The 57671-nt window shown below is 62.2% G+C and carries 45 protein-coding genes and 2 pseudogenes (1 of these 47 running past the window's edge); 22 read left to right on the forward strand and 25 right to left on the reverse strand.

Features of this window, described 5'->3' with window-relative positions; translation table 11 throughout:
* Positions 1–180 precede the first annotated feature (180 nt).
* Positions 181–339, forward strand: a complete 159-nt coding sequence (locus QQL28_RS28815; RefSeq protein ID WP_284270910.1) for a hypothetical protein — start codon at positions 181–183, stop codon at positions 337–339.
* Here QQL28_RS28815 and istB read toward each other — a convergent pair.
* Together istB and istA are read right to left on the reverse strand one after the other, a co-directional pair.
* Positions 319–1182, reverse strand: coding sequence for an IS21-like element helper ATPase IstB (istB, locus tag QQL28_RS28820; protein ID WP_348522529.1), 864 nt, complete (start codon positions 1180–1182; stop codon positions 319–321). The two genes, QQL28_RS28815 and istB, sit on opposite strands and share 21 nt — an antisense overlap.
* Positions 1148–2682: pseudogene (gene istA / locus QQL28_RS28825) on the reverse strand (IS21 family transposase). Before istA ends, istB begins: the two are co-directional and overlap by 35 nt.
* 201 nt (positions 2683–2883) lie before the next feature.
* Here istA and QQL28_RS28830 point away from each other — a divergent pair.
* Positions 2884–3288 carry a hypothetical protein gene (locus QQL28_RS28830; RefSeq protein WP_284270911.1) on the forward strand — a complete coding sequence of 135 codons (405 nt, stop codon included), beginning with the start codon at positions 2884–2886 and terminating at the stop codon, positions 3286–3288.
* Positions 3289–3962: 674 nt separating this feature from the next.
* Here the strand turns inward: QQL28_RS28830 and QQL28_RS28835 are convergent.
* A pseudogene (locus tag QQL28_RS28835) lies at positions 3963–4283 on the reverse strand (DUF6504 family protein); the annotation flags it as partial.
* Positions 4284–4367: 84 nt separating this feature from the next.
* Here QQL28_RS28835 and QQL28_RS28840 point away from each other — a divergent pair.
* From QQL28_RS28840 to QQL28_RS28860, 5 genes are read left to right on the forward strand one after another with little or no spacing between them, the layout of a single operon-like run.
* The gene (locus QQL28_RS28840; RefSeq protein ID WP_348522530.1) at positions 4368–4676 is read left to right on the forward strand and encodes a HigA family addiction module antitoxin; all 309 of its coding nucleotides are present in this window, start codon (positions 4368–4370) and stop codon (positions 4674–4676) included.
* Positions 4657–7410, forward strand: coding sequence for a class I SAM-dependent DNA methyltransferase (locus QQL28_RS28845; RefSeq protein ID WP_284270912.1), 2754 nt, complete (start codon positions 4657–4659; stop codon positions 7408–7410). The genes QQL28_RS28840 and QQL28_RS28845 overlap by 20 nt, the downstream gene beginning before the upstream one ends.
* Positions 7407–8264 carry a hypothetical protein gene (locus tag QQL28_RS28850; protein ID WP_284270913.1) on the forward strand — a complete coding sequence of 286 codons (858 nt, stop codon included), beginning with the start codon at positions 7407–7409 and terminating at the stop codon, positions 8262–8264. Before QQL28_RS28845 ends, QQL28_RS28850 begins: the two co-directional genes overlap by 4 nt.
* 1 nt (position 8265) lies before the next feature.
* Positions 8266–10317: a DEAD/DEAH box helicase family protein gene (locus QQL28_RS28855; RefSeq protein WP_284270914.1), complete on the forward strand. Its 2052-nt coding sequence runs from the start codon at positions 8266–8268 to the stop codon at positions 10315–10317.
* Complete coding sequence (locus QQL28_RS28860) at positions 10310–11515, forward strand: GIY-YIG nuclease family protein (protein ID WP_284270915.1); 1206 nt, start codon at positions 10310–10312, stop codon at positions 11513–11515. Before QQL28_RS28855 ends, QQL28_RS28860 begins: the two co-directional genes overlap by 8 nt.
* Before the next feature lie 86 nt (positions 11516–11601).
* Here the strand turns inward: QQL28_RS28860 and QQL28_RS28865 are convergent, their stop codons facing one another.
* From QQL28_RS28865 to QQL28_RS28895, 7 genes are all read right to left on the reverse strand, one after another.
* Positions 11602–12294 carry a hypothetical protein gene (locus QQL28_RS28865; RefSeq protein ID WP_284270916.1) on the reverse strand — a complete coding sequence of 231 codons (693 nt, stop codon included), beginning with the start codon at positions 12292–12294 and terminating at the stop codon, positions 11602–11604.
* Positions 12275–15355 carry an HsdM family class I SAM-dependent methyltransferase gene (locus QQL28_RS28870; RefSeq protein WP_284270917.1) on the reverse strand — a complete coding sequence of 1027 codons (3081 nt, stop codon included), beginning with the start codon at positions 15353–15355 and terminating at the stop codon, positions 12275–12277. The genes QQL28_RS28865 and QQL28_RS28870 overlap by 20 nt, the downstream gene beginning before the upstream one ends.
* Entirely contained in the window at positions 15352–15843 is a 492-nt protein-coding gene (locus QQL28_RS28875) for a hypothetical protein (RefSeq protein WP_284270918.1), read from the reverse strand. The genes QQL28_RS28870 and QQL28_RS28875 overlap by 4 nt, the downstream gene beginning before the upstream one ends.
* Before the next feature lie 329 nt (positions 15844–16172).
* Entirely contained in the window at positions 16173–17414 is a 1242-nt protein-coding gene (locus QQL28_RS28880; protein ID WP_284270919.1) for a tyrosine-type recombinase/integrase, read from the reverse strand.
* A 155-nt stretch (positions 17415–17569) separates the two neighbouring features.
* Positions 17570–18187, reverse strand: a complete 618-nt coding sequence (locus tag QQL28_RS28885; RefSeq protein WP_284270920.1) for a JAB domain-containing protein — start codon at positions 18185–18187, stop codon at positions 17570–17572.
* Positions 18188–18245: 58 nt separating this feature from the next.
* Positions 18246–19088, reverse strand: a complete 843-nt coding sequence (locus QQL28_RS28890; protein ID WP_284270921.1) for an intradiol ring-cleavage dioxygenase — start codon at positions 19086–19088, stop codon at positions 18246–18248.
* Between the two features lie 79 nt (positions 19089–19167).
* The gene (locus tag QQL28_RS28895; protein ID WP_284270922.1) at positions 19168–20112 is read right to left on the reverse strand and encodes a DMT family transporter; all 945 of its coding nucleotides are present in this window, start codon (positions 20110–20112) and stop codon (positions 19168–19170) included.
* A 131-nt stretch (positions 20113–20243) separates the two neighbouring features.
* Here QQL28_RS28895 and QQL28_RS28900 point away from each other — a divergent pair, with 131 nt between their 5' ends.
* Positions 20244–20840 carry a bifunctional transcriptional activator/DNA repair enzyme AdaA gene (locus QQL28_RS28900; protein ID WP_284270923.1) on the forward strand — a complete coding sequence of 199 codons (597 nt, stop codon included), beginning with the start codon at positions 20244–20246 and terminating at the stop codon, positions 20838–20840.
* A gap of 28 nt (positions 20841–20868) precedes the next feature.
* Here QQL28_RS28900 and map read toward each other — a convergent pair whose 3' ends face one another.
* Positions 20869–21687 carry a type I methionyl aminopeptidase gene (map, locus tag QQL28_RS28905; RefSeq protein WP_284270924.1) on the reverse strand — a complete coding sequence of 273 codons (819 nt, stop codon included), beginning with the start codon at positions 21685–21687 and terminating at the stop codon, positions 20869–20871.
* 106 nt (positions 21688–21793) lie between these two features.
* Complete coding sequence (locus tag QQL28_RS28910; protein WP_284271182.1) at positions 21794–23110, reverse strand: mechanosensitive ion channel family protein; 1317 nt, start codon at positions 23108–23110, stop codon at positions 21794–21796.
* A gap of 218 nt (positions 23111–23328) precedes the next feature.
* On the opposite strand from QQL28_RS28910, the gene QQL28_RS28915 reads away from it, so the two are divergent.
* Positions 23329–25122: a potassium/proton antiporter gene (locus QQL28_RS28915; RefSeq protein WP_284270926.1), complete on the forward strand. Its 1794-nt coding sequence runs from the start codon at positions 23329–23331 to the stop codon at positions 25120–25122.
* Between the two features lie 205 nt (positions 25123–25327).
* On the opposite strand, the gene modC is transcribed toward QQL28_RS28915, so the two are convergent.
* From modC to mepA, 5 genes are all read right to left on the reverse strand, one after another.
* Positions 25328–25990: a molybdenum ABC transporter ATP-binding protein gene (gene modC, locus QQL28_RS28920; RefSeq protein ID WP_284270928.1), complete on the reverse strand. Its 663-nt coding sequence runs from the start codon at positions 25988–25990 to the stop codon at positions 25328–25330.
* 3 nt (positions 25991–25993) lie between these two features.
* Positions 25994–26689 (reverse strand): molybdate ABC transporter permease subunit, encoded by a 696-nt coding sequence (gene modB, locus QQL28_RS28925; protein WP_284270930.1) that lies wholly within the window; start codon positions 26687–26689, stop codon positions 25994–25996.
* Between the two features lie 13 nt (positions 26690–26702).
* Positions 26703–27485, reverse strand: coding sequence for a molybdate ABC transporter substrate-binding protein (modA, locus tag QQL28_RS28930; RefSeq protein WP_284270932.1), 783 nt, complete (start codon positions 27483–27485; stop codon positions 26703–26705).
* Between the two features lie 196 nt (positions 27486–27681).
* Positions 27682–28188, reverse strand: a complete 507-nt coding sequence (locus QQL28_RS28935) for a hypothetical protein (RefSeq protein WP_284270933.1) — start codon at positions 28186–28188, stop codon at positions 27682–27684.
* Positions 28189–28530: 342 nt separating this feature from the next.
* A complete protein-coding gene (gene mepA / locus QQL28_RS28940; RefSeq protein ID WP_284270934.1) occupies positions 28531–29475 on the reverse strand; it encodes a penicillin-insensitive murein endopeptidase in 945 nt (314 codons plus the stop codon).
* Between the two features lie 187 nt (positions 29476–29662).
* Between mepA and QQL28_RS28945 the strand changes: the two genes are divergently transcribed.
* The 4 genes from QQL28_RS28945 (at position 29663) to QQL28_RS28960 (ending at position 35471) form a co-directional block, all read left to right on the forward strand.
* On the forward strand, positions 29663–31306 hold the full coding sequence (locus QQL28_RS28945) for a tetratricopeptide repeat protein (RefSeq protein WP_284270935.1): 1644 nt from the start codon (positions 29663–29665) through the stop codon (positions 31304–31306).
* A gap of 68 nt (positions 31307–31374) precedes the next feature.
* On the forward strand, positions 31375–32070 hold the full coding sequence (locus tag QQL28_RS28950) for a hypothetical protein (RefSeq protein WP_284270936.1): 696 nt from the start codon (positions 31375–31377) through the stop codon (positions 32068–32070).
* A gap of 472 nt (positions 32071–32542) precedes the next feature.
* A complete protein-coding gene (locus tag QQL28_RS28955; RefSeq protein ID WP_284270937.1) occupies positions 32543–34672 on the forward strand; it encodes a sensor domain-containing protein in 2130 nt (709 codons plus the stop codon).
* A 61-nt stretch (positions 34673–34733) separates the two neighbouring features.
* Positions 34734–35471 (forward strand): RDD family protein, encoded by a 738-nt coding sequence (locus tag QQL28_RS28960; protein ID WP_284270938.1) that lies wholly within the window; start codon positions 34734–34736, stop codon positions 35469–35471.
* Positions 35472–35488: 17 nt separating this feature from the next.
* Here QQL28_RS28960 and QQL28_RS28965 read toward each other — a convergent pair whose 3' ends face one another.
* Positions 35489–36640 carry an acyl-CoA dehydrogenase family protein gene (locus tag QQL28_RS28965; protein ID WP_284270939.1) on the reverse strand — a complete coding sequence of 384 codons (1152 nt, stop codon included), beginning with the start codon at positions 36638–36640 and terminating at the stop codon, positions 35489–35491.
* 190 nt (positions 36641–36830) lie between these two features.
* Between QQL28_RS28965 and QQL28_RS28970 the strand changes: the two genes are divergently transcribed.
* From QQL28_RS28970 to QQL28_RS28985, 4 genes are all read left to right on the forward strand, one after another.
* Positions 36831–38471 carry an amidase family protein gene (locus tag QQL28_RS28970; RefSeq protein WP_284270940.1) on the forward strand — a complete coding sequence of 547 codons (1641 nt, stop codon included), beginning with the start codon at positions 36831–36833 and terminating at the stop codon, positions 38469–38471.
* 31 nt (positions 38472–38502) lie between these two features.
* Positions 38503–39249 carry a hypothetical protein gene (locus QQL28_RS28975; protein WP_284270941.1) on the forward strand — a complete coding sequence of 249 codons (747 nt, stop codon included), beginning with the start codon at positions 38503–38505 and terminating at the stop codon, positions 39247–39249.
* A gap of 351 nt (positions 39250–39600) precedes the next feature.
* On the forward strand, positions 39601–40839 hold the full coding sequence (locus QQL28_RS28980) for an acyltransferase family protein (RefSeq protein ID WP_284270942.1): 1239 nt from the start codon (positions 39601–39603) through the stop codon (positions 40837–40839).
* A 118-nt stretch (positions 40840–40957) separates the two neighbouring features.
* A complete protein-coding gene (locus tag QQL28_RS28985; protein ID WP_284270943.1) occupies positions 40958–41911 on the forward strand; it encodes an alpha/beta hydrolase in 954 nt (317 codons plus the stop codon).
* Between the two features lie 44 nt (positions 41912–41955).
* Here the strand turns inward: QQL28_RS28985 and QQL28_RS28990 are convergent, their stop codons facing one another.
* Positions 41956–42165: a hypothetical protein gene (locus tag QQL28_RS28990; protein WP_284270944.1), complete on the reverse strand. Its 210-nt coding sequence runs from the start codon at positions 42163–42165 to the stop codon at positions 41956–41958.
* A 263-nt stretch (positions 42166–42428) separates the two neighbouring features.
* Here QQL28_RS28990 and QQL28_RS28995 point away from each other — a divergent pair, with 263 nt between their 5' ends.
* On the forward strand, positions 42429–43274 hold the full coding sequence (locus QQL28_RS28995; RefSeq protein WP_284270945.1) for a metal-dependent phosphohydrolase: 846 nt from the start codon (positions 42429–42431) through the stop codon (positions 43272–43274).
* Between the two features lie 77 nt (positions 43275–43351).
* Here the strand turns inward: QQL28_RS28995 and QQL28_RS29000 are convergent, their stop codons facing one another.
* Together QQL28_RS29000 and QQL28_RS29005 are read right to left on the reverse strand one after the other, a co-directional pair.
* A complete protein-coding gene (locus QQL28_RS29000) occupies positions 43352–44113 on the reverse strand; it encodes a bestrophin-like domain (protein ID WP_284270946.1) in 762 nt (253 codons plus the stop codon).
* Positions 44114–44466: 353 nt separating this feature from the next.
* Complete coding sequence (locus tag QQL28_RS29005; protein ID WP_284270948.1) at positions 44467–44817, reverse strand: hypothetical protein; 351 nt, start codon at positions 44815–44817, stop codon at positions 44467–44469.
* A 714-nt stretch (positions 44818–45531) separates the two neighbouring features.
* Here QQL28_RS29005 and QQL28_RS29010 point away from each other — a divergent pair.
* On the forward strand, positions 45532–47466 hold the full coding sequence (locus QQL28_RS29010) for an adenylate/guanylate cyclase domain-containing protein (protein WP_284270950.1): 1935 nt from the start codon (positions 45532–45534) through the stop codon (positions 47464–47466).
* A 147-nt stretch (positions 47467–47613) separates the two neighbouring features.
* Here QQL28_RS29010 and QQL28_RS29015 read toward each other — a convergent pair whose 3' ends face one another.
* The 3 genes from QQL28_RS29015 to lepA form a co-directional block, all read right to left on the reverse strand.
* The gene (locus QQL28_RS29015) at positions 47614–48903 is read right to left on the reverse strand and encodes an ABC transporter substrate-binding protein (RefSeq protein ID WP_284270952.1); all 1290 of its coding nucleotides are present in this window, start codon (positions 48901–48903) and stop codon (positions 47614–47616) included.
* A 380-nt stretch (positions 48904–49283) separates the two neighbouring features.
* Positions 49284–51053 carry an adenylate/guanylate cyclase domain-containing protein gene (locus QQL28_RS29020; protein WP_284270954.1) on the reverse strand — a complete coding sequence of 590 codons (1770 nt, stop codon included), beginning with the start codon at positions 51051–51053 and terminating at the stop codon, positions 49284–49286.
* Positions 51054–51498: 445 nt separating this feature from the next.
* Positions 51499–53310 (reverse strand): translation elongation factor 4, encoded by a 1812-nt coding sequence (gene lepA, locus QQL28_RS29025; RefSeq protein ID WP_284270956.1) that lies wholly within the window; start codon positions 53308–53310, stop codon positions 51499–51501.
* 258 nt (positions 53311–53568) lie between these two features.
* Between lepA and QQL28_RS29030 the strand changes: the two genes are divergently transcribed.
* The 3 genes from QQL28_RS29030 (at position 53569) to QQL28_RS29040 (ending at position 57414) form a co-directional block, all read left to right on the forward strand.
* The gene (locus tag QQL28_RS29030; protein WP_284270960.1) at positions 53569–54927 is read left to right on the forward strand and encodes a caspase family protein; all 1359 of its coding nucleotides are present in this window, start codon (positions 53569–53571) and stop codon (positions 54925–54927) included.
* A complete protein-coding gene (locus tag QQL28_RS29035) occupies positions 54924–55691 on the forward strand; it encodes a M15 family metallopeptidase (protein ID WP_284270962.1) in 768 nt (255 codons plus the stop codon). The genes QQL28_RS29030 and QQL28_RS29035 overlap by 4 nt, the downstream gene beginning before the upstream one ends.
* A 97-nt stretch (positions 55692–55788) precedes the next feature.
* Positions 55789–57414 carry a glycosyltransferase family 39 protein gene (locus QQL28_RS29040; protein ID WP_284270963.1) on the forward strand — a complete coding sequence of 542 codons (1626 nt, stop codon included), beginning with the start codon at positions 55789–55791 and terminating at the stop codon, positions 57412–57414.
* Between the two features lie 26 nt (positions 57415–57440).
* Here QQL28_RS29040 and QQL28_RS29045 read toward each other — a convergent pair whose 3' ends face one another.
* A protein-coding gene (locus tag QQL28_RS29045; RefSeq protein ID WP_284270965.1) for an HPr family phosphocarrier protein crosses the window boundary here: on the reverse strand, positions 57441–57671 show its 3' portion. 111 nt of this gene lie beyond the right edge of the window; 231 of the gene's 342 nt are visible here — the last part of the coding sequence; the start codon falls outside the window, past its right edge; its stop codon occupies positions 57441–57443.

Raw genomic sequence — 57671 nt, forward strand, 5'->3', positions numbered from 1 at the left:
AACGACAAAGCCGAGCCCTTCGTCTGGACCAAGAAAAAGGTCCGTCAACGCCGCTTCAAAGGCCGCCGTATCACTCAGCTCTGATTCCGGGTACTAGGCCAGATTTTGCGCCGCTTTAACAATGTTGAATTCGGCGCCTCTGCGATTGCGATACGACTGCTTTTCCTTTGGGGGTCTCCCATGTTCGATCCAGCAACGACCGCGCTCCTGCGCGCCGTCCTCGACGAGGTCTGCGAAGACGTTTCGCGCTTCGAATCCGGCACACGCGCCCACGTGGCGTCCAAAATTCTGGAAGCCGCCACGAAAGGTGACACTTTGTCAATCGGCTTGCAAATTTGACCCCTCATCGGCGTCCAATTTTGACCCCTTTGCGCGGCGAGGTTTGCTGGTAGCGCTCGTCTCGTCGGAGCTGGCCGGGATAGCGGAGGCGAGACGAGCACGGGTGGCGTGATCGTCGTCGCGGCTTTTGAACCGCCAGCTATCGTTGCCGGTCTCGACAATGTCGCAGTGATGGGTCAACCGGTCGAGCAGCGCGGTGGTCATCTTGGCGTCGCCGAACACGCTCGGCCATTCGCCGAATGCGAGATTGGTGGTCACGATGACGGAGGCACGCTCATAGAGCCGGCTGACGAGGTGGAAGAGAAGCTGGCCGCCGGACTGGGCAAAGGGCAAATAGCCAAGTTCGTCCAGGACGATGAAGTCCATCCGGGTCAGATGCTCGGCGAGCCGACCTTGCCGTCCGTTGCGGGTCTCGGTCTCGAGGCGATTGACGAGGTCGACCACGTTGAAGAAGCGGCCACGGGCACCGGATCGGATGCAGCTTCTGGCGATTGCGATGGCCAGATGGGTCTTGCCTGTGCCGGTGCCGCCGACCAGCACGACGTTGCGTTGTTGGGCGATGAAGCCGCCGCTGGCGAGGTCATTGACCAGCGTCCGGTTGATCGGCGTGCCGTCGAACTGGAAGTCCTCGAGGTCCTTGGCAAGCGGCAGCTTGGCGATGGTGAGCTGGTACTTGATCGAGCGGGCCTGCTTCTCGTTGATCTCGGCGTTGAGCAGGTCGCCAACGATGCGCTGCGGTTCATGCTGGCGTTTGACGGCAGTCGCCATGATCTCGTCGAAGGCAGCCTTCATGCCGTAGAGCTTGAGCTCACCCATGAGATCGAAGATTTTGGTTCGTTCCATCAGATGGTCCTCCGGAGGTTGTCGTAGCGGGCACAATCGGCGATCGGCGCATGACGAAGCGTCAGCGCGGCCGGCGTCATGATGTTGGCCGGTGGGGCGGGTTCACGTTGACGGGCCAGGATGTTGAGAACGACATCGGCGGAATGGACGCCGTGACTGAGCGCTTCGGCACAGGCCGTTTCCACCGCGGTCAGACCGTCAGTCAGCACCGCGTTGAGGATGTCGACCATCTGCCGATTGCCATCGTCGGTGCTGGTAAGCTTGCGCCGGATCCGCTCGATCGCGGCCGGCAGCACCCAGTCTTTGAAGGGAGCACCATTGCGCAAGGCGCCGGGTTTGCGAGCCAGCACCGGCACATAATGCCACGGGTCGTAGACGGTCTCGCCGCGGCCAAAGGATCGCTGGTGCTCGGCAACGATGCGTCCATCCTGACGGATCACGATGCGGTCGGCATAGGCTTGAACCTCGACCGGTCGTCCGACTGCGCTCGCTGTGACCGAGTACTTGTTGTTGTCGAAGCGCACCAGGCAGGTCTTTGAGACCGACGCCGTCACCGCATGGAAGCCGTCGAAGCGGCCGGCGTAGGGAACGAGCTTGGGTCGTTCGGCTTCGAACACTTCCCAGATCGTCTGATCGACCAGCTCCGGATGACGATGAGCCTTGGCGTAGGCGATGCATTTGTCGAGTAGCCAGGCGTTTAACTCGTCAAGGTTCTTGAACCGCAAGCCGCGGCGTGAAGAAGCGTTCCCTAACCAGCCCGACCTGGTTCTCGACCTGCCCCTTCTCCCAGCCCGACGCCGGCGTACAGGCGACCGGATCGACCAGATAGTGGCTGCACATCTGCAGGAAGCGCCGATTGTAGAGGCGCCCTTTACCGACGAAGATCGTCTCTACGGCGGTCTTCATGTTGTCGTAGATGCCGCGGGTGCAGGTGCCTTTGAACAGGGCGAACGCCCGGTCATGGGCGTCGAACACCATCTCCTGCGTCTCCCGTGGATAGGCCCGCACGAACAGCATGCGGCTGTGACAGAGCCGGACATGGGCGGCCTTCACCATCACCGTGGTGCCGCTCAGCAGGACCACCTCGTGGCTCCAGTCGAACTGATAGGCTTCGCCTGGGGCAAAACTCAGCGGGACATAAGCGGCTGCGGTCGATTGCCCGCGTTCCTTGCTCCAGCGCCTGGCGTAACGCCGCACCGCATCGTAACCGCCGTCGTAGCCCCGCCCGCGCAGCTCCTCGAAGATCCGGATCAACGTCAGCTGTTCACGAACCGATTTAGCCGCGTTCGCCGCCAGCAGCCTCTCAAGCTCTGACGCCCACCGCCCCAGCTTTGGCCGTGGTTGCACCTGCCGCTCGTACTCGAAGGAGGTCTCTCCCGACCTCAGCACCTTGCGGATCGTGTTCCGCGACACCTTCAGGTCACGGGCGATCTCCTTGATCGTCTTGCCCTTGATGAAGTGCTCGCGCCGGATCCGGGCAATCGTCTCCACGATCAGCATCCCCCACCACCTGCTTCGTTCCAAAGCAGGCAGCGCAACAGATCAATCTGTAGGGGGTCAATTTTGGACGCCGATCCCCCGGCTTAGGGGGTCAATATTGCAGGCCGAATGACAGACACTTCGCCGGACAGGCTCAAGCGGATCGGTCGCGACACTCTCCACGAGGCGCCGACGATGTGGCGATAGCGGGGGAGCGGGGGTGTGAACTTCCAGGTCACAGTGCTCAAGATCCTGGTGAGCTATCCGGACGGATTCGCTGTCATGGCGGACCTCAAGCGCGACATGGCCATCCTTGCAACGAGCGGACGGGATTGGGCTGAACGGACCAAGCGGCTCGCCGCGCGGGGGCCGGATCTCGATATCTTCTCGCAAGCGCTGGTCGAGCGCCTGAACGGCGGCTGGCGTATCACCGAGAAGGGGCGCGCGGTGCTCGAGCTCATGGAAGCTCGGCCTTCCGAAGCGGAGCCGGAAAGACAGGCATCCGACGCTGAGCCTTCGCCTCCCGCGGCCGCGGCTCGTCTTCCTGCCTCGACCCGGCTCGGCCGGGATCAACGCCGGCAGCGCCGCCGAGCCACCCGCGAGCGGGCGCGGGCGAAGGCTTCCTGATCTCCTCACGAGCGGCTTCTTCCGAATCTCCGGTCATCCGGGAAAAGCCGGACACAGAGCTTAAGGACCTGCCTCATCCCTCCTTCGAACATGGTTAGTACCTCACTCCTCTGAGTCTGACCGCGGATAGCACGCTATACGCATCGTGCAGCCGCGGGTGCCCGAGCGGCCGACCGCGACGCGACGGCCGCGCTCCTGAGACGGCACGGGGCGGAGATCGCCGACGCGAGCCGGACCGTAGCGGCGCAGCGCCGGGCCTCCGCGGGCTGAGCCCGCCGACACCGATCCGCTGTGCGACGTAAAGCCGTGATTCCGTAAAGGCGGATTTACGGATTTCAGACCGCGAGCGACGCTTGCGCGTGAGGCTGCGCTGCACCCGGGCGACGCTGTATGTTGAACAGGTTAGCAAGGCTACAGCCGTAAGCAAGGCTGGCGATATGCCGCGAGGACGTCTGTTTAGTCAGTCGAACGATTGGGTTTGCGCTGCCTTAGTCCTCGATCTTGTAGTATTTTCAGTTGGAGTTGGGGTGAGGGGGAAGCGCATGTCTGCGCGACGGCGGCTTGGGCGAACAGCTCCTCGCAGGATGACGCACCTCGCAGGAACGAGAAGTGGGAAGTAACCTGAAGCTCGGCGTAGCGGGATGGGCCGGTCATCCGAACACCCCATGCAGAAATCAGCGCTGCGACCCCGTATTGGGATCTTCGCCATCGCCGGAGCGGAAGATCCAATAGCGTTCGCCGGCGTCATCCTCGACCCGGAAATAATCGCGGACGGCAGTCAGCTCGCAATCGCGTCGCCACCATTCGCCGCGCATACGTTCAGGCCCGTCGGCCTGCCGGACGCGACGGCGGATGCCCCGCCAGGTGAAGGAGACGGGCGGATGATCGGGCAGAAGCGCCATGGTCTCGATCGGCTCCGGCGAGGCCAAGAGGCGCGAGGGACGTGGCCAGTGACCGGGCCAGGTCGCGCCGGTCTCGGGCGCCAAGGGCGTCAGCTCACCGGATTTCGCGTCTGCCAGCTTGTCGAGTGTCGATTATCACTCTAGCCTCTCGGAATGAGGGTCAACACGATTCGACGCATGCATCCAGGAACGACTGTCCGGCAGGAATGCATCGAGAAGAACGGGCTAAGCGTGACCGATGCCGCGCGAATCCTCGGTGTCGATCGGCAAACCCTCAGTAACTTGCTGAACGCTCGGTCCGGCATCTCGCCCGAGATGGCTATTCGTTTGGAAAAGGCATTCGGCACATCAGCCCGCGAATGGCTGATCCGGCAGCTCGACTATGAACTGGCCGAGGTCATGCGGCGGGCCAACAAGATTAAGGTCGGGGCTTTCCGTTCATCGACCACGGAAAGCGGGGGAAGTGATGAACGCCGTCGAGATTGAAGAGGCTATATCGAAGCTGGCCGAGCAGCCGTTCGACGCTGAGGAGTTCCCATTCGCCTTCTTGGAAGCCTTCGGAAACAAGGAAACGACCCTCAAGCGCCTGCGCAAGGGCGAGTCGAACAAATCCGACCTCGGCGGCGTCCTTCAGACCAACAACATTCACATCGCCGTCGCTGGGCCCGGCGAGGTGATGAACACACTTGCGGCGTTGAGGGCCAGCCCGGCGACGGCGCGGGCCAAGGCCAAATTCGTCCTGGCGACGGATGGCGACACGCTCGAAGCCGAGGATTTGGCGTCGGGCGAGACGGTCGCCTGCGCCTATGCCGACTTCCCCGACCATTTCGGCTTCTTCCTGCCGCTCGCCGGCATCACCACCGTCAAGCAACTCCGCGACAGCTCTTTCGACATCCGTGCCACCAGCCGCCTGAACCGCCTCTATGTCGAGCTTCTGAAGGACAATCCCGAATGGGGCACAGCCGAGCGCCGCCCCGACATGAATCACTTCATGGCGCGGCTGATCTTCTCCTTCTTCGCCGAGGACACCGACATCTTTGGCGGCACGCGGCGCTTCACCACCACCGTCGAGCAGATGAGCGCCAAGGACTCATCCAACACCCATGAGGTGATCGGCACGCTGTTCCGCGCTATGAATATGAAGGACGCGGAACGGAAGGCGGCGAATATTCCCCGCTGGGCCGACCAGTTTCCCTATGTGAACGGCGGGCTCTTTTCCGGCAGCATGGACGTGCCGCGCTTCAGCCGGATCGCGCGTTCCTATCTTCTCCACATCGGCAATCTCGACTGGACGAAGATCAACCCCGACATCTTCGGCTCGATGATTCAAGCAGTCGCCGAGGACGAGGAGCGTGGCGCGCTCGGGATGCACTATACGAGCGTCCCGAATATCCTGAAGGTGCTGAACCCGCTGTTTCTCGACGACCTGCGCGCGCGGCTCGACGAGGCAGGGGACAATCCCCGCATCTTGCTGAACCTGCGAAAGCGCATGTCGCGGATCAGGGTGTTCGATCCGGCTTGTGGGTCCGGCAATTTCCTCGTCATCGCCTACAAGCAGATGCGGGAGATCGAGGCCACGATCAACACGCGGCGCGGCGAGCCTGACCGGCGCAGTGAAATCCCCTTGACCAACTTCCGAGGGATCGAGCTGCGCAACTTCCCCGCCGAGATCGCACGTCTTGCCCTCATCATCGCCGAGTATCAGTGCGACTTGCTTTATCGGGGCCAGAAGGAGGCATTGCGAGACTTCCTGCCGCTGGACGCCGAGAACTGGATTACCTGCGGAAATGCCCTGCGGCTCGACTGGTTAAGCATCTGCCCACCAGTCGGAACAGGTGTGAAACACCATGCCGACGACCTGTTCCACACACTGCTCGACCAACCTCAGATCGACTTCGAGAACGAGGGTGGGGAAACATACATATGCGGAAATCCGCCGTACGTAGGCGACAAATACCAGACAAGGGAGCAGAAGGACGATCTGAAGGCCTTAGCCGCGAAAGACGTTCGTGCGGTCGATTACATCGCCGGATGGTTCTGGAAGGCTTCCGACTACATCAGAAACGGTGGACGCTTTGCTTTCGTCTCTACCAATTCTATCTGCCAAGGGGTTCAGGTTCCGTTGATCTGGCCAAAAATCATTGCTGCTGGGCAGGCAATTTTTTTCGGTCACAAGGACTTCTTGTGGGGCAACAACGCTGCCAGGAACGCGCAGGTTACGTGCATTATCGTTGGCGTGGCGACATCGGATACCAAACCGAAATGCATATTCGACGGGGGAGAGCGCAAAGAGGTTGAAAACATCAACTTCTATCTGGCGCCGGGCAAGAATATCATTGTCGAAAGAGCGAATGGACCAATCTCCAATGTCGCAATCATGTTTGGTGGTAACATCCCAAGGGACCAGGGCAATCTTCTACTCTCACCCGATGAAGCGAGGGACCTGACGGCCTCATACCCAGTAGCGGCTGAATTTATAAAGCCTATCTTAGGGTCGAACGAGTTCATCAATGGTTTGGAGCGATATTGCCTTTGGATCACTGACGCCCAGGCACCACTCGCTTATTCTATCCCGCCGATCAAGGCGCGGCTTGATCGCATCCGCGAATATCGCTTGCACGGCAGCGAGCGAGGGCGCGCCGGTCTCGATACGCCTTACAAGTTCGAGCGAACGATCTTCGGGAATGACCATACGATCATTATTCCCAGGGTTTCATCGGAACGCCGTGCCTACCTGCCATGCGGATTAGTGTCCGCCGATGTGCGCCTCTCCGATCAGGCGCAGGCGCTCTACGACGCCCCTCTGTGGAACCTCGCGCTGATCGCATCGCGCCTGCATCTTGTTTGGATCGCCGCCGTCTGCGGCAAGCTGGAAACCCGATACCGTTACTCCAATACTCTCGGCTGGAACACGTTCCCTCTGCCAATCACTGGCTTAACCGAAAAGAACAAGACCGACCTGACCCGCTGCGCCGAGGACATCTTGTTGGCGCGCGAGGCGCATTTCCCAGCGACGATCGCCGACCTCTACGACCCGGACAAGATGCCCGCTGATCTGCGCCAAGTCCACGAGCGCAACGACGAGGTGCTTGAGCGTATCTATATCGGCCGCCGGTTCCGAAACGACACCGAGCGGCTGGAAAAGCTGTTCGAGCTTTATTCCAAAATGGCCGCCTCACCCGGCGCAGCGAAGAAACGCAAGGCGGAGGCGCGTGCATGAGCGAGTTCAATCGCATGACGATCGTTGCCGCTGCCGAGGTAACCGCCGACTTCAATTCGCACAGCGATATGGAAGTCTTGGAGGTTCAATGGGGCATTGATGGGCAATGCAGTGCATCTAGCAAATCCGCTCGCGTTGCTAGTTGGGCGAAGCTTGCCTGCGACGAAGAACACGTCGTGATGACCGAGAATGGCCGTGTCTCCCTTGATCGGGCGCTGGTCGAAACCGCAATCACCGCTCCCGAAGCACGCCGAGATTCAGTTTCGTGGAAGAAGCTGGTTGCGGGCCTGCGGTTCGACGGCTTCGAGGTTGTCGAAACGGAGATCAGTGTTGCCGCTAAATATTCTTGGCAGAGCGAAGCCACCAAGAACGTTACAACACTTGTGCGGATGTTGCCGGATGACGTTCCGGGCTTGGATTTTCGCGAAGGAGAGAGCGAAGTTGTCGCCCTCCTAGACCGCAGCGGCTTCGCCGTCGCGAAGGGACATCTGAAACAAGCAGTATCGGCATTTGAGAGAGGCGAATGGTCTTCGGCTAACGGAGAACTGCGCAATTTCTTTGAGAGCTATCTGAACGAGACTGCCGTCGCTCTTGGCTATGTCGGCGGAGGCGACAGCAAGGCGAAGCGCGATTTTCTTGGCGATAGCGTGCCGCCGTTCTTGCTCGCGGACTATAACGAGTGGAATGCAAACAATCAGAAACCCCAATACGTTCAGGGGTTGATGAGCCGGATGCACCCGCATGGTGGGCATCCGGGGCTATCCGAAGAAGAAGATGCGACCTTCCGGCTTCAGATAACACTGATAACCGCCCGCCTTTTCCTTCGCCGATTTAGTCAACGAAAGGCGGTTTGATATGGTCGGCACTGTCCCCTCCGTCTCCGTTTCCTACGCTCGCAGCGGTTCTTCGACCAAGGCCAACGCGCTTGGAATGCGGCCGATGCAGGAGCGCGCCTATGAGAAGCGGGGCGAACAATACCTTCTCATCAAGTCGCCACCCGCGTCAGGCAAGAGCCGCGCGCTCATGTTCGTCGCCCTCGATAAGCTCCACAATCAGGGGCTCAAGCAGGCAGTCATCGTCGTGCCGGAAAAATCCATCGGCGCCAGCTTCAACGACGAGCCGCTGATGCAGTTTGGATTTTGGGCTGATTGGACCGTCGCCCCAAAATGGAACCTGTGCAACGCACCAGGGTCGGACAATGGCGGCAAGGTCAACTCCGTAGAGGGGTTCCTAAAAAGCGACGACAAGGTGCTGGTCTGCACCCACGCCACCTTTCGCTTCGCAGTGGACAGGTTCGGGGTGGAAGCGTTCGACGATCGGCTGATCGCCGTGGACGAATTCCATCATGTCTCCGCTAACCCCGACAACAAGCTCGGCCTGCATCTCGGCCAGTTTATTGCCCGCGACCGCGTGCATGTCCTCGCGATGACCGGATCCTATTTCCGGGGTGACGCCGAAGCCGTGCTCGCTCCGCAGGACGAGTCGAAGTTCGATACCGTCACCTACACCTACTATGAGCAGCTCAACGGGTACGAATATCTGAAGCGGCTCGATATCGGCTATTTCTTCTATTCGGGTTCCTATGCCGAGGACATCGTCAACGTGCTCGATCCAGCCGAAAAGACGATTATTCACATCCCTTCCGTCAATTCGCGCGAGAGCACGAAGGACAAGATTAGGGAGGTCGAGCACATCATCGAGGAATTGGGCGAATGGCAGGGAACCGACCCCGCGACGGGCTTCCAGTTGGTCAAGACACTGGGAGGCCGTGTCCTCCGCATTGCCGACTTGGTCGATGACGACGCTGTCAAGCGGGACCGGGTTGCGGCCGCGCTGAAAGACCCGACGCAGAAGAACAACCGGGACCATGTGGACATCATCATCGCCCTCGGTATGGCGAAGGAAGGCTTTGATTGGATTTGGTGCGAGCACGCGCTGACGGTTGGCTATCGGTCGAGCCTTACCGAGATCGTACAGATCATCGGGCGCGCCACACGCGATGCGCCGGGCAAGACTCGCGCGCGCTTCACCAATCTGATTGCTGAGCCAGACGCCTCGGAGGAAGCCGTCACCGAGGCAGTCAACGACACCCTCAAGGCCATCGCGGCGAGCCTTCTCATGGAGCAGGTGCTTGCCCCTCGGTTCGAGTTCAAGCCGAAGAATCCTCAGAGTGGGCCGACGCCCGGCTTCGATTATGGTGAGGATGGCTACGATCCAGAAAAGACCAATGTCGGCTTCAACGAGGCGACGGGGCAGTTTGAGATCGAAATCAAGGGCCTTGTAGCGCCGAAGAGCGAGGAGGCACAGCGCATCTGCCAGCAGGACTTGAATGAAGTCATTGCCGCCTTCGTGCAGGACAAGACGACGATCGAACGCGGACTTTTCGATCCCGAGTTGGTGCCGGAGGAGTTGACACAGCTCCGCATGGGCAAGATCATCAAGGACAAGTTCCCCGACCTGGACGAGGAAGATCAGGAGGCAGTGCGCCAGCACGCTGTCGCCGCGCTCAATCTCACGCAGAAGGCGAAGGAAGTCGCCTTGGGTGGAGTCGGGGATGACGGCGAGAAGAGTCCGAACACCGCCTTTGTCGACGGCGTCCGCAAGTTTGTGAATGTCCACGACCTCGACATCGACCTGATCGACCGGATCAATCCTTTCGGCGAAGCCTATGCCATCCTCGCCAAGACCATGAGCGAGGAGAGCCTGAAGCAGGTTGCGGCCGTGATCGGGGCCAAGCGCGTCAACCTGACAATCGAGGAAGCGCGCGAGCTTGCTAAGCGGGCATTGAGGTTCAAGCAGGAGCGTGGTCGGCTCCCCTCAATCACCTCGCCCGACGCCTGGGAAAAGCGCATGGCTGAAGGCGTGGCTTTCCTTCAACGCATGAAGGCGGAGGCAGTGCGTGGCTAAGGGATTCACCGACGAGGATGACGCCCTTCTCGAAGAGCTTGGCGTTGAGGTCGAGGGGAAGAAGGAGTCGAGCCGGACGCCGCGCGAAGAGCGCGTCATCGCTGGCTTCGAGGAGATTCAGCGTTTCGTCGAGCAACATGGTCGTACCCCGCAGCACGGGGAGGATCGCGACATCTTCGAGCGGTTATATGCCGTGCGCCTCGATCGCCTTCGCGAGCTTCCCGACTGCCGGGCCGTGATTAAACCTCTCGATCGTCTGGGGCTTGTCGCGAGTGCTGAGCCTGCCGCGGATAGCGCCCCAGACGAACTGAGCGATGACGAGCTTCTGGCGCAGCTCGGGGTAGACACTGCGGAGCCGGCCGACATCACGGAGCTTCGTCACGTTCGATCAGCTGCGGAGAAGCGTGCGGCGGAGGAAGTCGCCAACCGCCAGACATGCGACGATTTCGATATCTTCAGGCCGCTCTTCGAGCAGGTTCAGAAGGAACTTAGCTCCGGTCTTCGGCAGACTCGCCGCTTCGAGCGAAAGTCCGAGATCGTGCCTGGCCGATTCTATATTCTCGGTGGCCAGAAGGCCTATGTCGCGACGATGGAGCAGCCTGCCACCAACGAACACGGTAACATCGACGCCCGGCTTCGCGTGATCTTCGACAACGGGACAGAGAGCAATTTGCTGATGAGGTCCCTTCAGAAGGCACTTCAACAGGATCCTGCTGGTCGGCGTATTGTTGAGCCCTCGGCAGGCCCGCTATTCTCTGATCAGAACGAGGACGGGGACGAGGCAAGCGGCATCGTCTATGTGCTGCGCAGCCAATCTGATCATCCGGCCCTCGCGACTCATCGTGATGTCCTGCACAAGATTGGCGTGACAGGCGGCGACGTCGCGCGGCGCATCGCCAACGCCCGACTCGATCCAACCTTCCTTATGGCAGATGTCGAGGTCGTCGCGACCTACGAGTTGTTCAACATCAACCGCGCCCGGCTTGAGAACCTGATCCACCGGATTTTTGGGCTCGCCCGCCTCGACGTTGAAATCAAAGACCGCTTCGGCATGCCAATCATTCCGAGGGAATGGTTTCTTGTGCCGCTTTTCGTGATCGATGAAGCGGTTGAGAGAATTAGAGACGGCACCATAACCGGTTACGTTTATGATCCAAAATCCGCACGTCTCATCCGAGGCGCCAAGCAACAAAGCTGAGAAAGGCACATCAAGGCTTGAATGTCGTCCGCGACCAACGGCGCGCGAGCGAGGAGACCGGGAGTTTGTAGCCGTCTCGTGACGGGTTAAGTGATCGGTGTGCTGGTAATTTCAGACGGCGAGGCGAGGGGCGCGGCTTGCGACATATCGACGAATACATGTTTTATCCGGATAACGTGGCTGCCGCTCTGCGCCAAAGCGCCTTCCAGGACAGCTAGAGCTAGGGAATGCGCGGATTCGGCCGTCAGACCAGCTGGCTCGCCATATGTCTTTCGAATTCGCGCATCCACTGCATCGACGACGGCAGAGGCCGGAAGGGCCAACACATAGCCAAGCATGAATCCCCAATCATGGCCGGTAGCGTACTGCCCTGTCGCGAAGCGATCGACGCCCTGAGTAACATAGCTTCCGTTAAGAGTAGGGTCGCCGGCCCGAACACGCTTGCATTCGACGGCTACGTAGGCGTCCTCATCTCCAAATTGATGCAGAAACTGCAAGGTGATGTCGATCCGACCTAGGATGGTCGGATCGTTGGTCGCCATGTCCTCAAGCTCATGTTCGCCCCGAACCTGAAGATTCGTCAATCCAAGGGATTTCTTGACGCGGCGCACCGCCTTCCGAACGACCATCGTGGTTGGCACTTCGAGCATGCCAGGAGTGAGATGCGGCCTCGCTTCATCGCATCCCCGGCAAAGAAGATCGAGGACTGTGGCAATCTGATCGCCGGATAGCGAGAACGCTGGAAGACCAAAAGGCGCGTCAGGCGTGAGCAACGGCATCCCCCCTCCGTAGCCAATGGTCGGCTAGGATGACGTCCGCATCGTTCAGGCCGGCGGTCCGACTCCAATTTCGGACCTCGCTTGGTTTCAAAATGAAGAGATCGCCTGATCCATACAGTCTGATTTGCCGTCGTTCATTGAGGTAAGGCGGTATCGCTGCATCGAACTGACCTCGTAGCAATGCCGCCAACGCGTCGAGCTCGGCCGGATCTCCGTCCCGCACTACCGGTTCCCGCCCGGGGCCGCCGCTAGCCATAAGGAACCGGACCGCCGTGACGCCGGGGACTCCAGAAGCCAAGTCGCCTTTAGTTAGGCGTGCCGGATAGACGACCGCTTCTAGGTGCCGCTCGTTTCGAGCGCGCAGATAGGCGTCGACGGTTTGCGCAACCTGACGGGCGTATGCTCGCAAAGCAGTAGCATTCGGGGGAGTGATGAGGCCGGCGCGCTCGCTCCGGTTCTCGAAGATGAGATAACGCGCGCGCTCGACACTATCGCGAGCTAGGGTCCGCTCGTCAGCATCTAGTTCATATACGTCGAACACCGCTTCATCGAGCGCGGTGAGGCAGGCTGAGCTTGACGGGTCAGCCGCAACTTTCTTTTCGGCTCTTATTAGCTCGGCAAGCAGTTCGCGATCGACTTCAGTCAGATCAGGGATCCGCAGAGACAGAAGGTCGTGCGGCTCAACGGTCGGGCGCTCCAACCCCCAGGTCGGCCCGCCGAAGGCAAACTGAAAGGCCGTGAGGCTCGAGTTAAGGATTCCGCTCAGCGCGAAAGCGTATTTCGTCTCGGTGCCCACGAAGGAAACACCGTAAAAATTTTGCGTGAACAGCACATCGTCTTGACTGACAGCAGCGCTGTAGCGTCCGCGTTGTGCGCCGGATTCATTGCCAACCTTTGAGCAGAGCAAGAGCGGACCGCGAAATATGGACTCGCGCCGTGGTCGATGAAGCGTCTTGTGCGTGAATTTGTCGAGCGAATCCCAATCGAGACGGAACGCTGAGAATTTTTCAGGCGTGACAACCTTCAGACGGCGGTAAGCGGCGGGTGGCGTATTCGCGTCACCTCGAACTTGGAATCCTTGACCTCTATTGGCGATGGGATCGCGCTGGAGCGTGTTTAGGAGTGCGTCAAAGCGTGGAAACTCATTCTCAAGTCGCTCGATCAGCCAGCCGTCGCGAACCGTGCCGAATGTTGCGGCTTTAAGGATCGGTGGTGCGGCGAGCACCCGCTTAAGCGGGATGGAACGGATTTCGCCGGGCCCGAGACCGAAAACGCCCGTGCGACGAAAATCGGGCGTCCAAGGAATAGATCCAACCAGCATGCGGTCGGATTGAGGTCCAAGCCCGCATCGAGCGAAAAAGAGTATTGCGGGACCGATTGCATCGGGGAAGAGGTCCTCCCGACGAAGGTAAGAGAGGTTGATTAGCGCGACGGGCGCGAGGCGTTCAAACAGATGATTCCGGGCAGCGACAGCGTGAACATCCTTAGAGAAGAACGGTGTCGCCTTCATTACCATGCCGACACGACCGCTTTCTCCGGCTAGGTCTGCCCCCAGTGACAGAAATGCTTGGTCAGGGCTCCGTCGCGGGCGAAGCGTCGATGTGTCTGAAGCGCGTCGTCTTTCGGCACCGCCGTCCTTTTTCACGAACGTCCATGGAGGGTTACCTACAACGGCGTCGAAATGGCGGTTCACGATTTGAGTGGGCAAATTATCGCCGAGCGAATCCGCCTCGAATAGCGTGGTATCGATTAGACGATCGAATTTCAGATCGCGGATATTGCTGATCGGCTGCTCGTCCAGTTCGAGTGCGGCCAGATATAGGCTGAAGGCGGCGATACCAAGAGCTGCGCGGTTGATATCGATGCCGAATAGCTGCGTGTAGAGGATGTGGCGAACGAGTTCCCGGCTGGCCGGCTTCCCCTCCGCCGCGCGCCAGACTAGCCGCCGAAATGCTTCGACCAAAAATGCGCCTGACCCACAGGCCGGATCGATTACGGCAGCGTTTGCCGCCAAGCCCTCGAAGACCGGATCAAGCGCTAGATGGACGAGCTCGATGGGCGTGTAGTGGAGGCCCTGAGATCGCGCTTCGTCGGCGGCGCTCGTGCGCGCAAACTGTTGGTAGATCGAACTGATGAGATCAACAGGGATTGCGTTGAAGCGGAACCGGAATAGGCGCCCCTGTCCGAGACGCTCTGGTATAAGACTTCGCCCCTCCACGAAATCGCGAATGAGTTCTAGGTGCTTGGATGTCAGCTGTTCTCGCTCGGCCCCGGGGTCGTCCATTGGAAACAGGTCGCCGTTGAAGGTTGTCCGCAGCCAATCGAACAGAGCGAAGGCATTCGAAGGCGTCGCGAACATCGCACTCAGATCGGCAGGGACATTCTTTGGTAAAAAGGGTTGGGCGATCCCACGATCTAATAGGTACCAAGTGAAAATGCAGCGCCCGATAAACCGTTGCGCGATATCGCGTGCATGAGCCAAGGCGCGTTCAGTTTGCGGAACACTCAGGTCCGTAAGGCGATCCTCCAGCGCGGAGATCTCCGCTAGTAACTCTCGGTCGACGCGATGGCGTCGGTTGATGCTCGATCCGATGGCGCTCGACCAGAAAGCACCTGTCTCAGTGGCGACACGTCCACACTGGACGTCCAGCGCGCGAAGGCGCTCGCCTGACTGGAGCACGAAACGGTCGATGGCCTGCGGTGCATGCTTCGGTTGTCCGCCAGTTTGCTCTGGGGATGCGTAGCAATCGTAAAGCCGCACATCCGTAGGCGTGACGATCCACAAAAGCGGTGCGACGCCGACGTTCCACGCCGCCTCGTGCCACCGACGAAGATCCTCGTCGGAAGGTTCGGTGGCTCCAGCATCCTTGAAGATGCTCGTGGGTGCGCTTTGGGCCGAGAAGACTGCGTCTGCTTGCAAGCCGACCCGCTCGTCGAAGAACACTGCGCGCATCTTCGCTGCGCGCGGGTCGTCAGCTCGCACTAATCCAGGGGCCGCACGCCCGTTGGCACCGAGGTATCCGGTCGCCTCCAGCACCTGTTTATAAGCGGCGCTGGTCAAGCCAACCTCCGGCGCGGAGTCGATGCGGCTTCGCGAGCTTTTCCAGCTCTAGCGGCGTTCACACCAATGGTGGCCACGTCGATCGGGCGGCCGACGAACAGTTCTAGTTGCCCTGACAACTGGGTGGGATGGGGTAACGAGAAGCCGGCAGATAGGGCTTCGAGATGAGATTGCAGGCGGATGACGACGGCGTCTTCAGCCAACGGAGGGCCGTCCGCATCCTCCACAAGGGACCAACCACTGCCACCTCGGAGAATCAGTGATTTGCCCCAAAGCGCGATGAAGGATGTGCGCTGCAGCCCGGCTTTGAGACTGGCGAAGAGAGTCTGATGTGGCTGGAGCTCGAAATGAAAACGGTCACGGAGGAGGACGGCGACGCGAAGCAGCAGGATCGTCTGCCAGGTGAACTGGGCTGGCGAGCCCTTTCCCTTTGGCGGAAGGTCGGCCGGAATAAGGGCACGGCGGCTCGTCCACTCTCGCAGTGTCACAGTCGAGAGCCCTGTAAGCAGCGTCGCAGTAGGTGTCGTTACAAACCGCATAGTTCCCCAGGAGATCGAGTCTCGTACCCGACTTATCAGGAGAACGGGTATCAGACTCGATCTCTGTCGTAAATGACGCGAAGGCCGGGATCCAGGAAACGAGGTGGGGCTGGGTTTCTCCGCGGACCTGGGAAAGCCGCGAGAACGCCTTCCCGGATGGCTAGGCGATCCCACGTTGCCTTGGCGCGTCAACGGGAGGGGCGTCATCGAGCGGGGGCGATGGTGCAACAAGCTGTTGCACAACCCATGCCCAAGGGTGGATATGGACGGCGTCAAGCTCATGCAGCCATCTTCACGCGCTTCTTGGCGAGCATCGAGCGGACGAACTTGTCCCATTTCGCCATGCCGGCGCGTTTCTCCGCCATATAGTTCCAGCGGTCGTAATGCTTGGAGCTGACGTCCTGAAGCGCATGGTTCTGCAAGCGGTCACGAATCTCCTTCGGGATGCCGGCCTTGCCCGCCAGGGTCTTGAAGGTTCTCCGCAGATCGCGGTTTGTCACATAGGGGATCACGCCGCGGTCCCGCTGACGCCACATGAACGAATAAAGAGTGCCGTGGCTGACGGGCTTCGACGGGTCCTTTGCTGAAGGGAAGAACCAGCCGTATTCGTTGACGTTGACGGCTGAGATCAGCTCCGCAGCCAGATCCGGCACCGGCACGGCATGGGGCTGGTCGTTCTTAGTCCTGGACCAGTCGATTATTTTCTCCTTGGCGTCCCACTGGTCGATGTGGAGGCTCGCGATCTCCTCGACCCGCTGCCCGGTCAGCATGAGGATTCGAACCGCGCGAGTATATGGCGGGTGGACAGGCGTATCGGGGCACTCCAGCCATCGATAGAGTCGGACGAACTCGTCCTCGTCGAGCCAGCGCGTGCCCTTGACCTTCGGTTCGGTCGGAATGCCCGTCGCCGGATTGAAGGGGATACGGAAGCGTCGAGCGGATTGCTGCCGATAGTCGTTGTCCGACTTCATGCCCCAGCTAAAGGCGGCGTGGAGGTAGGACCGCACATGGTCGGCCATCGACTTGGCTCCGCGTTCGTAGATCGGTCGGATCAGTTCGATGATCTCCTCTGACTCGATCTCGCGGGCGAGGCGGTTGCGCCCGAGAGTGTCCGCAATCTTGTTCAGCCCCTTTTCGGTTTCTTTCCATGAGGGTTTGTCCGCAGCCTTGAGCGACGCGACATAGCCCTCAAACAGATCGGCCACGGTGCCAGGGCGCGTGTCGGTCGCGATCTTGATGCTTCGGCCCTTCTGAATCACGTCAGCAAAGTCGCGCTTGAAGATCTCTCGCGCCTGCGCGAGCGACATTGAAGGGTAGGCGCCGAGCTTCTTCTTGGTGCGCTTCCCATCGCGCCACTGCTGCGCCATCCAATCGGCAGTGACGCGCTTCGGCATGGGCTTGAGAACCAGAACGAGACGACCGGTGCCGCGCCCTTCGCCGTCGGCGAGGTTTTCTTGCTTCTGGCTCATCTCGACGCGCTTCAGCGCATGGCGGATCGCTGTGTCGGTCAGGCTTGGCATGGCGTTCCTCCTGGTCCCCAACTGGGATCGGTCGAGGAGAAACGGGGATCGTTTGCTGGGATCGGAAAGCCGCTTTCAACCCCTCTAACCGCCCCCAATTTGTCATAACCGCCCCCTGTACGCAATGCGCAAAAATTGGCTATTTCATTGATGTTTCAGTGGTATCGTGCGTGATCCAGCGTGATCGAAATGGGGGTAGTGGGATGGTTGTGGACCAGGATTAGCGCGGTCGCCGACAGCTCCAGCGCGCGTTTGATCACCTCGCGCGGATAGACCGGGGTGTGGTCGACGGTGCCGGTCTGCTGCACCTCGTCGGCGATGAGCTGGTTGCGCTTGTCGAGGAACAGCAGCCGAAACTGCTCCTTGTCGGCGAACGCCATGCTGGAGCGGCAATAGTCGATCACCTCGTTCCAGGACGACAAAGCATTGCGGCTCTTGACCTCGCCTTTGGTCACGCGGCTTGCGGCCGCCGCGATCAGCTTGAGCTGGTTGATCGCGGCTTCGCCCACGCCATCGACCTCGCGCAGCCGCGCCACCGGTGCGTGGATGACCTCGGCGAACGAGCCAAAGGTCTTGATCAGCGTCTTCGCAAGCGGTTTTGTGTCGCGCCGCGGCAGCGCCGGAAACAGTGCCATCTCCAAGAGCTCATAGTCGCTCAGCGCATCCGCGCCGGCGTTGTAGAAACGCTCGCGCAGCCGCTCGCGATGGCCATGATAATGCGGCGGTTCGGATGGCTCGGGCTTCTCTGAGGGGGCGCTGGATTTGGCAGGCATCGCGCGCAGCATCGCCGCGGAACCGCGCTTTTGCAACCGCCAATTGCGGCGCTGAGGATCAGCGGCCCGGCTTCAGTCCCGGCACCAGCGCGGCAAGCCGGTCCTTGATCTGGCGACCGAACATCGGCCCGCCTGACGGCGGAGGTCCGCCACGCATGCCGGGTGGCGGCGGTGGCGGGCCGGCGCGCCCCACCGTTGCGTCCGTGCGGCGGTCGACGCCGAGCGTCAAGCTCGCCACGTAGCGGTCGCGCTCCTCCTTCACCGCGCAGAAGGCGCGATGCTCGGGATCGGAGAGCTGGATCACCATGTCGTTGGCGTTGATGATCGCGCGTTGCCGCGCGCGGTCCTTGTAGGCGGGGACGTTGGTGTAGATGAACTCGTTCAGCGCGTCGGGCAGGAAGGTCTGCCCGGTCAGCACGTTTTTCTCGTCGAGGAAAACCTTGAAATGGATGTGCGTGGTGCGACCGTCATACCAGCCGGGATAGAGGGTGTTGAACGTCACCCAGCCGGCCTCATCGGTCACTTGCGTGCCGCGCAAGAACGTCTTGCTTGATGCATCGACGTTGTGCGCATCGCCCTGGCCGGGAAATGCCGAATAGAGCCCTTGCGCATCGCAATGCCAGATGTCGACCCGCGCGGCCCTGATCGCCGTGCACGGTCCCGCCTCGATCACGCGCAGCTTCAGCGTCAGGGGAATGCCGGACTTGCCCTCGGTGATATCCCTGCGCACCAGCTTTGGATCGGAATAGAACGGCCCTTCCTCCGCCTGCGGCGTCAGGATGCAGGCCGGCTCATCGGAGCTGGCTGCGGGCTCGGACGCCGCCCGCGCGCGGGTTGGCAGCAGGCCGGCGGCGCTGGCCGAAACAAATCCAAGGAAGCCGCGGCGCGTCGACGTGCTCACGTCATCTCTCCTGTTGCTCTGACGACAGATCGTCATCGGCAAACGGAATGGCAAGATCACGCTTTGAAGATGGCGACAATCAGCCCGCCGGTTTCCCGGCGTTTCGCGCCGGTGGGGGCACCGTGACGGCGACCACGCCGGCGAAAATGAGCGCCATTCCGGCAACAATCGACCAGGTAAAGCGCTCACCGAGCCATGCCGTGCCGAGCGCCACCGCGAAGCCTGCGCGCAGATAACTGCCGCTGGTCGTGCCGAGCGGGCCAAGCGTGTGGATCAGGCAGAAATAGATCACCATCGCGAAGGCCGTGCAGATCACCGCGAGCACGATCACCGCCGCGATTGCGTGCGCCGGCGGCAGCGCCAGCATCCAGGGACGTTCGAGCACCGCGGCTGCGGGGAGCATCAGGATCGCGGCGCAGCTCATGGCCCCGGCCGCGGTGACGATTGCGGGGAGGTTCGAGAACCGCTGGCCCCATATCGGCGCGAGCGCGTAGCAGAAGCTCGCGCCGAGCACGGCCATCTGGGCCAGTGGCGCCGCCGTGCCGATCCCGGACAGCGCATCGATGCCCATCGTCACCGTGACGCCCGCAAGGCCGAGACCGACACCGACGATCTTCCGGCCGCTGACCGCCTGTCGTGTGCGCCCGCTCATCAACGCGATCACCAGCACGAACATCGGCGGGGTCGCATTGAGCACGCCGGCGAGGCCGCTTGCGATATGTATCTCGCCCCAGCTGATCAGGGTGAAGGGCGCAGCGCTTTGCAGCAGCCCCTGCACGAGGAAGGCCGCCCACACCGATCCCTGGCGGGGAAGGGCGTGTCCCTGCGCAGCTGCGATCAGGACGAGGAGTATCGCCGCGATCGTCACGCGCACGGCCACCATCGTGAAGGGCGGAATCGTCGGGATCGCCACCTTGATCAGCGTGAACGAGCTGCCCCAGATCAGCGCGAGCAGCAGCAGGAGCCCGATCTCGAATGTGAGAGAGGTTTGCCCTGACGGTGCCTGTTGTGCCTGCGTGCTCATGCGATTTGCTCCCGGATCTGTCGGCACCATGATCCGGAGCGGCGATGCAGGCTGGCTGGATTCGGACCTCATCGCCCGACCGAGTCCGATTTCAGCTACTCGGTAGATCGCGTTGAACCTATGATGTCGTCATGGCGAAGGCTTTGGCGCAGCGGCAGGCGCTGCCACCGCATCTCGATTGGGAGACCTGCGATCGGGCGCGGCTGGCGCGCGCTCGCGCCTTCGACGGCCTGTTCTTCTCCGGCGTTCGCTCGACGCGCATCTACTGCCGGCCGGTCTGTCCGGTTCGCCCGGCGCGTTCCGAGAACGTCACCTTCTATGCGACCGCTGCTGCCGCCGAGCGTGCCGGCTTTCGTCCGTGCCTGCGCTGCCGGCCCGAAACGGCACCGGGCTCTCCGGCCTGGATGGGGACAGCCACCACCGTTGCGCGCGGGATGCGCCTGATCAACGACGGCCTTCTCGATCGGGCGTCGACGGCGGAGCTTGCGGAAGCCCTTGGCGTCGGGCCGCGCCATCTGCTGCGCCTGTTCATGCGCCATGCCGGCGCGAGCCCGAGCGAGATTGCAGCGACACGGCGCGTGCAGGAAGCCAAGCGCCTGATCGATGCGACCGACATGACGTTGGCGGAGATTGCTTTCGCGGCAGGGTTCGGCAGCGTTCGGCGATTCAACGACGCCTTTGCCGCGACCTACAAGCGGCCGCCATCGTCATTCCGGCGTTCGCAATAGGTGGTGCGGCGGACGCGGTTGCGACACGCTACCCGATCTGCTTCTCGCCGTGCCGCTGCGACAGCGTGAATATCTCGACGCCCGTGGCGGTGACGCCGACGGAGTGCTCGAATTGCGCCGACAGCGAGCGGTCGCGGGTTACTGCGGTCCAGCCGTCGGAGAGGATTTTGACGTGCGGCTTGCCGAGATTGATCATCGGCTCGATGGTGAAGAACATGCCGGGCTTGAGCTGCACGCCTTCGCCGGGCCGGCCGATATGGATGATGTTGGGCTCATCGTGGAACATGCGCCCCAAGCCATGGCCGCAGAAATCGCGCACCACGCTCATGCCCTGCGGCTCGACGAAGCTCTGGATGGCGTGGCCGATGTCGCCGGTGGTGGCGCCGGGCTTTACGGCAGCGATGCCGCGCATCATCGCCTCATAGGTCACTTCGATCAGACGCTCGGCTTTGCGCGCGATCGGGCCGACCGCATACATCCGGCTGGAGTCGCCGTACCAGCCATCGACGATGAAGGTGACGTCGATGTTGACGATGTCGCCTTCCTTCAGCGGCCGGTCGCCGGGCATGCCGTGACAGACCACGTGGTTGAGCGAGGTGCAGGTCGAGTAGCGATAGCCGCGATACATCAGCGTCGCCGGATAGGCACTGTTGCTGAAGGCGAACTCGCGGACGAACTCGTCGATGCGCGAGGTCGGCACGCCCGGGCCGACGATGTCGGTCAGCTCGTCGAGACATTTGGCAACCAGCGCGCCTGCCTTGCGCATGCCGATGAACGCGTTCGGGCCATGCAGCTTGATCTGTCCGGTCTTGCGCAAGGAAGTATCGGTGGCTTCGACGTAGCTCATGAGGGTCGCGGTCTTTTCAGCGGAAGCGTTTGATTTATGGCCCTAATTTAATGATCGCGGGCCGTCATGCAAGCTGCGCGGAGCCGCGTGCGGGGCAAAAACCGCCTCAACTCGGGACTTCTACGGTGGTTTCGACCGGCAATGCGCCGCCGCGGACGCGAATTTCGCGCACGGGGTAGGGAACCCGGATGCCCTCGCGCTTGAAGGCGTCCCACAGCGCCAGCATCACGTCGCTCTTGACGTTGTCCATGCCGTCGGGGTCCGCGATCCAGAAGGTCAGCGAGAACTTCATCCCGGCCTCCGCGAATTCGGTCAGGATGCAGTTCGGCGGCTTGCCCTTCTGCGCACGCGGATGAGCCGCGGCCGTCTCGGCGGCGAGCTTGCAGACCAGGCGCGGATCGGCGTCGTAATTGGTGCCGAAGGCGATCTTCACCAGCGTGTTCTTGTCGGTGTAGGTCCAGTTGACGACCTTCTGCGTCACCAGATCCTCGTTCGGCACCAGGAATTCGCGGCCGTCGCCGGCGGCGACGGAAATATAGCGCGTTTTCATCGCGCTGATGCGCCCGGTATTGTCACCGATGGTGACGAGGTCGCCGGGCTTCACCGACTTGTCCGCGAGCAGGATGATGCCGGAGATGAAGTTCGCGACGATCTTCTGGAGGCCGATACCGATACCGACGCCGACCGCGCCGGAGAACACCGCGAGCGCCGAGAGGTTGATGCCGACCGCGTCGAGTGCGATCACGACGGCCAGCGTCAAAAGCCCGATGCGGATGATCTTGATCAGCAGCACCTGTATCGACGGGGTCAGGTCGGTCGTCGAGTTGATCCGGCTCTCGGCGAAATTGCTGGCGATGTTGGTGATCCAGAGCGCGATGATCAGGAGCGCGCCGGCCTTGATCACCAAGAGCGGCGTCAGCCGCAATCCGCCGAGCGTGATTCCGAAGGAATCGAGCAGATCGACCGTCGCGTCCAACTGGCCGATGATGGAGAGGGCTGCCACGAACCACGCCGTGATCGACACCAGCTTGACGATGAAGGCGTTGCGCAGCACCGAGGTGAGGAGACGAATGACGAGCCAGGCGAGGCCGAGCTTTGCAGCGACCATCAGGAGATAGCTGCGGCTCGGCCAGGTCGCGTGGTACATCACGACGCGCTCGACGATGACCACGAAGGTGAATACCGCCGTGGAGGCGCTGCCGACCAGCACGCGGATGAAGTGGCGAAGCGGCAGCGGCCAGCGCATCGCCAGCGAGGTCAGGTCGACGCGGTTGCGGATGGCGGCCTCGGCGGCCCAGGCGATCCCGGCTGCGGCCAGCACCAGGCCGAATTGCAGGTAGAACCAGGGCGAGGTGATCTCGGCGCCGACGCTGCGCGCCGTCGTCTGCAAGAACTCCATGAGGTCTTTGAGGTCCATGTCTATCGCGAGGTTTCGTTGGCGGCAGATTGGGCGGATTTGATTCGAGACAGCGGCAGAATCCCACAAAGGGCGCAGCCGGGCCATCGATACACTGGCACGTAAGCTGAGTTAAGGCCGCAAAATGCGGGCAGATTGCCGCGAGCGGCAGAAATGGGTTGGCGGGCAAGTGTGGCGACGATAAGGATGGTCTCACAATGATTTTCTCCCCCACGTGACGACGGATGGCGTCTCTCGATTCGGTCAGCATCGCGATCCTGCTCGGCGCCGTCCTGGTGATGGCGGGCATCCTGTCGAGCCTGCTGGCGCTTCGGTTCGGCGCGCCCCTGCTGCTCGTCTTCCTCGCGATCGGCATGCTGGCGGGCGATTCCGGCCCCGGGCAGTTGCAGTTCGACGACGTGCGGACGACCTACCTGGTCGGCTCGGTGGCGCTGGCGCTGATCCTGTTCGATGGCGGCCTGCGCACGCGGTTCCAGAGCATCCGCGCGGTGCTGGCGCCGTCCGTGGTGCTCGCCACCGTCGGCGTGTTGCTGACCGCGCTGATCACCGCGCCGTTCGCAAAATATGCGCTCGATCTCAATTGGGCGGAGTCGCTGCTGGTCGGCGCCGTCGTCGCCTCGACCGATGCTGCTGCGGTGTTCCTGCTGGTGCATACGCAAGGCCTGCGGCTGCGTCCGCGCGTCGGCGCGACGCTGGAGGCGGAATCGGGCACCAACGATCCCTTCGCGATCTTCCTCACCCTGATGCTGGTCGAATACATCTCGCTGGGGTCGAGCACGCCGGGCCACGTCTTCATGGAGTTCATCCAGGAGGCCGTGCTGGGCGCGATCGTCGGCGTGATCGGCGGACGGCTGGTGGTGATCGCGCTCAACCAGGTGGCGCTGCCGCAGGGGCTGCACGCGCCGTTCGTGACGACGGCGGCGCTCGTCATCTTCGGCGGCTCGCAGATCATGCACGCCTCGGGGTTCCTCGCGGTCTATCTCTCCGGCATCATCATCGGCAACCGGCCGACCCGCGCACATAATTCGGTGGTGACGTTTCTGGACGCCGCGACCTGGCTCGCACAGATCGTTATGTTCGTGCTGCTCGGCCTGCTCGTCTCGCCGCAGCGGCTCGGCTCCAGCGCCGTGCCCGCGATCGGCGTCGCACTGGTCCTGATGCTGATCGCGCGGCCGCTCGCGGTGTTCCTGTGCCTTGCGCCGTTCCGCTTCAACTGGCGGGAAAAGGTCTTCATCGCCTGGACCGGCCTGCGCGGCGCGGTCGCGATCTTCCTGGCCTCGATCCCGATGCTGGTCGGGTTGTCAAAGGCCTATCTCTATTTCGACGTCGCCTTCGTCGTCGTCATCATCTCGCTGCTCCTGCAGGGCTGGACGTTGGCGCCCGCCGCGAGGCGGCTACACGTCGCGCTGCCGCGCAGCGAACGCGGCCCGCGCCGCGTGGAATTGGACCTGCCCGGCCAGCTCGAGCAGCAGCTCGTCGGCTATGCCGTGCGGCCCAAGAGCCTGTATTTCCGCCGTGGCCTGATCCCGTCCTGGTCCAAGCCGACGCTGGTGATCCGCAACGAGAACATCTTGACGCCGACGGAAGCCGACCCGATCGCGCCGGGCGACTACATCTATCTGCTGGCGCCGCCGGAAAAGGCCGAGTCGCTCGACCGCTTCTTCGTCGACATGCAGCCGAGCACCACGCCCGACCCGCATCTGCTCGGCGACTTCATGGTCTCCGGCGAGCACACGCTGGCCGAGCTCGCCGAGATCTACGGCGTCAAGGTGAGCGAGGACGAGGGCAAGCTGACCCTCGCCGATTATTTCGACATCCATCTCGATCGCGCGCCGAAGGAAGGCGCCGAGCTCGCACTCGACGAGATCGTGCTGGTCGCCCGCTCGATCTCCGGCGGCCGCGTCAACGTCGTCGGCCTGCGCCTGCCCGAGGATGAGGACAAGCCGGCGCCACAGACGCGAACTCAGGCCTTGCGTCGCAAGCTCGCGGATTTGTGGACGTCAGTGGCGGGGATTTAGCTAACGCTCATTATCCCGGCGCGCGTATCAGCGATCGAATCGGATCTGCTTCCCCGATGTCGTCCTGGCGAAAGCCCATTACCCCAGGGAGAAGTTGTTGTGGGAAACGATAACCCCGAATCTTCGCCAAACCACCGACGGTGGCAATGGGTCCTGTCTTTCGCCAGGACGACTATGGAGAGCGTTGCGCCTCCAATCCTCAAGCTCACGTCAGCACCTTCACCCCGCCGGTCGACGTTACGCGGCCTTGGCGCAGCATGACGATCTGGGTGGCGAGCTGGCGCAGTTCGGCGGCGTCGTGGCTGACATAGACCATGGGCACGTTGGCCTCGTCGCGGAGCCGCACGAGGTAGGGCAGGATCTCGAGCTTGCGGCCTTCGTCCAGCGCGCCGAGCGGCTCGTCGAGCAGCAGCAGCCGCGGCTTGGACAACAATGCGCGTCCGAGCGCGACGCGCTGGCGTTCGCCGCCTGAGAGCTTTCCGGGCCGGCGGTCGCGCAGGGCGCCGATGTCGAGCAGATCGACGATGCGCTTCTCCTGCGCCGGATCATGCGCGAGGTGGTTCATCCGCCGGCCATAGTCGAGGTTCTGCGCGACGTTCAGATGCGGAAACAGCCGCGCATCCTGAAATACGTAGCCGATGCGTCGGCGATAAGCCGGCACGTGGATGCCGGCTGCCGTGTCGTCGACGGTGTCGCCGTCGATGACGATGCTGCCGCGATCCGGTCGCAACAGGCCTGCGATCATGTTGACGAGCGTGGTCTTGCCGGAGCCTGACGCGCCGAACAGGCCGGTGACGCGGCCTTCGCTCGCGAAGGAGGCTTGAAGCGAGAACTCACCGAGCTGTTTTTCGACGTCGACGCGCAGCATGGGTCAGTTTCCGTGCAGCCGTGCGGTCGCGCGCCGCGCGAACCATTCGGCCGCGATCAGCGCGCCGAGCGCGAGCACGATCGAGATGATCACGAGCCGTCCCGCAGCGGCGTCGCCGTCCGGCGTCTGGATCAGCGAATAGATGGCGGAGGAGATCGTCTGGGTCTCGCCGGGAATGTTGGAGACGAAGGTGATGGTCGCGCCGAACTCGCCGATGGCCTTGGCAAAGCCGAGCACCATGCCGGCGAGCACGCCGGGAAGCGCGAGCGGCAGCGTGACCGTCAAGAACACCTTCCAGGGTGCAGCACCCAGCGTCTCCGCGGCCTGCTCTAGCCTGCGGTCGATCGCCTCGATCGAGAGCCGGATCGGGCGCACCAGCAGCGGAAACGACATGATGCCGCAGGCGAGTGCGGCGCCGGTCCAGCGGAAGGCGAAGACGATGCCGAGATAATCCGCAAGGAAGCCGCCGACGAGGCCGCGCCGGCCAAAGGTCAGCAAGAGCAGATAGCCCGTGACGACCGGCGGCAGCACCAGGGGCAGATGCACCAGCGCGTCGAGCATCGATTTGCCCCAGAAATCACGCCGCGCCAGCAGCCATGCCAGCGCGATGCCGAACGGCGTCGCCACCAGCGTCGCGATGATCGCGACCCGCAAGGAAAGCAGGATCGCGGTCCATTCAGCCGATGTGATCGCGGACATCAAGTCGCAAGCATCAAGTCGTGGGGCTGATCAGGAACTTGAAGCCGTACTTCTCGAGGATGGTCTTGGCCGTCGTCGAGCGCAGGAAGGCGAGATAGTCGTTGGTCTCGGGCTTCGCGGTCGTGGTCGCAGCGACCGGATAGATGATCGCGGGATGCGAATCGGCGGGGAAGGTGCCGACGATCTTGACGCCGGGCTCGACCTTGGCGTCGGTCGAATAGACGATGCCGAGCGCGGCCTCGCCGCGTGCCACCAGCGTCAGCGCGGCGCGCACGCTCTCGGCCATAGCGAATTTCGGCTCGGCCGCCTGCCACGCACCGAGCTTCTCAAGCGCGGCCTTGGCGTATTTGCCGACCGGGACCGACTTCACGTCGCCGGTCGCGATCTTGCCGTCGCCGGCGAGTTTTGCGAGATCAAAACCCTGGGCGATCGTGACATTGTCGATCTTCGAATCCTTCGGCGCGATCAGCACGATGCTGTTGCCGAGCAGATTGACGCGTGTCGGCTCGTTGATGGTCTTCTTGCCGACGGCATAATCCATCCAGTCGGTGTCGGCGGAGACGAACACGTCGGCGGGTGCGCCCTGCTCGATCTGCTTGGCGAGCACCGAGCTTGCGGCATAGCTGACCGTGAACTTGACGCCGGCCTTGGCAGTGTAGGCCGCGTCGATCTCGTCGAGCGCGTTCTTCATCGAGGCGGCGGCGAAAACGGTGATGGTCTCGTCCTCGGCCTGGGCCGGCGCGAAGGCCACGAGCAGAATGACGAACGCAGAGACAAGTGCGGGAAGGCGTGACATCGGAAGCGCTCCATGCGCGCATGCAGGCGCGCCCAATTGGCGCGCGCAAAACGGCGTTGGTTGAGTTAGGGCTGCGATCGGCGGAAGCGCTGTTCCGACAATCCCGACCGACTTACGGTCCGTCGGGATATCGCCGGGCGGACCATAACAGGCTGGCGGAACAGGTCAAAGGCGGCTTTTGGTCCGCGTTGACCGCCTACTCCGCCGGCAGGATCGCGATCGAGACGGAATTGTCCTTCGCGCCGCTGACCTGGAGTACAAAAGGCTTGGCCGAAAGCTCGTATTTCATGGTCTTGCGGATGCCGTCGCAGTCGGTCGCGCCGCTGAAGGCAACGGGCTTGAGGAAATGCCCGTCCTGGACCACGTCGACCCAGGCGCCTGCCGACAGGCTGATGGTGTAGACGCCGGCCTTGGGTGTGGTCTTGAAGCTGGCAAAGCCGGCAAAGGTGCCGTCCTTCGGCACGCGCTCCGGCGGGGAGGGCAGCTTGGCTTCGCTTGGCGCGACCAGCGCCAGCGTGATGGCCGATGACGGAAACGCCGCCTGCTCGCCGCCGGAGGCGAGCTTGGCACGGTCCGGCGCGGTGAGCGCAGTGCGCTCCCGCTCGATCGGCCATTTGAACTTGTCGCAGCCGCTCGGCTCTTCAGCAGCCAGGGCCGAGGTCGCACCGAGCGAAAGCGCGGCGATGAAAGTGAGGATGCGCATGTCAAGTCTCATCATTGGCCACGCGAAAGACGCGGCGCGTGCAGTCAGGCGTGTTGCAGAACGGGATGCGCATCCCGAGACGCCGCCTGCTTACGGCACAGCGGCAAGCCGATCCTAGCGCAGTCGAGGGGACGCACCAACTCTCTAGTTCGTCATCCCGGACAAGCGCAGCGAAGCGGAGCGCAGATCCGGGATCCATAGCCACAAGATTGTGTTTGGCGAAGACTCGGAGTTATCAGCTCGTGCCACAACTACTCCCTGTGGTTATGGGTTCCGGATCTGCGCTGGCGCTTGTCCGGGACGACAGCGGTGGGTGGGGCGGCAGCTTGCCCACCGCTTCCGCTACGGCTTCGCGTCCGGTGCGCGCAGCACGGCTTTGCAGGCGGTGGGCATTTGCGCCAGCGTCATCGGCGGCTTCGGCTTGGGTGGCTCCGGCGGCGGTTTGGGATGCAGCACGCCGTCGCTGAACCAGTAGGCGAGGTCGGACGGCTTGCAGCCTTCATCCTCGGCTTGCGACGGCTGGCCCTGGCATTCGCCCGCACCGGGCGGACAGCGCATGCGGATGTGGAAGTGATAGTCGTGGCCCCACCACGGCCGGATCTTCGACAGCCATGAGCGGTCGCCCTTGGCCTCGCGGCACAGCGCCTTCTTGATCGCGGGATTGACGAAGATGCGTTGCACAGCCGGCTCCTGCGCCGCATCGCGCAGCACCAGCACGTGGCCCGATGTGAATACCTTCGGATCGATGTCGAGCCGGTCCTCGCGCACCATCATCACCGCGGACGTCTCCTCGCGCTCCTCGCGCGAGAGGCGATGGTCCGGCATCGGCGTCAGCCAGATGTCGGCATCGAGACCGATCTGGTGGCTGGCATGGCCCGACAGCGCGGGTCCGCCGCGCGGCTGGCCGATGTCGCCGACCAGAATGCCCGGCCAGCCGGCGTCCTTGTGCGCCTTGGCTGCGAGGCGCTTGATCAGCGCGATCATGTCGGGGTGGCCCCAGTTGCGGTTGCGCGACAGCCGCATCACCTGCCAGTTCTCGCCATTGAGCGGCATCTGCTCCGCGCCGCCGATGCAGCCCTTGACGTAGGAGCCGAAGACATGCGCCGGCCCCGTCGACGGCAGCAGTTTGCGCGCGAACAGCTCCTTCGCGCCGATCTTGGGATCGTTGGGATTGGCGAGCGGCGGCAGCGGCTTTGGGTTCACGCTGCCCTTGTCCTGGGCCAGCGCGCTGCCGGCGTTCAGGAGGACAAGCAGAAGCAAGAGGGGGGCGAGGCGGCAGGGACTCATGCTGACATCCTTATAACCCAACGCAGCCTCAGGGTTAAGAATTAGGCTTTCGAGCGGGCACGAACTCACAGCGACTTTACAGGGGCGGGTCCAGGGCGACAGTGCTCGTCAATCCAGTTGGACGTGAACCGGAACGACAAATAGCGATACATATTCCGGCAGACCAAAGTTCGCTCAGGGAAGTTGCATGCGGCCGACGGATTGGAGATTTTGGAGCGCGCTTTTTGCCGCCATGGTACTCTTGAGCTATCCAGCCGCGGCCGGGGACCAGTGTGATAGTCCGCAAGACCCCGAGGCGGCGATCATCGACTGTACGCAGAGCATCAATTCGGGGAAGTGGAAAGGGCGCAATCTGGCGGCTTTCTACAACAATCGGGCGGCCGCTTATCGCGCCAAGGGCGACAACGAGCGCGCGATGGCCGACTTGAACGAGGCGATCCGGCTCGATCCCAAATTGGCCATGGCCTTCAACAATCGAGGTGCCGCCTATAACGAGCGGGGCGACAACGACCGCGCCATCGCCGACTACAATGAGGCCGTCCGCCTCGATCCCAAATTGGCGATGGCCTTCAACAATCGAGGTAACGCCTTCACCGACAAGGGCGACAACAACCGCGCCATTGCCGATTTCAGTGAGGCGATCCGCCTCGATCCGAAATTCGTCAGGGCCTTCAGCAATCGAGGTGTCGCTTATTACGAGCAGGGCGACACCGAGCGCGCCATCGCTGACTTCAATGAGGCGATCCGCCTCGATCCCAAATTGGCCAGGGCCTTCATCAATCGAGGCAATGCCTTCAACGACAAGGACGACAACGATCGCGCCATCGCCGACTACAGTGAGGCGATCCGCCTCGATCCCCAGCTCGCCATGGCCTTCCAAAATCGCGGGAGCGCCTACCACGACAAGGGCGACAACGACCGCGCCATCGCCGACTACAATGAGGCGATCCGCCTCGATCCCAAACACGCCAAGACCTTCCTCGGTCGAGGTATCGCCTTCCGCGACAAGGGCGACAATGACCGCGCCATCGCCGATTTCAGTGAGGCGATCCGGTTCAATCCCGAATTCGCCAGGGCCTTCCAAAATCGCGGGAGCGCCTACCACCACAAGGGAGACAACGACCGAGCCGTCGCCGACTTGACCCAGGCGATCCGGCTCGATCCCAAAAATGCCGGCGCCTTCCGCGTTCGAGGTTTGGCTTATCGCGCCAAGGGCGACGGCGACCGCGCCATCGCCGACCTGACCGAAGCGATCCGGCTCGATCCCAAAGAGGCCAACACCTTCATCATTCGAGGCATCGCTTATTTCACCAAGGGCGATAACGACCGTGCTATCGCCGACTACAACGAAGCGATCCGGCTCGATCCGAAATCCTACCTGGCCTACTCTGCCCGAGGACGTTCATACTTCTCGGCTGGCTCGGCCGAGAAGGCGCTGGCCGATTTTAACCGGGCAAGTGCGATTGATCCGACCGATGCCTATACGGCGTTGTGGGTCGATATCGCCGGTCAGCGGAACAATCTCCCGAGCCGTCTGGCGCAAGCCAGCTCCAAGGTCGACATGACCGTCTGGCCGGCGCCTATCATCCGATTGTTCATGAACCAGATGACGCCTGATGCTGTCCTTGCTGCCATAGACGATCCGGACGCCTCCAAGAGCAAGGACAAGGTCTGCGAGGTCTATTTTTACAGTGGGGAGCTTGCGCTGACGAAGGGGGCGAAGGACGAAGCAACTCGCCTTTTTCGTCGGGTCGTAAGCGATTGTCCGCAGGATTTCGACGAACGGGATGGCGCCATTGCTGAACTGAAGGCGCTTGGCGCAGCGCCGTGAGCAAGCTTCGTTCCGCTCCTGACCCAAGCGAATGACCGGATCAAAGGACCCAGACAATGAATGGCAGGATGTCTTGGATCAGCCTGTTCGTTGCCTCGAGCATCGGCGTGTTTAGTGCAGCGGCCGCCGCGCAGCCGGCCGCACCGCCCGCGGGTTACAAGATCGATGAGAATTACACCAAGACATCGCCGGACGGCACGACGACGGTCGAGCAATACCTGAACAAGGATACGGACGACTGGAAATGGCAGTTCTGGGCGCGCCGGCAGGGCACATTCACGCTGCTTGATCCGGAGCCGGCCGGCTATCCCGCGGATTTTATCTTCACCCAGGATCTGAAATGGATCGTCCGCTTGCAAAAGACCGGCTCGGGCGAGTTGTCGCTCTATCTGTACCGCCTCGCTCAGGATGGCTACGTACCCGCGAGCAACAAGCCGCTCGGCGACCTGGCGTGGGCCTACCTGAAGACCCGTCCCGATTGGCGAAAGGTCAGGAAGGAGCCGGAGTATCACATATCGGCGAATCTGGTGCGGGGAATTGAAGAGAACTATCGCTGGCTCGGCGCCGATTGGCCCGCGAACCGTTACATTCTGATCAGTCTGTCGGGGGATGCCGACGTCAAGGGCCGCAAGCCCATGCAGACCAGCGTGGTGCACGGCTGGAGTTGCAGATATGATCTGCAGACCGGCAAGTTCGATGTGCCGGCTCTTCTTTCCGACCACAATGCGAAAGCCGTTGTGCTCCTGTCGCCAGGTGTGGATTAGGGTTCTCCTCCCGCTGCTGTTCCAAAGTCGTAGGCCGCAGCGCTGAAAGGCGGCCTGTCTTAACGCCGCAATAACCGTAAGTTGGATTGATCAAAATTCGTGCGAGGACGCCAGGAATGGCCGTGCCCTGTATGCAATCGGACATAGATTCGGAATCAATTCATTGGGAGCGCGCGTTTTTGCGCCATCCCACCTTCCAATAGCGACCATCGCATTCGTCTATCGCGACGCTCAAGGCATCGCCGCCTCTCAATCGGGCACGAAAGGTCGATTCGCGCAGTCGCGGCGTGGTGTGCTCGGCGGGCGCCGCGCCCAAGATTACTTTTTTTTCAGACACTTGTCGGACAAGTTGCGACTGCTGGCGCGAGTGGGACGTGGTAAGTTGAGTTTGGGGTCTCGAAAAGCAAGAAAACGAAAGCGGACGGCGCTCACATGGGCAGCCGGACGATCACGCAAGCCCGCATCGAAGCGCGTGAAGCCTCATGATGCGCCGGTCGAGGCCGATGCGCTCGTGCAGAGCCGCGCGGAAGCGGAAGCTGCGATTGCGGATGCGCGCAAATCGCATGAGCGGCTGCGCCAGGCCATCGACATCCTGCCGCAAGGTATCGTGTTTCTCGACCCCGAGGGCCGCTATGTGCTCTGGAACAAGAAATACGCCGAGATCTACAACAAGACCGCCGATCTCTTCGCGGAAGGTGCACGGCTGGAGGATACGCTGCGCATCGGCGTTGCGCGCGGCGACTATCCGGAAGCCGCAGGGCACGAAGAGGAATGGATCGCCGAGCGGCTGCAAAAGCTCTATCAGCCCGGCGCGCGCCACGAGCAGAAGCTGGCCGACGGCCGCGTCGTCCTGATCGAGGAGCGCCTGACCGATGACGGCGGCGTCGTCGGCCTGCGCGTCGACATCACCGAGCTGAAACAGCGCGAGGCCTCGTTCCGCCTGCTGTTCGACGGCAATCCCGTGCCGATGATCGTCTGCGCGCTGGACGACGAGCGCATCCTCGGCGTCAACGACGCCGCGGTCGCGCATTACGGCTACGGCCGTGCCGAATTCGAGAAGCTGACGATCCGTTCGCTCCAGGCTTTCGACAGCGAGCCGCCCTGGATCTCCGGCCGGAGCAGCGAGGAGCTGGCGGCGCGCACCTGGAAGCATGTGAAGGCCGACGGCGCGCTGATCGATCTTGCAATCTATTCGCGCGAACTGACCTACGCCGATCGGCCGGCAGTGCTGCTGGCACTGATGGACATCACCGAACGCAAGCGCGCCGAAGCGCGGCTTGCCTTCATGGCCCAGCACGACGGCCTGACCGGGCTGCCGAACCGTAATCTCTTGCGCCAGCAGATGGACGAGATGCTGCTGCATACGCGCCGCAGCGCCGAGAAGGTCGCGGTGCTGATGCTGGGGCTCGACAATTTCAAGGCGGTCAACGACACGCTCGGCCACGCGGTCGGCGACAAGCTGCTGCGCGGCGTCGCCAAGCGCCTGCGCTCCACCTTGCGCGAGGAAGACGCACTGGCGCGGCTCAATTCGGATGAATTCGTCATCGTCCAGAGCGGCCTGGCGCGGCCGGAAGATGCGGTGGGGCTGGCAAAGCGTTTGCTGGAGGCGATCGCCGATCCCTACCTGCTCGACGGCCATTCCGTGGTGATCGGCGCCTCCGTCGGCATCGCGATGGCGCCCGGCGACGGCGATGAATCCGAGAAGCTCTTGAAGAGCGCCGACATGGCGCTGTCGCGCGCCAAGCTGGATGCGCGCGGCACGTTCGCCTTCTTCGAGGCGGCGCTGCATGCGAAGGCGCAGACCCGCCGCAAGATCGAGGTCGAGCTGCGCGACGCGATCCAGAACGACGTGCTGCGTCCCTTCTATCAGCCGTTGATCGATCTTTCGAGCGGCCGCATCACCGGCTTCGAGGCGCTGGTGCGCTGGCCGCATGCCGAGCGCGGCATGGTCTCGCCGGCCGAGTTCATTCCGGTTGCCGAGGACACCGGGCTGATCAATCCGCTCGGCGGGTTGATGTTGCGCCGGGCCTGCACGGATGCCGCGACCTGGCCCGACGACGTCCGCGTCGCCGTCAACCTGTCGCCGCTGCAATTCCGCGGCGGCAATCTGCTTTCGATGGTCACCGAGGCGCTGAAGCATTCCGGCCTGCCGCCGCTTCGGCTCGAGCTCGAGATCACCGAGACGCTGTTGCTCGAGAAGAGCGCCCAGGTGCTGGCGACGCTGCATGCCTTGCGCGCGCTCGGCGTGCGGATCTCCATGGACGATTTCGGCACCGGCTATTCCAGCCTCAGCTATCTGCGCAGCTTCCCCTTCGACAAGATCAAGATCGACCAGTCCTTCGTGCGCGATCTCGGCGCCAACCGCGAAGCGCAGGCGATCATCCGCTCGATCGTCAGCCTCGGCAAAGGCCTCGGCGTCACCATCACCGCCGAGGGTGTCGAGACCGAGGCCGAGCTGAGCTGCCTGCGCGCCGAGGGCTGCCATGAGGGGCAGGGATTCCTGTTCTCCAAGGCGCGCCCCAATGCCGAGATCGTCAGCCTGCTCGCGGCGCAACGCGGGGTGGACACGACGGGCCATGCGGACGCCGCGCTGGTCGCGTGATTGAACCTCTCGGCCTTTCCCGGCGTCTGATCATTGAATCTGATGACGGGATTGGCGCCCCATGAGCCCAAAGGACTCGGCAAGTGACGTAGCCACGATGGACGGCGCGCGTTATGCCCGCTTCTCGCGGCGGCTGAAGGCGATCCTGCTGGACTGGATGCTGGCGATGGTCCTGCTGTTCGGCGCGGTGGCGCTGGCGAGCAACGCGCAGAGCGATACGCTGGCCCGTATCCTCGGCATTGCCGTCGTGGTGATCCTGGTGTTTTACGAGCCGGTGCTGGTCTCGCGCATCGGCGGCACGCTCGGGCATTATTGGACCAATCTGCGCGTCGTCGACGATGGGGGCGGCAATCTGAGCTTCAGAAAGGCGTTCGCGCGCTTCGCCATCAAGAGCCTGCTGGGCTGGTACTCGTTCTTGACCATGATGGCCACGCGCCGCAATCAGGCGGCGCACGACCTGCTGACGCATTCCACGGTCCAGATCCGCGATCTCTCCAGGGCCAACCCCTCGCAGTTCATCACCGAGCGGCGCGAGCTTGAGGACGCGGCGATGCCGTCGCGTGTGCGCCGCGCACTGGTGACGGTGGTCTATCTCGCGCTCGGCGGTTTCGTTTACGTGATGGCGCTTGGCGCCCTGCTGGAGCAGGGCATGCTGTCGAGCGCCTGCCTCGACCGCGACGTCTGCTCGGGCGGCGACCGCATCGTCAGCGTCGCCGCCGCCACGGTGCTGCTCCTGGCGCTCGCCCTGGTCATCGGCCTCGGCTGGCGCGGCCGGCTGCCCGGCGCACGCAGGGCGTAGAAGGACCGGGTGCAAGCTCAGTCGCCCGCCAGAATCGCCCTGCCGACATCCTCGTAATGCGTATCGCGCGCCTGGATCTGCTGGGCGATCGCGTGCATGTCGCGAAAGCGCCGCTCGAACGGATTGTTGCGGAACACAGCGGTCGCGCCCGCCATGTGATAGGCGGTGTCGACCACCTTCGCCGACTGATGGATGGTCCAGGTTGACGCCAGCCGTACGGCGCTGCGATGCGGCTCCCTGAATTCGCCTGACGCGGTCAGGTCGCGCCACATCGCGCCCGCCGTCGCATAGAGATAGGCGCGCGCCGCGCGCAAGTCGCCTTCGGTGCGGCCGATCAGGCCTTGCACGGCGGCATTGTCGCGCATCGCTTTGGTCGCGAGCGACTGATGCTTGCCGCGCGCCAGCGCGATTGTCGCATCCAGCGTCGCCCGCGCGACGCCGAGCGAGACCGCGGCAAAGCCGAGGCTGAAGGCCGAGCCGGTGCCGAGCTTGTAGAGCGGTCCCGTTTCGCGCAACGCAGACGGCACGTCGCGGAATGCCGTGAAGCGCTCGGGGATGAAGAGGTCGCAGGCCTCATAGGAATCGGTGCCGGTGCCGGCAAGCCCGATTGCGTGCCAGACATCGTGCAGCACGGCGCTTGCGACCGGAAACAGGATGGTGCGCACCTGCGGCGAGCCGTCGGCATTTTTGCGCGGCGCGCCGTCAGCGCCGGTGATGCGGACATGCGCGCCCAGCCAGCTCGCCTGCCGCGAGCCCGAAGCGAAATCCCAGCGCGCAGTGACGCGGTAGCCGCCCTCGACCGCGCGCGCCTCATGCGCGATCGCGCCCCAGGCGAGGATGCCGGGCGGGGCGTTGAAGATCTCATGCGCGGTGTCGCGGTCGAGCGAGGCCGCGATCATCGCGCAGACGCTGCACTGGCCGAGGCACCAGGCAGTGGACGCATCCGCCTTGGCGATCTCCTCGAGCACCTGCATGAAGATTTCGGGTGGAGCCTCGGCGCCGCCAAGGCTCTGCGGCAGCAGCGTGCGATAAAGCCCGTTCTCGATCAGTGCGGCGACGACGGGAGCAGTCAGCCTGCGCGCCTGCTCGATCGCGTCAGCCTCTCCCGCAATCAGCGGCGCGAGAGCCCGCGCTCGTTCCACCAGGTCAAATCCGACATTTGCGTCCATGCACGTTTCCTCGCCCATTCTGGTGTGAGCTGTCGGGATGCGATGGTGGTCTATTTGATGGGAAGGATCAAGGCGACGGGCACGGCGGCACGCGAAGCGCAGACCGCCGTGTTTGTCATGGTGGCGAAGGTGTGCGCATGATCTCGGGCCGGAATCCCTTAGAAGTCCCGCGGCAGCCCGAGAGGACGCCATGAAGAAGCCAACCCGCCGCGATGGTCGCCTTGCCGTGGCTGCCCGCAGCGCCGAGGCGCCGGCCGAGCTGAAGCTCGAGAACGCGCCTATGAGCGACATCATCGATGCCCTGGCCGGTGGGCGGATCACCGCCACGGCGCTGACCAAATTCTATCTCGCGCGCATTGAGGCCTACGACCGCGATGGGCCCATGCTCAACTCCGTCCGCGAGCTCAATCCCGACGCGCTCACGATCGCGGGCAGGCTCGACGGCACCAGGCCGTCGGTCAAACGGCCTCTGGCCGGCATCCCGATCCTGGTGAAGGACAACATCGCGACCACTGACAAACAGCCGACCACGGCAGGCTCGCTGGCGCTGGAGGGCGCGCGCGCCCGGAAGGACGCCACCGTCGTCAAGCTGCTGCGGAACGCCGGCGCGGTGATCCTGGGCAAGGCGAACCTGACGGAGTTCGCCAACATGCTCGCGATCGAGATGCCCGCGGGCTACTCGTCGCTGGGCGGTCAGGTGAAAAACCCTTACGCGCCGACGCTGATGGACGATCGAGGCATCCCGGTCGTGTCCCCGGGGGGCTCAAGCTCGGGCTCGGCGGTCGCTGTGGCGGCCGGCCTGTGCGCCGCCTCGATCGGCACCGAGACCTCGGGCTCGCTGCTGTACCCCGCCAGCCAGAACGGCCTCGTCACCGTGAAGCCGACCGTAGGGCTGATCAGCCGGGCCGGCATCGTGCCGATCGCGCACAGCCAGGACACCGCCGGGCCGATGACGCGCAATGTGCGTGATGCGGCGCTGCTCCTCAACGTGCTGGCGGCCAAGGACCCCCGCGATCCCGCAACGGAGCGCCAGCGGCGGCCGGCTGATTACACCGCCGGCCTCACGCGTGATGCAATGAAGGGCGCGCGCATCGGCGTGCCGAGCGATCCCGCCGACCCGCTGAACGATCGCTACTACGGCAAGCTGCCACCTAGCTGGACCAAGGTGATGGCTGAGGTGATCAAGGTGCTGGAGGATCTCGGCGCGGTCATCGTGCGCGCCAACATGCCGACGGCCGGCTGGATGAACGGACCAGGCACGACCATGGCTGTGCTCAACCGCAATCCGCTGAGCCCCAACAAGGGCAATCCGGCGATGCAGTGGATCGTTTTTCTCTACGAGCTGAAGCACGATCTCAATCTCTACCTGAGGGATTGGGCGACCAACACGCCGATCAAGACCATGGCCGACATCGTGGCCTTCAACGAGGCCAATGCCGGCAAGGCGCTGCGTTTCGGCCAGGACCTGTTCCTCGCCGCTGACAGCACCAGGGGCGACTTGAGTGAGCGCGAGTACAGGTCGGCGCGTGCCATGGACCTGCTCGCCGCCAGGACGCGCGGCATGGACGCCTACATGAACCAGCACAACCTCGACGCGGTGCTATTCCCCGGCAGCGGAGGCTGCGTGATCGCTGCCAAGGCGGGCTATCCCAGCGTCATGGTGCCTGGAGGTTTCATTTCGGGAGCCGGCGACAAGGACACGCCCGACTATCCGTTGGGCATCACCTTCGCAGGGCAAGCCTGGAGCGAGCACAAGCTGCTGCGTCTGGCCTACGCCTACGAGCAGGCCACCCACATGCGCAAGCCGCCGCCCGGCCTGCCGGCGTTCTGAACCTTGGCGGCGCGGCGCACGACCAACTCCCATGCCAATCGTCAGACTCCTCATGGTCCTTTTCGCGCTCGCTTCGCCGGCGTTTGCGCAGGATGGCGCACGTGATGCCGCCGCTGCGCGCGAGGCCGCGCAGGCCTTCCGGGTCTATGTCGACGGAGTGACGAAAAAGGGCGAGCGGCCCGACCTGACCCGGCCGGAGGTCGCTGCAATGCTCGGACGCGTCTTCGATCTCGACGCCTTCAACGCGCTGCCGCCCGCGCAGGCGAGCGATATGAGCTGGCTGATGGAGTGGACGGACGCCGCGAACGCGACGCACAAGCTGTTCACCCTCTACGGCTTGAAGCCGGGGCCGCAGCCCGATTTTGCGGCGCTTCAGCGCAACATGACCGAGTATGGCGACCAGTACGCGATGGCGATGAGCTTCATGATCCGCGGCATGGCGCGCGAGGCCGTTGCGGGCCAATTGTTCTGGGCCGACCTCGCACAGGAGCAGCGCACCCGCATACGCGAGGAGGGGTTCGCGGGCTTCCGCCGCAACGCCGCGCAATTGATCCTGACCACGGCCTGCGCGGCGATCCAGGGCGCCAGCAAGCCCGCCAACGCCCGCCTGGTGGCGGCCGCCATCCGCGATACGCGCGAGGTCTGGGCGAGTTTTTTGCTGCCGCAGGATCGCTCGCGCGTGATCGAACAGCTCGCCGACCTTCCCAAATGGGCGCCGGATGAGATAGCGCGAGCCGATCTCGCCGCCTTCACCGCTGCGCTTCAGGCGGCGAACTGATCCGACGTCTTGCGGGACTGAGATGGCGGCGATGCTCGGTTCATTGACGCCGTGAGGAGAATCACACAGCCGCGAAGGCACCTCGCATGGCTGTATGCGGCTTAACAACCGGAATGCGCTCCGCCTCGCGCCGATGCCGGCCATCGTGATCAGCCGCGGTCACGACGGTTCACCGATGAGCTGGAGTCGTTGTGGCCGCGACACTCGTCCTGGGCGACAGAGCGCTCGTTAATCTATGCGACGACCTGCGCATTTGAACCGTGGGCGAAGTGAGTGTGACCTACCTCAAAGAGCTCGGTGAAGGGATCAAATATCTGCAACGGGATCGTTCATTGGATTTGAAGCACTCCCGTGAAGAACCATTTTCCCCTGCTGGATCCGCTGCGCTTCGGGACTGCCCTCGGCGTCGCCATTTTTCATCAGATGTTCTGGTCCTGGGCCTGGGTTTCGATTGGCGTTCCAGGTTTCGAGCGCTACGTCGCCGCCGATGTTCTGTACCCTTCCGCCGCGCCCTTCACATGGTTCGGCTGGGTAGGCGTTGAGATATTCTTTGTTATCTCCGGCTTCGTCATAGCGAATTCCGCGAGCAAGTCTTCCCCGACAGAGTTTCTTCTTGGCCGCGCTCTCAGGCTTTATCCGGCGGTCTGGGTTTGCGCCACCGCGACCCTCCTCGTTCTGGTTCTTTTTGGCAGTGGACCGGCATCCGAATTCATCCTGCCCTACATCCACGCCATGCTGCTCGTTCCCAAGGGAGTCATGGGTGAATGGCTCGACGGTGTCTATTGGACGCTGGCGGCCGAGATGGCGTTTTATGGGCTCGTGTTTTGCGCGATGCTCACGAAGAAAATCACCCTGCGGCACCTGGCTTTCGGCCTCACCATCTACAGCGCGGTGTTCAACGCTGTCGCGTTGCTGGTGCTGTCATGCACGACGCCATCCGACTTGCCCTATCTCGTCATTCTGATGTTTCGGGTGCCTTGCGCGGCATACTTGCTGACCCATGGTTGCTTTTTTGCGCTGGGCATCTGGCTTTTCATTTCTGCAAACAGAAAATTGACGGCGCTGGAACGGGTCGCCCTCGCGGTCGCGTGTCTTTCGGGTGTCGCAGAAATCTACTTTTTTGCCTCTTTCTTTTTGACCTGCATACCCTCCATCTCGGGTCAATCAGCCCTTGTGCCGATCATGGTTTGGGCGGCGGCGGTAGGCCTCATTGCCTATTGCGCGAACAGGAACAGGCGCTCTCCAGCCACCGCTTCGCCTGAAGCGCCGGCCTATTGGAGAACGCTCGGGCTGATCACCTATCCGCTCTATCTGACCCACAACGTCATTGGCACATGGATTATTCGTGTCCTGGTCGATGCCGGCCTGGATGCCACCTCGGCCGTGTGGCTCGAGCTGGGCATTCTCGTCCTGATCTGCTGGTTCATTTGCGCGAAGATCGAGCCGGCCATCAGAGGTGCGATGACGCGAACCATTTCATATTTCGGACAGCTTCCGGAAAGACTGCCGGCATCGAGGCGCCCGGCGTTTTCTCGGGGGCTTGGCCTTCGGCTGCACGTCCCGGCAAAGATGACCGCCACGGCGCGATAGCCGGTGCTCTGCTAGACTAGCTTCCTGAACTTGCTGCATCTGCTTTGGGTCAAAAGCGGACTTCGACTGACCCCCAGCAGATGGACGAGGTTCCGCGAGTTGAGGCAGGACGCATCGGATGAAGGTCACCAGAGACATGGTGGATAAAGACCTGCGCGGCCGATATGCCGTTGGGCGGATCATCGCGAGTTTTTTTCACACGAGATGGTTCTCTCTGCTCGTCTTCCGTTTCAGTGGGGCCGTCTTGCGGGGAAAAAACATCAGGGGACTTGTCTGCCGAGAGCGACATATTCCGAGCAGAAATGGTGGGGCGCCCATTCGTGTGAGAGTCTATCGGCCAACCGCTTCAGTTGGACCACTGCCGGTCATGCTGTATCTGCACGGCGGCGGTTACGTTTACGGGGTGCCCGAGCAGTTCGGCTCGATCATCAAGGACTTCATCGAGACAGAGCCCTGCATCATCGTCGCGCCGGACTATAGAAAGGCCGTTGCATCGCCGTACCCGGCCGCGTTCAACGACTGCTACGACACCCTGCTATGGATAAAGGACAATGCGGCCTCCATCGGCGGAAGAACTGACGGATTCATCGTCTCAGGCCATAGCGCGGGCGGCGGGCTTGCGGCGGCCGTCTCGCTCAAGGCGACCGATACCGACGATGCAAAAATAGCCTTTCAAATGCCGCTATATCCAATGATCGATGACCGTCAGAATAGCGCCTCTGCAGTTGGAAACGACGCACCGGTATGGGATGGGGAAGCCAACAGGCTGGCATGGTCCCGTTATCTCGATGGCGTGAAGAACGTCACGCCTTACGCAGCCGCGGCGCGCTGCACAGACTATACGAAATTGCCGCCGACGATCACTTATGTCGGCAGTCTAGAGCCATTTCGGGATGAAACGAAAATCTACGTTGAGAACCTTCGTCGGGCCAATGTTCCGGTTGAGTTCGAGGTATTCGATGGCGCATTTCATGCTTTTGACGTGATGGTGCCAGGCGCTCCAATCAGCAAGCGAGCAAATCGGTTTCTCATGGAAAATTTCCAAAAGTTTGCTCGGCGGTATTTTCCCTAGGACCATCAACTCGGTGGGCAGCCGCTGTATCATTGGCGTTTTTGTCAGACCGGCGCTTTCCTGCCGATCAGGCCGAAGACGATCATCACGAGGCTGATACCGCCAACCGCGCCGCAGACCTCTCCGACCGTCCGCATCAGGGCGACAGGATCATTGGACCACGGCGTCATGTCTCGCATGGACAGAAAGAACAGCACGGCAAGCGCCAGCAGCACCACACCCACGGCAATCAAACGCCAGTTTCGCTTTCGCATGACAGACCTTCCTCCGGGCCACGCCGGGACGGGCGTGGTCGTGCGATATGCAGAGGGATAGTGTCGTCGATCTCCGTTCGGGTTCGATCGGCAGACCAAATAAAGGTGGGTTGGCTGTCCACCTTCAGCGCGGCAAGGACGGCGTCCTGCGGGATGTCGCCTTCGCCGCTGACGTCGAGTTGGCAGGCAAGACGTGCTATCATTGAGCCCTCAACGCGCGGACTTTTCCAAAAACCGCGGCGCACACCGGGATGGGTGCTCAGATGATCACAATTCCAGAACTCGTAGCGCAGACGTTAGCTTCGTTTTTGACATCGGATACCCGACATCGCTTTGGTTCCTCGCATGCCCGCCTGGCTGAGGTTCTTCCCTTTGCGGCCAGGCTCGCATTGGAGTGCATTGGTAACAGCGACGCGCTGTATCACAACATAGAGCATTCAATGCTCGTCACGCTTGCCGGGCACGATATCCTGATGGGACGAATGCTGTTGCGGCCGACGACGGTTGTCGACTATGCGAATTTCACCTTGGCGTGCCTTACCCATGACATCGGATATGTTCGTGGAATCATTCAGGGAGATACTGGCGAGTCCTATGTTGCAGACTTGACCGGTCGCACGGTTCGTCTCCCGCGAGGATCGTCCGACGCCGCGCTTGCACCTTATCATGTGGATCGCTCAAAGTTGTTCGTCGTGGAACGGCTCGACGACATCGAAGACATCGACGCGGGCCGCATTGCCCGAGCCATAGAGTTTACGCGCTTTCCCTATAGCGAGTCGTCGAACGACGAGCTGATGGAAGAGGAAGGCATGTTGCTGCGCGCTGCCGATCTTATTGGTCAGCTTGGCGATCCCAACTATCTGAGAAAGTCGAATGCCCTGTTCTACGAGTTCGAGGAAATCGGTCTGAATGAAAAGCTCGGCTACAAAACGCCGGCCGACGTCGTTTACAAGTACCCGCAGTTCTATTGGAACAACGTCGCTCCACAAATCGAGACCGCGATACGCTATCTCAATATCACCTCGAGCGGGCGTCTATGGATAGCAAACCTTTATGGTAATGTTTTCCGGGCGGAGCGCGAACCGGGGCTGTCAGGTCCGCAACCCTGATCACGCCCAAACAACACCCTAAAGCGCGATGATGATTCATTTCGATCTCATCGCGCTTTATGTCTCAACCACAGTGATTACGAGTTCAGCGGCAAAAGTGCGGTTCGCAGTATCGAGCTTGAAATCCCCATGATTCCCGCGAAGGGATCATCCAGCTCCAAAACCAGAAAGATCGCGCCGGCAAACGACAGCGCGCATACAAACAGCGAAATCGTGACGATCAGATTCGCTCGCGCAAACAGGGTGGCGCTCACAAAGATCGCGCTCAGCCAGAATACCATGATCACCAGGAAAGGCGTCGGGATTGAACCGCCGGCCTGCGTAAACAACTGCAGTCGCATCTGCGCGCCTTCCGTGAAGGCCACAATAGCGCGGGACCGCAGGGAACGTTGCGTCTCGTCGTTCGGCGATAGCCGTTCGAGCTCGTCATAGAATGCCCACGCCTCCACGCTGGACTCGAAGGGCGCGGGTTTCCCGGTCGGGCGCGCTTGCTCGTGCCAAATGCGATCGGCCATCGGTGGTATGCTTTGCCGCAGGAGCTTTCGGAGAAAGATTGCTTCCGGTCCGTATTGTGTAACCAGATCGTCCAGGAGGATGATCGTTGCGGTCAGCTGCCTGACCTGGTTTGTCTTCTGGTCGAACGTCGTTTTTGCGGATGCGATCAACAGGCCCAGTACGAGTGCGGTCAGTGTGCCAATCAGGCCCGCGGTCAGCTTTACGACGTCCTTGGTGTCCGAGTGCAAGTGATGTTCCGACAGCAACGGTCGAACAGCCATCCCAGCCAACGCGCCGCTGAATATCAGCGCGAACACGAGCAACGAAATCAATAAATTCTTCATCTTTGCGAATGCTCGACGATGTTGGTGACCATGCTGATCATAGCGTCGATCGCGCCGGCCTGTCCAAAGAACCGTTCTCTGGATCAGTCAACCAGGGCGAGGTGTGCATGGGGCGCAGACGGCGGTCGAGGCGTGGCAGCGAAAATGACGCGAAGGACCAGAACGGGAAAATCTGGCGGGCCAACGAGGCAATACAATATCGTTTGATCGTTTGGCTGGAAAAGCAGAGCCGACCGGACTTCGCCGGCCGGCGCAATGCCATGTTCGCAAGGGGGTGGCGACGTTAATGCTTGCCGCTGCCGCCACCTTCCCGCAGCTTCGCCACACCTAAACAGGCTCCGGACTTCGATCAGTCAGATGACCTCAAAGGCAAAGAAGATCGCGATGACCGATATGGCAATCAGACCACCGAGAAAGATCGCATCTGCAATGCGCTCGAATGTCCTACTGATGGCGAGGTTGGCATTGGCGCAGCGAATGGACAGGTATGAAGTGAGCGCGCTGAGTAGAAACAGCAACGCCGCAAGACCCGCATATTCACTTACGTGGCCTTGACCCAGATGCGGTTTCGCGACCTTCACCAATCCGATCAGCGTAGTACAAACCCCGATCATCACGGCCGAGGCAGAAAGGATATGCCTCGATAGGTCGCGTTCGATTGCGCTCTCGGGATCTGATATCGTTGCTTTTGGCTCCTGATCCATCTCGGCTCCTGATTATCCGAGGGCCGATGCGCCATTCGGCGTTAGCCCTGGGAATGCGAACCCGGGGCCGCCATTGCCTGCGTTCAATTGCCTGTCGGCAGTGCGATGTGGACGCCTTCCTTCGCCTAGCGCCAGGTTGCCGGTTCGCAGGGAGGATTAATCCACGGACCTCCGGCAAGCTGGCCCACGTCTGGAGCCCGGACGCAGTGAACGACGCGGGAGGGAGGGACGACTGCGCTGTTCTTGTCATGCCACGCCGCCATGGCCGGATTAGCGAACATTCCTCATTTGGGCGTCTCCATATGATATCAGTGATTGAACGACTGACTAACCCTCGCTGCACATCATCAAATGTTGATCTATATCAACCTCGTTCCCGAATACGGCGGCTGATGACCGCTGTGGGGCATTCGCGTGGATTGGCGATGCTTGCGACCACGTCCGGTATTCGCCAACCAGCCGACGCTGAAGTAAGGATCAAGGTGCGATGCTCAGGGCCAACAGCCAACGTCTCCACCATTGGAATTTGTGATTATCGTGTCGGCGATTACAGTGCAGCGTTGGTTGGTTGGCGGGTAGTTCTCATGGGCACGTTCGAATGATCGAGCGGCACCCGCCGACGCGGTAATTCGAAACTCTGAAACGGACCGAAGCGAGCAAGCGGGAAATGCTGGTCACTGGGTCGAGCGCAACTCAGGTGGAGCATGAATCGAGATGCTCACGTTCAGGATCGCCATAACGACAGCCGTAATAGCCTTCACTACAGCTGCTACCGCACTTCTGGTATTTACCGAGCTCAAGACCTCTCATGCGGTCGCGAGGGCGGCGGCGTCTGCGGCCATGGACGCCGCGAGTGCGAACACCCTTAGCCGTCTCGAGGCTGAGCTCTCGGGGCTGAGTTCCGTCGTTGATGTGCTGTCATCGAACCGCTCTCTCGCCGACTCCGATGACAGGAGCGAGCAAGATGGTGCGATCGTCCTCTTCAAGGCTGCTCTGAACAGGCTGCCGCAGGCGGATAGCTTCTATGTCGGGTACGAAAACGGCAGCTGGCTTCAAGTTCGGCGCCTCGATGTCCTGGGCACGCCGGATCGCGAAAAGTTGGGGGCTCCCTCTGGAGCAGTCTACAATATCAATCTGGTCCGCCCGACCTCCGACAAAGCATTACCGATGCGGCGAATCTTCGAAGACGAAGAAGGCAACATGACCGGGCAGCTCGATCTGCCGGACTACGGCTATGACGTACGGAAACGGGTTTGGTACCGCGATACCATGCAGGCGGACCGGGATCTTATCTCGTCACCATACGCTTCTTTTAGCATTGGTACTCCGATGATCACCTTGAGTGCCCCCCTGCATGGGCGTGTTCGTGGTGTCATTGCCGCCGATCTCAAGCTTGATAAGTTCAGCGAGTGGGTCCACGCACAGCGTCCCGGTGAGCACGGAGCAGCCGTGATCTTCGACTCGTTTGGCGTACTCGTCGCCCATCCAGACTTCGCCCGGATGGTCGAGGAGGCGAGGGCGCATCCCTCGCATCCGCAGCTCCCCGAGATTTCGGAGATCCGGACCGGGCTGGTCGGCGCGGTTCTCCAGATGTGGCATGGCGACGAGCGGTTCGAAGGCGACATGCGGGGCGAGGATGGACGAGACTACCTCTTTCGCTTGCAGAAATTTTCTCAAGGAGGCGGATACAGCGGTTACTCCCTATTGATTGCGGCTGAAGATGATTTTGCGGAAAACGTGCGGAAGCTGCAGATCAGGGGGATGCTCATCGCCCTGATCGTCGGTGCCTGCTTCGTACCTGCGGCCTGGATTTTCGGCAGCCGGATGTCGACGTCGCTCAAGCAAATAACCGAGCAGGCAAGCCGGCTTCAGACGCTGGCGGTGCCGCGCGGCGCGCCGGTTGTATCCAATATTGCTGAGATCAACGAGCTCGGCAGGACGATGGCGGTTGCCCGGCGCAGCATCGCGTCGTTCGCGCGCTTCGTCCCGAAGGATATCGTTCGAGGGATCATTGATGGTTCGATTTCCACCGAGCTTGGCGGAATGAGGCGAGAGGTCACCATACTGTTTTCCGATGTCACGAATTTTACCGGCATTGCGGAAGCGGCCGACCCCGACGTTTTGATGCGTCAGACGTCGCGCCATTTCGCCGCGCTGACGGAAGCGTTTTTTGCTGAGGGCGGGACCGTGGACAAGTTTATCGGAGACTCGGTGATGGTGTTTTGGAACGCGCCCCATTTGCAACCCGATCATGTCGAGCGGGCCTGTCGAGCCGCCCTTTCGGCCAAGGCAGCGAGCGACGCGCTCAATGCTCAGTTTGAAGCCGAGGGGCTGCCACCGTTCGTCGTTCGCATTGGCATCCATTTCGGGGATGCGGTGGTGGGAAATGTGGGCTCGGCGGAGCGCATGAACTATACGGTACTGGGCAACAGCGTGAATCTTGCCGCTCGCCTCGAGGGGCTGAACAAGGGATACGGGACGACGATACTTGTCAGCGAGGCCGTGCGTAGCCGGGTCGAGCATCGCTTTCGATTCAAGCCCATCGCCTCGGTCACCGCCAAGGGTATGACGACGGAAACGCGCGTCTACGAGCTGGTCGAAGCGGCCTTTGCTCAAAGGCGTCCGTCGGCTTTCAGGACGAGCTGCTAAAGCGCGATGAGATTGGGCTTGGCTAGTTGCCGTGAAGAAGGTGCTCCCTCTCCCGCTTGCGGGAGAAGGTGTTTTCGCAATCGAGAGTCCCAATGTGGGAGAGCCGCCACCCGGCGCTTGGCCATTGCTCTATCTATTGCACCTAAGTCATTGAACAGGGCACGCGCCGGTGCTGGGAGGATCGGGTTGCCAGCATGGCGTGCCGGTCTCGGTCATTAGGCGCCTCAATATCTCTGCTTCCCGGTCGAGGACCTCACGGGGCTTCTGACCGCGCAGGACGATCAGCTGGAACGTCTCCAGGAACACCTTGTCGAACTCGGCTTCGTGCTGGCCGAGGCCGATCGGCGGCAGAGCAGGCACGGCGTCCTTTGCTGACTGCATCTCTGAGAGCGCACTGGCGCCCATTTTGAGGCCGGGATCAAGATCCGGTGGGAACTTCGCGTTCACCACTGGCAAAAAGCCGACGGCACGGGCCAAAGTGATCTGCGTTCTGGGTTGGGTGAGATAGTCGATCAGCTCGATCGCTTTGGCCGTGTCGGTGGCGCCCTTCACCACTGCCAAGCCGACCAGAACTGGCATGTAGCCGCGCCCCCTCGGTCCGGCGGGGGCGGGGAAGGCGACAAATTCGTTCGGTTTCTGGCGCAGCGCGTCGAGCACGCGGGCAATGTGGTCGAAAGCGATCCATACCTCGCCGGACAGTAAGGGCTGCCCCATGAAATTGTAGCTCGTCGAGTTTGCATTGACATTTTTCCATAACGACGTGAGCTGCGTCCACATCGCTTCGGCCGCTTCCGAGCGGAACGGAACCACGACCCCGCCGGTGTAGGACGGGTAAAGGAAACCCTCGAAGAAGCGATGCATCAGCCCCTGCGGACCTGCTGGAAAGCCGAGCAGGCGCTTGCCCGTCTTCTGTTGGAGCGTACTGGCCCATGTCGCGAGTTGCTCGTAGCTAAGTGCATCAATGTTCGCTCCATGCGGCAAATGGGGCAGCGCCTGCTTGTTGGCGATCATGATGTAGCCGGCTTGCATCCATGGGATATAGAGCTGGTGCGCGGTACCAAGCCTGCCGAGTCTCAGCAGCGGATCCGGGATGCCGCGGCCGGTCAGCTTCGCGGTGAGCTCATCGAGCGGGACCAATGCGTCGAGCGGCACGAGCGGTTGCAGCTCGCCGTGCAGCGCTGCGACGACGTCTATCGTGCGCAGGCCGGTTTGTTGCTCTGCCTCGACGCGCATCGCGAATCGCTGCGGCAGATCGGTGATGTAGTCGACCTGCCACGGAAAATGCTTGAGGACGGAGTTGCGCATCTTCTGCGCCTCCTCGATCGGCCGCAATTGGGTCGATAGAAAGGTGAGACGTTCAGGTTGGGCAGCATCCGCAATCGTGGCCAGCAATCCGGCACAAAGCGAGAGCCCAAACCACGCCAATACTCGCCGCACGTTCCCTCTCCCATGAAGGACAATTCCCGTCTTTGCTCTCGCTCGTTATCGGGTCTGTCATGTACGGGTATCGAAAGGATCAGATTGACGTGACGAAGTCTTGTTGCCTCGAGGCGGAACTTGCGCCGCGGCAGTGCCTTCCGTTCTATGGGCGCTCGTCGAACGCGGAAGGCTGGCTTCCGATCGATCTTGCACGACTGCCTCGAGTTGCAATTGCCAAAACCACAATGACCGCTCGCCTGTGTCGGCCTGGGTAGCGTCTACCAACAACGCACAATGGGAGGGTTTGGCCGAAGCACTGTCCCCGTGTTGATCTAGATCAATTTCATTCGCGCCAATAAAAGCTTCCTGCGGGACGTCTACCTTGCCGAACTGCCGCATCAGCCCTCAGGCACACCCGCCAGCCGCATGCCCTCAATGAGACGTTCGCGTCCGGCTCGGTACGTCGGATTGTCGCTGTTTGCATAGGTAACATCACGGTAGCGGCGTATCGTGAACCGTGGATCGAGCGCAAGCCCGTCATTCACCGCAGTGCGGGCTTCCTCCAGCTTTCCCACTCGCGCGAGCACGGCCGCGAGGTCGAAATGCGTAGCGGAATAGTTCCGGTTTGCGTCGAGGCTCCGGCGCATCCAGATGACTGCTTCGGCATCGTCACCAAGCTGCGCTTTGGCAAGCCCCACATACAACATGTATCGGTGTGCAAGGGTGTCACGAGGAGAAAGGCGCAATGCTTCGTTGACGTGAGCTTCAGTCTCTGCGCCTAGACCAAGAAGAACCTTGGCGAGCCCGATGAGAGCGTGAGCGCGGGCCAAATTGCGATCCAGCGTCAATGCCTGCTCGCATTCCGTAATGGCTCGAACAGCCCGTTTCGTGAACATCTGCACGAGACCCAGAGTCGCGTGGGCTTGGGCGTGGTTCGGTGCGAGCGACAACGCTTTGGTTAGGGTCGCCTCGGCCGAGGTGAAGCGCGCCGACCAATCGTCGGTCATGACGGCAGCCCCAAGCATGGCATCGGCCCGCGCCAATCCGACCATGGCCTCGACATTTTCGGAATCGAGCGCAATGGCCTTCTCGAAGAAAACGCGCGCTTGTGCCATGCAGTTGGGCGTCAGCCCCTTGTTGATCCAACTGCTACCTTGGAAAACCAAGTCCATTGCATCTGGATGCGGGGAACGCTCCGCTCGACGGGCCTCGGCGCTGATGAGTTCGGCATCGAGCTCATTGGCGAGCCTTGATACGATTTCGTCCTGCATGTCGAAGAGGTCGGCAACTGGCTTGTCAAAACGCTCGGCCCAGAGATGATTGCCGGTTTCGGCGTCAATCAACTGCACGTTCACACGGAGCCGTCTGTCGCCGCGTTGTACCGAGCCCTCCAGCACATAGCGGACATTGAGCTCACGTCCCAGCTTCTTTACGTCCACGGCTTTGCCCTTGAACGTGAACGCGGTGTTGCGCGCAATGACGAACGCGCCATTGATGCGCGACAGGTCCGTGGTCAGGCTCTCGGTAACGCCGTCGACGAAATACTCCTGCTCGGGATCGCCACCGATGTTTGCGAACGGCAGCACCACGATGGACAAGTGGGGAGCCGAATGTGCGAGCGGCGAGGTTGGGTGAGCATTTTCGCTCAGGCCAACCGCATAGGCTCGGATCGGACGGGCGATGTTCTTGAGCGTCTGCTCGCCAAGATCAGTGAAATCGACCGGGACCTTGCCGCGAACCTGGTCGTAAGCGGATGACGAGATGCAGATGCCGCCCGGGTCGGCGATCCCCTCGAGCCGAGCCGCGACGTTGACGCCATCGCCGAGAATGTCGTCGCCCTCGATCAGGATGTCCCCGAGATTGATCCCGATGCGAAAGAGCATGCGCCGCTCCTGCGGGATACCGTCGTTCCTTTGCACCATCACCGCTTGTACGGCCACGGCGCACGCGACCGCATCGACCACGGAGGGAAACTCAAGCAGCACGCCGTCGCCCGTGGTCTTCACCAGCCGACCGCCGTGTTCTGCCACGACGGCGTCGGTAACCTTGCGGTGTTCGCGGAGCGCGCGGGCGGTGCCCACCTCGTCGAGCCCCATCAGCCGCGAGTAGCCTGCCACGTCAACCGCGACTATGGCCGCCAACCTGCGTCCGACCCGCGCTTCGGCCATGCGGTGCGCTCCGGTCCAAGGCAATGACGAGCAAGTCTATGGGGCAATACCGGGGCGTGTCCATCACCGTCGCAATGACCGCCGCGGATCATCTTCGGCCGCGCCTACGGCCTTCACCTGCCATTCGATGTCCGCTCTGCCCCCAAGCGACCGCTGCCGGTCCCATAGGCCGCACGGCGTTCCTGGGTTGACCACAGCGGAGAACGGCTCGCGGCTGTTTCGATGGGTTTGGCAATGGCCCCGCCCATCACAGGCGCTGCGATGATGGCATTATGCCGATGATTTGCCCGACGTGTCAAACAATTTCGTAAAATCCGCAAAGTGTCGCAGCGGCCGCCGCCGGCTCCTTTGCATGGGGTTGTTTTCGATATTTTTGTTGTCCGGTCGCGGAAGCCGCAGGCCGGACCCCAATCTCACCGCGCTCCAGGCGGTGCGGGCCCTCGCCTCAGCTATCCACCTTCAGCGCGGCAATGAAAGCTTCCTGCGGGATGTCGACCTTGCCGAACTGCCGCATCTTCTTCTTGCCTTCCTTCTGCTTCTCCAGAAGCTTGCGCTTACGCGTGATGTCGCCGCCGTAGCACTTTGCGGTCACGTCCTTGCGCAGCGCGCGGACGGTTTCGCGGGCGATCACCTTGCCGCCGATCGCCGCCTGGATCGGGATCTGGAACATGTGCGGCGGGATCAGCTCCTTCATCTTCTCGACCATGGCGCGGCCGCGGCCTTCGGCGCGGGTCCGATGCACCAGCATCGAGAGCGCGTCGACCGGCTCGGCATTGACCAGAATCTGCATCTTGACGAGATCGGCCGGCTTGTAGTCGGTGAGATGATAGTCGAACGAGGCGTAGCCCTTGGAGACCGATTTCAGGCGGTCGTAGAAGTCGAACACGACCTCGTTGAGCGGCAAATCGTACTTCACCATGGCGCGCGAGCCGACGTAGGTGAGCTCCTTCTGCGAGCCGCGGCGGTCCTGGCACAGCTTCAGGACACTGCCGAGATATTCGTCGGGGGTGAGGATGGTGGCCTCGATCCAGGGCTCGTCGATCTCGGCGATCTTGACCACGTCGGGCATGTCGACGGGATTGTGGATCTCGATCTCGGCGCCGTCGGTCAGCTTCATCTTGTAGATGACGCTCGGCGCGGTCGCGATCAGATTGAGATCGAACTCGCGCGACAGCCGCTCCTGGATGATCTCCAGGTGCAACAGGCCGAGGAAGCCGCAGCGGAAGCCGAAGCCCAGAGCGGCCGAGGTCTCCATCTCGAAGGAGAAGCTGGCGTCGTTGAGGCGCAGCTTGCCCATCGCGGCGCGCAGCGTTTCGAAGTCGTCGGCGTCGACCGGGAACAGGCCGCAGAACACCACGGGGATTGCCGGCTTGAAGCCCGGCAGCATCTCGGAAACCGGCTTCTTGTCGTCGGTGATGGTGTCGCCGACGCGGGTGTCGGCGACTTCCTTGATCGCTGCGGTGATGAAGCCGATCTCGCCGGGGCCGAGCTCGTCGACCTGCTGCATCTTCGGCGTGAAGAAGCCGACGCGCTCGACGTCATAGGCCGCGCCCGTGCCCATCATGCGGACGCGGCTGCCCTTCTTCATGACGCCGTCGACGACGCGGATCAGCACGACGACGCCGAGATAGACGTCGTACCAGCTGTCGACCAGCAGCGCCTTCAAGGTCGCGTCGCGATCGCCCTTCGGCGGCGGCAGGCGGGTGACGATGGCCTCCAGCACATCGGGCACGCCGAGGCCGGTCTTGGCCGAGATCATCACCGCGTCCGAGGCATCGATGCCGATGACGTCCTCGATCTGCTGCTTGATCTTGTCCGGCTCGGCGGCCGGCAGGTCGACCTTGTTCAGGACCGGGACGATCTCGTGATTGTTGTCGAGCGCCTGATAGACGTTGGCGAGTGTCTGCGCCTCGACGCCCTGGCTGGCGTCGACCACCAGCAGGGAACCCTCGCAGGCCGCAAGCGACCGCGAGACCTCGTAGGCGAAGTCGACATGGCCCGGCGTGTCCATCAGATTGAAGATGTAATCCTTGCCGTCCTTGGCGCGGTACGAGAGCCGGACGGTCTGCGCCTTGATGGTGATGCCGCGCTCGCGCTCGATATCCATGGAATCGAGCACCTGCTCCTTGCCGGCCATTTCGCGCTCGGACAGGCCGCCCGTCATCTGGATCAGGCGGTCGGCCAGCGTCGATTTGCCATGGTCGATATGGGCGACGATGGAGAAATTGCGGATGTTGGAAATGGGGGCGGTCGTCATGGGGCGCGGGATACCACTCACATCCCCGTGCGGCAACCATATTACTTCACTGCCCCTGCCTGTAGGGAGGTCGGTGCGTCCGGTAGCGCGCCCTGCGCGGACGGGGCGGGGAAATTCTTTGCAATGGGGCGATTACATCGCGGCGGTATCCCGTCCCGGCCCTCCCTGGGCCCGACAGGGAGCACTGCATCGCTCCGCCCCATCGATTTCAGGGGCGGCCTCTGCTATTTTTGCCGCTTTCGATTATGGAAATGGGCCATGCATTGGAAAGCTCTTTCCGCTCTCGTGTTCGCCGCGTGTTTCGCTTTCCCAGCCGCTGCCGAAAAGCGCGTGGCTCTCGTCATCGGCAACTCCGCTTACCAGAGCGTGCCGCGGCTGGAAAATCCGAAGAACGATGCCCTGCTCGTGGCCGATACATTGCAGCGGCTCGGCTTCACGCTGGTCGGCGGCGGCGCCCAGGTCGAACTGGACAAGGCGGGCTTCGACAATGCCGTCCAGCGTTTCGGCAGCCAATTGATCGGCGCAGACGTTGCCTTGTTTTACTACGCCGGCCACGGTGTCCAGGTTCGCGGGACGAACTACCTCGTGCCAATCACGGCGAACCCGACCCGCGAGACGGATGTCGATTTCCAGATGGTCGATGTCGCGCTGGTGCTTCGCCAGATGGACGGAGCAGGAACCAAGCTGAACATCGTCATCCTCGATGCCTGCAGGAACAATCCGTTTGGCGGACGAGGACTCCGCGCTTCCGACGGCGGCCTTGCGCAAATCCGCGCACCGGAGGGAACGCTGCTCTCCTATGCGACACAACCTGGAAACGTCGCGCTCGACGGGGCCGACGGGCACAGCCCCTACACGCGGGCGCTGGTCGAAATGATGCAACGGCCCGGCCTCGATGTGCTTCAGACCTTCAATCAGGTGGGACTCGTCGTCAAGCGTGCCACCGGCAGTGCGCAGCAGCCCTGGGTCTCCACCTCGCCGATCGATGGCTCGTTCTACTTCTCCGGCGCGCCGGCGGGACAGGTCGCGACGGCCGATGCGCCGGCGACGGCCCTCCCGCCCACCTCAAGCCCTCCATCTTCCGCCCCTGTGGTGACGAGAGCTCAGTCGGACTTCCTTTTTCCGGATTCCGATAGCCGCCTGCTTGCGGATGGCGATCTGAGGACGCTGAGCAAGGACGAGCTGCGCCTTGCGCGCAACGAAATCTTTGCGCGGCGAGGGCGCTACTTCAACTCGCCCGATCTGGTGGCCAGGTTCAGCAAGTTCGCCTGGTACGTGCCCCAAACCTGGGATCCTCAGCTGAACGCCGTCGAGAAGGCGAATGTCGCTTTGATCGAGCGCTACGAATCCGGTGGCACAGCTCAAAGCGGCTTCATCTTTCCTGATTCGGATCGGCGCCTGCTCACGCCCGCTGATCTACGTGGGCTTTCCAGCGACGAGCTGCGCCTTGCGCGCAACGAGATCTTTGCGCGACGGGGTCGGTATTTCGAGTCCGCGGATCTGAAGGCCCGCTTCGAGCGCTTCTCATGGTATTCGCCCAACACATGGAATCCGAAGCTCAATTCGATCGAGGAGGCGAATGTCGCGCTGCTCGATCAGGCCGGAAAGCGCCGATGATCGCGTCGCGGGCAGCCCGCATCCTGGTCGTGCTCGCACTTGCACCCGCCCTCGCGAAGGCCCAAACGAGGACCGAGCTGCTCGATCGGCTGGTTCGCGCCTATCCCGAAGCTCTGTCCGGCCACGACGACAAGCGCATTCTTTGGCGTGACGGCACTGCCATGCCAGTGGACGACGGCGTCGATGACAAGTCCTTTGATCAGCGCTTGCGAGATGCCTCGATTATCGACCAGTTGCGTTTGTCCTATCCAGTCGGTGTTTCCGCGCCACCCGCATTGAACGCTGATCCCGGGAGGTTCCGGAACGAGGCGTTCTTCAAGAAGATGTATGGCGATTGCCGTAGTGGGGCGGTCCAACGCAATCTCGTCACCATCATCTGGCTGCCTCGATCATGGGGGAGGGCGATCCAGGTAACGCGGATCAATGGCGTCGCCGATCGGCTCAAGGAGGTGTCGGCGGAAATCGACAAGCTCGATCCAGCGCTCAGGGCCGCCGCCTTTCCCATTGCGGGCGTGCTGTCGTGCCGGCCCGTCGCCGACACCGGGAGGATGAGCATGCATGGCTATGCGGCCGCTATCGATCTGAACTTGCGGTATTCCGATTACTGGCTGTGGGCAGGGCGGGGAAAGTCCGTCTCCTACAAGAACAGGATGCCGCGGGAGATCGTCGACATCTTCGAGCGCCATGGCTTCATCTGGGGCGGCAAATGGTATCACTACGATACAATGCACTTTGAATATCGCCCGGAACTCCTGGCTCGATGATGACCGATGCTTTCCGTGTTCGCGGGGCGTGCCTGGCGGTCCTTCATTCACGCCAAGCTGATTTCACTAACGCGCAAAACGCGCTAGGCAACACCCCATGTCGACGACTTCGATCCTGCCCGCCGGAACGCGCGCGAAAAGCGCTTTGAGCCCCAGGCGGCTCGTGGCCCGGCTGGTTGCCAGCGCCACCGATCCCAAGACCCGCCTGTGGCTGGTGATCCAGCTCGCAGTCCTCCATGCGGTGATCTGGACCTTCATCCTGATCAATCTGAAGGCAGCGCAGGACGTTCATATGGACGTCGCGGAGGCCTATGCCTGGGGCCAGAGATTCCTGCTCGGCTATGGCAAGCACCCGCCGCTGTCGGGCTGGATCGCGGGTCTCTGGTTCAAGGTCTTTCCGCCTGTGGATTGGGCGACCTATTCGCTCGCGATGGTGACCGTCAGCGTCGGCATGGTGATCTGCTGGCGAATTGCGCTGCGCGTGGTCGATGCCCGGCGCGCGTTCCTCGTCCTGGTGATGGTCGCGCTCTACCCGATCTTCAATTTCAAGGGCTTCAAGTACAACCCGGATCTGTTGCAGCTCGTCACGTTGCCGCTTCTCGTGCTCGCCTATCTCAATGCGTTCGAGAAGCGGAGCTGGCAGTCCGGCGTCCTGCTCGGGCTCGCCGGTGCGCTCGCGCTGATGACGAAATACTGGGTGCTGACCATGATCGGCGCGATCGGCCTCGCCGCGCTGATCCATCCGGATCGCCTGAAATTCCTGGCTTCGCCGGCGCCATGGGTCGCGATCGCAACGCTCCTCGTCGCGATGATCCCGCATGGCATCTGGCTGGCTGAGGCGCATTTCGTGCCGCTGACCTATGCAGGCGACACCTACAGCCTCACCAATCGTGCCCAGATCAACGAGCTCGTAGCCGGCTACGCCCTGCACAATTTCGCGCTGCTCGCGCTCCCGGTGGCGCTGGCGGCGCTCGCAATGGCGCTGGTGCCGCCGTGGTGGAGATTGCTGCTGCGCGATCCTCTCGCGATCGTCACCCGCGCCTGGGGGCGCGGCGACAATCCGGGCGTGAACGTCTCGCAGGCGCTGAATATCTGGATCATCCAGATCATCGTCGCGGTCGGCCCGCCGCTCGGCGCGCTCGCTTTCGGCATCTACATGAAAACCGATTGGGGCATCTCGCTGTTCTTTCTGGTGCCGCTGGCATTGGTCTCGATCCCGGTGCTGCGCGTGCAGCGCGCGAGCCTGTTCAACATTGCCGCGATCTGGCTCGTGCTGTCGCTGGCAACGCTCGCCGCCTCGCCCTGGATCGCCGCGCGCGAGATGGCGGCGAACGCCGGCAACACCGCGACCTATGGTGCGCGTTCGGAGCTTGCGCGCGAATTGACGCAAGCCTGGCGCACGCGTTTCGGCTCACGCTGGCCGATCGTCGCGGGCACCATGGAAACGATTCAGCCGATGGCGTTCTACAGTCCCGATCATCCGAGCCCGTTCACGCCGCACGAAGCCTGGAGCTCCGGTCTGACCGCAGCGGAGGACGTCAAACGCCTCGGCTTCATCGGCGTGTTCGATCCGACCGACGGCCGCGCGGACGATTTCGACAAATGGGTGAAGGAAACCGCGCCCAACGCCGAGCGGATCATGATGACGACGCGCCGCTTCACCCATGGCAGGGCCGGCCCTGCGATGACGTGGAACGTCTACATCGCGCCGCCGGGAGGGTGATCCTTCGCCTCGCCCCGCAACCCGCCTTACGTCCCTTCCTCGTTGAACTTGCTTTCAACGAGCTCGGTGATCGCGGTGAGCGCGGCCTCGGCATCGTCGCCCTTGGCGGAGACCGTGATCGTCGTGCCGGGGCCTGCGGCCAGCATCATCAATCCCATGATCGAGGTGCCGCCGACGGTCTCGCCGCCGCGCGTCACCCAGATTTGCGCGTTGAAACGTTCCACCGCCTGCACGAACTTCGCGGACGCGCGCGCATG

Origin of the sequence: Bradyrhizobium iriomotense, from assembly GCF_030160715.1 — a bacterium.
GTDB classification, from domain to species: domain Bacteria; phylum Pseudomonadota; class Alphaproteobacteria; order Rhizobiales; family Xanthobacteraceae; genus Bradyrhizobium; species Bradyrhizobium iriomotense.

Excerpts from the sequence above, each read along its gene's own strand:
- QQL28_RS28815 (WP_284270910.1), top strand. The coding sequence starts at position 181 with ATGTTCGATCCAGCAACGACCGCGCTCCTGCGCGCCGTCCTCGACGAG.
- istB (WP_348522529.1), bottom strand. The coding sequence starts at position 1,182 with ATGGAACGAACCAAAATCTTCGATCTCATGGGTGAGCTCAAGCTCTAC.
- QQL28_RS28840 (WP_348522530.1), top strand. The coding sequence starts at position 4,368 with ATGCATCCAGGAACGACTGTCCGGCAGGAATGCATCGAGAAGAACGGG.
- QQL28_RS28845 (WP_284270912.1), top strand. The coding sequence starts at position 4,657 with ATGAACGCCGTCGAGATTGAAGAGGCTATATCGAAGCTGGCCGAGCAG.
- QQL28_RS28850 (WP_284270913.1), top strand. The coding sequence starts at position 7,407 with ATGAGCGAGTTCAATCGCATGACGATCGTTGCCGCTGCCGAGGTAACC.
- QQL28_RS28855 (WP_284270914.1), top strand. The coding sequence starts at position 8,266 with ATGGTCGGCACTGTCCCCTCCGTCTCCGTTTCCTACGCTCGCAGCGGT.
- QQL28_RS28865 (WP_284270916.1), bottom strand. The coding sequence starts at position 12,294 with ATGCCGTTGCTCACGCCTGACGCGCCTTTTGGTCTTCCAGCGTTCTCG.
- QQL28_RS28880 (WP_284270919.1), bottom strand. The coding sequence starts at position 17,414 with ATGCCAAGCCTGACCGACACAGCGATCCGCCATGCGCTGAAGCGCGTC.
- QQL28_RS28885 (WP_284270920.1), bottom strand. The coding sequence starts at position 18,187 with ATGCCTGCCAAATCCAGCGCCCCCTCAGAGAAGCCCGAGCCATCCGAA.
- QQL28_RS28895 (WP_284270922.1), bottom strand. The coding sequence starts at position 20,112 with ATGAGCACGCAGGCACAACAGGCACCGTCAGGGCAAACCTCTCTCACA.
- QQL28_RS28900 (WP_284270923.1), top strand. The coding sequence starts at position 20,244 with ATGGCGAAGGCTTTGGCGCAGCGGCAGGCGCTGCCACCGCATCTCGAT.
- map (WP_284270924.1), bottom strand. The coding sequence starts at position 21,687 with ATGAGCTACGTCGAAGCCACCGATACTTCCTTGCGCAAGACCGGACAG.
- QQL28_RS28915 (WP_284270926.1), top strand. The coding sequence starts at position 23,329 with ATGGCGTCTCTCGATTCGGTCAGCATCGCGATCCTGCTCGGCGCCGTC.
- modC (WP_284270928.1), bottom strand. The coding sequence starts at position 25,990 with ATGCTGCGCGTCGACGTCGAAAAACAGCTCGGTGAGTTCTCGCTTCAA.
- modB (WP_284270930.1), bottom strand. The coding sequence starts at position 26,689 with ATGTCCGCGATCACATCGGCTGAATGGACCGCGATCCTGCTTTCCTTG.
- modA (WP_284270932.1), bottom strand. The coding sequence starts at position 27,485 with ATGTCACGCCTTCCCGCACTTGTCTCTGCGTTCGTCATTCTGCTCGTG.
- QQL28_RS28935 (WP_284270933.1), bottom strand. The coding sequence starts at position 28,188 with ATGCGCATCCTCACTTTCATCGCCGCGCTTTCGCTCGGTGCGACCTCG.
- mepA (WP_284270934.1), bottom strand. The coding sequence starts at position 29,475 with ATGAGTCCCTGCCGCCTCGCCCCCCTCTTGCTTCTGCTTGTCCTCCTG.
- QQL28_RS28945 (WP_284270935.1), top strand. The coding sequence starts at position 29,663 with ATGCGGCCGACGGATTGGAGATTTTGGAGCGCGCTTTTTGCCGCCATG.
- QQL28_RS28950 (WP_284270936.1), top strand. The coding sequence starts at position 31,375 with ATGTCTTGGATCAGCCTGTTCGTTGCCTCGAGCATCGGCGTGTTTAGT.
- QQL28_RS28960 (WP_284270938.1), top strand. The coding sequence starts at position 34,734 with ATGAGCCCAAAGGACTCGGCAAGTGACGTAGCCACGATGGACGGCGCG.
- QQL28_RS28965 (WP_284270939.1), bottom strand. The coding sequence starts at position 36,640 with ATGGACGCAAATGTCGGATTTGACCTGGTGGAACGAGCGCGGGCTCTC.
- QQL28_RS28970 (WP_284270940.1), top strand. The coding sequence starts at position 36,831 with ATGAAGAAGCCAACCCGCCGCGATGGTCGCCTTGCCGTGGCTGCCCGC.
- QQL28_RS28975 (WP_284270941.1), top strand. The coding sequence starts at position 38,503 with ATGCCAATCGTCAGACTCCTCATGGTCCTTTTCGCGCTCGCTTCGCCG.
- QQL28_RS28985 (WP_284270943.1), top strand. The coding sequence starts at position 40,958 with ATGAAGGTCACCAGAGACATGGTGGATAAAGACCTGCGCGGCCGATAT.
- QQL28_RS28990 (WP_284270944.1), bottom strand. The coding sequence starts at position 42,165 with ATGCGAAAGCGAAACTGGCGTTTGATTGCCGTGGGTGTGGTGCTGCTG.
- QQL28_RS28995 (WP_284270945.1), top strand. The coding sequence starts at position 42,429 with ATGATCACAATTCCAGAACTCGTAGCGCAGACGTTAGCTTCGTTTTTG.
- QQL28_RS29000 (WP_284270946.1), bottom strand. The coding sequence starts at position 44,113 with ATGAAGAATTTATTGATTTCGTTGCTCGTGTTCGCGCTGATATTCAGC.
- QQL28_RS29005 (WP_284270948.1), bottom strand. The coding sequence starts at position 44,817 with ATGGATCAGGAGCCAAAAGCAACGATATCAGATCCCGAGAGCGCAATC.
- QQL28_RS29010 (WP_284270950.1), top strand. The coding sequence starts at position 45,532 with ATGCTCACGTTCAGGATCGCCATAACGACAGCCGTAATAGCCTTCACT.
- QQL28_RS29020 (WP_284270954.1), bottom strand. The coding sequence starts at position 51,053 with ATGGCCGAAGCGCGGGTCGGACGCAGGTTGGCGGCCATAGTCGCGGTT.
- lepA (WP_284270956.1), bottom strand. The coding sequence starts at position 53,310 with ATGACGACCGCCCCCATTTCCAACATCCGCAATTTCTCCATCGTCGCC.
- QQL28_RS29030 (WP_284270960.1), top strand. The coding sequence starts at position 53,569 with ATGCATTGGAAAGCTCTTTCCGCTCTCGTGTTCGCCGCGTGTTTCGCT.
- QQL28_RS29035 (WP_284270962.1), top strand. The coding sequence starts at position 54,924 with ATGATCGCGTCGCGGGCAGCCCGCATCCTGGTCGTGCTCGCACTTGCA.
- QQL28_RS29040 (WP_284270963.1), top strand. The coding sequence starts at position 55,789 with ATGTCGACGACTTCGATCCTGCCCGCCGGAACGCGCGCGAAAAGCGCT.